We start from the raw sequence: 57671 nt of genomic DNA, 5'->3' as shown, positions 1-57671 counted from the left end.
CTTTATCGATGGTGGTAAAGGTCAGCTAAACCGCGCGCATGAGATCATTTCTCAATATTGGGGTGATTGGCCGTTTAGACCAAGAATGATGGGTATTGCGAAAGGCGTGACTCGTAAACCGGGTTTAGAGACTCTAGTGACTTTAGAAGGGGAAGAGTTCAATTTACCCAGTGATGCTCCAGCACTGCACCTTATCCAACACATCCGTGACGAAAGCCATAATCACGCGATTGCAGGGCATAGGGCGAAACGTGGTAAAACGCGAAGAACCAGTGCTTTGGAAGGAATTGAAGGTGTTGGACCTAAGCGTCGTCAAGCTTTGCTGAAATATATGGGTGGCTTACAAGAACTTAAGCGTGCAACTGTCGAAGAAATAGCCAAAGTGCCGGGCATTAGTCATTCTTTGGCAGAAAACATTTATCAAGCATTGAAACAATAGTAAAAATCCCGCACCATTAAAGCGCAATTAATAAGAGCCCAATAATATGCGTTTGAATATACCTAACATTTTGTCCTTACTGAGACTATTTTTGATCCCAGTATTCGTTGTCGTTTTTTATCTACCTTATCAATGGGCTCCTTTTGCTGCTGCGATGGTGTTTTGGGTGGCAGGCTTTACTGATTGGCTAGATGGTATGCTGGCTCGCAAGTTAGGGCAAACGTCTCGTTTTGGCGCATTCATTGACCCAGTGGCTGACAAAGTGTTGGTTGCTACGGCACTTATCCTGATTACTGAGCATTACCACTCAATCTGGGTGACGATTCCAGCGGTGACCATGATTGCTCGTGAGATCATCATTTCAGCACTTCGTGAATGGATGGCTGAAATCGGTAAACGTGCAAGTGTTGCGGTATCTTGGGTTGGTAAAGTCAAAACCGTTTCTCAGATGTTCGCCCTTTGGGTGCTTATCTGGCGCTATGACGACTGGATGGTTTGGGTAGGATACATTGCACTCTATGTCGCAACCGTTCTTACTTACTGGTCAATGGCGCAATACTTGATGGCCGCTAAAGACGATTTGTTAGACGAAAAACATCATTGATGAAGAAGCGAGCTGAGGCTCGCTTTTTTGATCTTTAACCTAAGGTTAAGCCATCAATAGCGGATATCTAATGTGATATAGATCTCCTTTGAATAACCCGCTCACAGTGTGTTTTGAACATAAAGTCAGCTATTTGGCCTGTTTCGTATGAAATCTATTCAAACGAATTAAAAATACAAAAATAATATTGACTCAATCGTCTGAATCCGTAGAATGCATCCCGTACCCAAGAGGATGGCAATAAGCGATTCGATTGGAGTTACTAAGGCGCCTTGGCAGAGTGGCTATGCAGCGGATTGCAAATCCGTGGACCTCGGTTCGACTCCGGGAGGCGCCTCCATTCTCTCTTTCTTCTAGAAAGAATATGAATGAAAATGCGATACTAGCTCAGTTGGTAGAGCGCAACCTTGCCAAGGTTGAGGTCATCGGTTCGAACCCGATGTATCGCTCCAAATTTTGTAATGTTGATTGGCGTCAGCATTAAGATGGTGTTTTACTTTTCAGTAATCGGCATCGCAATAAAGAATTGCGTGCCCTGGTGGTGGAATTGGTAGACACAAGGGATTTAAAATCCCTCGGCGTTCGCGCTGTGCCGGTTCAAGTCCGGCCCGGGGCACCATCTATTAAAGTCTTTATCTTGATAAAGCAAATGCGATACTAGCTCAGTTGGTAGAGCGCAACCTTGCCAAGGTTGAGGTCATCGGTTCGAACCCGATGTATCGCTCCAAATTGAAAAGCCCGAACAGAAATGTTCGGGCTTTTTGGTTTCTGGCGTTCAGCGTTTCTATATCTGTACTTTTGTTGTTTGAATCCACACTCAAAATTCACTTCTATTTTTATTTCAAAATTTCGCAATTAAGTTCGTTTAGAACAGTTAGTTTTTAAAAGCGAGATCCCCTATGAACTCGTTCCTCGTACCAGGGAATGATGTAAAGGCGGCACAGCCTCAAGCCATCACTAACACCGCCTATATACCTGTGTCGTCATCCTCGGGCATGAGGAACGAATGAACCGGAGATCTCTTTCTTAAACGATATTGCTGACGATATTTTCAGCAATTGCTTAGCCACCACTGCTATTTATCAGGCTATTATTAAAAACTATTGATCGTTCATTTCACTTTATGTTACTTTCCTGCGCAATCTCGGAATGAACAATGTTCAAGAAGAGCAACGATTGCTTCTGGGGGATACGCGTAGTGACCATTCTTGCTGATTGGGACATTACGTAGGGTAGGTATTGGCTAGTCCTTTAGCTGATAGACGGGATACTTATGGCGCAGTTCGCCATGTTAATGGGAAACCCAACATTGAACACACTAATTACAACATTGCTAATCAGCTCTGCATTTCCAAAGGGATCAGCTCCTCATAGCTGCCCGATCCTGCAAAAATGTCCAATTCTTCAAAACAGTAGCATTACTGAACCTTGAGCTCACGCTAACAATTTATCGCTGTCTTAAGACGGCTTAATTTCGTATTCGTCATTTGACTTATGCGAGCGTACAGCTATATCTCATTTCTAGACAATACGCGTGCTTCACTATGAACTCTCTCCAAATTTAACGAGAGTTGGTGGGTAATTGCGTCTGATGGAGGTGAGTATGAACACATTCAAGGGGACTTTTATGACTACCGCCTTTGAAGTCGATATCAATACTATCGCAAATTCATTTTCAACTATGGTTCCTATCTTAGAGGGAACGTACGACCTAACACCTGACGCTATTTTGCTAGAGCAAGAACAGCATGAGTCGGATGTTCGCTCTTACCCAAGACGCCTGCCGATTGCTATTAAACGAGCATGTGGCGCTTTAGTTGAAGATACTCGTGGCCAACTGTTTCTCGATTGCTTAGCTGGTGCAGGTACACTTTCTTTGGGTTACAACCACCCTGAGATTAACCAAGCACTTAAAGACCAGCTCGATTCTGGTTTGCCATACCAAACTCTTGATATTACGACTCAAGCAAAAGAGACGTTTATCAAGCGAGTTAAAGCTTTTCTTCCTCAAGACTTTTCAAATAACTCGGTTCTGCAATTCTGTGGCCCATCTGGTGCTGACGCTGTGGAAGCGGCTATCAAGCTAGCCAAGCAAACAACAGGTCGTAACACCATGTTTGCTTTCCGTGGTGCTTACCATGGCATGACGAACGGCACCATGGGCATGATGGGTAACCTTGGCACTAAAGAGCGTCGTAGCGGCTTGATGTCTGACGTACATTTCATGCCTTTCCCATACAACCTCCGCTGCCCGTTTGGCATTGGTGGTGAAGCGGGTGCCAACGCGAGCATTCGTTACATCGAGCGTATGTTGAATGACGATGAATCCGGCATCATGAAACCAGCTGCGATGATCGTTGAGCCCGTGCAAGGTGAGGGTGGTGTAATTCCAGCTCCGGCATCTTGGCTACAAGGTTTACGTCGCATTTGTGATGAGCACGGTATACTACTGATTTTTGATGAAATTCAGTGTGGTGTCGGCAAAACAGGACATCGATTCGCGTTTGAAGAGTCAGGCGTTAACCCTGATATCTTATGTTTGTCTAAAGCGATCGGTGGCGGACTGCCTATGTCGCTGCTTGTATTCGACAAGAGCATCGATACTTGGAAAGCGGGTGAACATACCGGTACATTCCGTGGTAACCAGTTAGCAATGGTGTCTGGTGCTAAAGCACTGGAAATCATCGAGCGAGATGGTTTGGTGGAGCACGCGAACATTGCAGGCCAATACCTACGTCATGGGTTAGAGAAGATTCAATCTCGCGTTAACTGTATTGCTGAAGTTCGTGGTAAAGGTTTAATGCTTGGCGCCGAGATCAAGCAACCAAACGGTGAACTCAATAAATTTGGTGAGCCGAAATCAGACGGTGACCTGACCCTAGCTATTCAACGCGCGGCATTAGAGCGTGGTTTGATGGTCGAGAAGGGCGGTCGTGATGGATCTGTGATTCGCTTCCTGCCACCAATGATTATCTCTTTCGAACAGATAGACTTTGCCCTGCGAGTGATGGAAGAAGCCATCATCGCAGCGGGCGGTGGTTTACAACAAGACCCAGCTTCAGATAAGCAAGCAAATCAAGAGTGGAGCAAGCACTTCATTCACACAGGCCTAGGCGGTAGCGACGAATTCGCTAACGTGATGAACCAAACCACTCAGGCAATGAAAGCGGTTTTTGAGCAGGTTGAAACTCCATACTCAGGTCTAGAACCAAAAGTGCTAGAGGCTTCTATCAAGGCTGTCGACCTAGACAACAACCAACACGCTTTGGTTGACGTTATAGATAGCACCGCTGACCTAGTTGCAGCAAACTCTATCTTTGTGCAGCACCCTGACTGTATCGCACACCTTCATACGCCTCCTCTAATGGCATCAGTAGCAGCGGAATCAATTATCGCGGCTCTGAATCAATCTATGGATTCATGGGACCAAGCATCTGCTGCGACTTATGTTGAGCAGCGCGTGGTTGATTGGATGTGTGACAAGTACCAACTAGGTGAACAAGCGGACGGTGTTTTCACTAGTGGTGGCACGCAAAGTAACCTAATGGGCTTATTGCTAGCGAGAGACTGGGTTGCGGATAAGCACGATGGTCACTCTATCCAAAAGCTGGGTTTACCGGATTACGCGAGTAAGCTTCGCATCTTGTGTTCAGATAAATCTCACTTCACGGTTCAAAAATCCGCTTCATTGCTCGGTTTAGGCGAGAGCGCGGTGTGCTGTGTTGAGACCAACGCAAACGGCACCATCAAACCGGATTACTTAGACGCAGAAGTAAAAGCGCTTAAAGCCCAAGGGTTGATTCCTTTTGCTGTAGTTGGTACGGCGGGTACAACCGATCATGGTGCTATCGACGACCTTGATGCGATTGCAGACATCGCAAACCAACAAGGCCTTTGGTTCCATGTCGACAGCGCTTACGGCGGCGCGCTTATCTTAAGTAGCCATAAAGCTCGTCTGAAAGGCATCGAGAAAGCGGACTCTGTCAGCGTTGACTTCCACAAGTTGTTCTTCCAAACAATCAGCTGTGGTGCTGTGCTGCTGAAAGACAAAGCGAACTTTAAGTACCTACTGCATCACGCAGACTACTTGAATCGCGAGCACGATGAGCTGCCAAATCTAGTCGATAAGTCTATTGCGACCACCAAGCGTTTCGATGCATTGAAAGTCTTCATGACGATGCAAAGCGTTGGGCCAAAGCAGCTGGGTGATATGTACGATCATCTCCTAGAGCAGACGCTTCAAGTTGCCGACCTGATTCAAAATCAAGCGGATTTAGAGCTATTAGCGGAGCCTTCACTATCGACGGTGCTGTTCCGTTCGGTGCTTAGCAATGAGCAATCAGCAAACAGTGCTATGGATTTAGACAAACTGAATCAAACGTTAAGATTGGAAGCGCTGACTCGTGGTGTTGCCGTACTTGGCGAAACGGTAGTGGATGGTAAAAGCGCGCTGAAATTCACTATCTTGAATCCGTGCTTAACGACATCAGATTTCAAATCTCTAATTAACAAAATTCAAACTTTAGCTATTGAGCTAGCAGAACAACAAGGGTAATTAAAACTATGGCTATTCTACAAATTGGTGCAGGCGGCGTTGGTTGGGTTGTTGCACACAAAGCAGCACAAAATAACGAAGTACTGGGTGATATCACAATCGCTTCTCGTACCATCGCGAAGTGTGAAAAAATCATCGAATCTATCAAGGGCAAAAACAACCTTAAAGATTCAACTAAGAAACTAGAAGCACGTTCAGTAGACGCTGATGATGTTGATGCGCTTGTTGCTTTGATTAAAGAAGTTCAGCCAGATCTTGTTATCAACGCTGGTCCTCCTTGGGTAAACATGGCAATCATGGAAGCGTGTTACCAAACTAAAGTCTCTTACCTAGATACATCGGTAGCGGTTGACCTATGTTCTGAAGGCCAGCAAGTACCACAAGCTTATGATTGGCAATGGGGTTATCGTGAGAAGTTCGCAGAAGCGGGCATCACAGGTATTCTTGGCGCTGGTTTCGATCCTGGTGTGGTATCAATCTTTGCTGCGTACGCGGTTAAGCACTTGTTCGATGAGATTGACTCAATTGATGTAATGGACGTGAATGCAGGTGACCACGGCAAGAAGTTTGCGACAAACTTTGACCCAGAAACCAACATGCTTGAGATCCAAGGTGACTCTTTCTACTGGGAAAATGAAGAGTGGAAACAAGTACCGTGTCACTCTCGTATGCTTGAATTTGAATTCCCGAACTGTGGTTCTCACAAAGTTTACTCAATGGCACACGATGAAGTTCGTTCGATGAAAGAGTTCATCCCAGCTAAGCGTATCGAATTCTGGATGGGCTTTGGTGATGCATACCTGAACTACTTCAACTGCATGCGTGATATCGGCCTTCTTAGCCCTGAACCGCTAACACTGCACGATGGCACAGTGGTTCAGCCTCTGCATGTTCTTAAAGCACTATTACCAGATCCAACATCTCTAGCTCCGGGTTACACTGGTTTAACGTGTATCGGTACTTGGGTTCAAGGTAAGAAAGATGGTAAAGAGCGTAGCGTATTCATCTACAATAACGCAGACCACGAAGTGGCTTACGAAGACGTAGAGCACCAAGCGATCTCTTACACAACTGGTGTTCCAGCGATTACCGCTGCACTTCAGTTCTTCCGTGGCGAATGGGCTGATAAAGGCGTGTTCAACATGGAACAGCTAAATCCAGATCCGTTCCTAGCAACTATGCCGGAAATTGGTCTAGATTGGCATGTTCAAGAGCTTGAAGCAGGCCAAGGTCTTCCAGTGATTCATGAGCTGAAAAAATAAGAACTGATTTCTTGTTTTGATTGCTAATTAAAGGGGACATGGATTGTTCCCTTTTCGATGATGATAGCCTTGAAGCTTTGGTATCATTTATTTTGATTTTGTAACTCACTGTGCTCGGACAGGACAAAATCAAAATAAATCACACCAAAATTGTTAATTTACCTTTCCATCTATAGATGCTGCTTGAGTGTTTACAAAAATGACGTTTAAGAAAGAAGAACTAAAAACCCCATATTTCATGATCAACGAAGACAAGTTGATTGCGAACTTAGAAAAAGCCAAGCAACTGAAAGAGATTTCAGGTGTGAAATTGGTACTTGCGCTTAAGTGCTTCTCGACTTGGGGCGTGTTTGACATCATCAAACCGTACCTAGACGGTACTACTAGTTCTGGCCCTTATGAAGTGAAATTAGGTCACGAAACTTTTGGCGGTGAAACTCATGCTTACAGTGTGGGCTACAGTGAAGATGACGTGAGAGAGGTTGCTGACATCTGCGACAAGATGATCTTCAACTCTCAAAGCCAACTTGCTGCTTACCGTCATATTGTTGAAGGTAAAGCTTCACTGGGTTTACGTTTAAATCCGGGCGTGAGCTACGCAGGGCAAGACTTGGCGAATCCAGCACGTCAATTCTCGCGTTTGGGCGTGCAAGCTGACCACATCAAACCAGAAATTTTCGATGAGATTAATGGTGTGATGTTCCACATGAACTGTGAGAACAAAGACGTCGATGCGTTTATCGGCCTGCTTGATTCAATCTCAGAACAGTTTGGTGAGCACTTAGATAAGTTGGACTGGGTGAGCATGGGCGGAGGTGTGTTCTTCACATGGCCTGGCTATGACATCGAAAAACTCGGTCTTGCGCTGAAAGCCTTCTCTGAAAAGCACGGTGTGCAGATGTATCTTGAGCCGGGTGAAGCGATCATCACTAAAACAACCGACCTAGTTGTGACAGTGGTCGATATTGTTGAGAACGTGAAGAAAACAGCGATTGTGGATTCAGCGACTGAGGCGCACCGCCTTGACACGCTTATCTACAATGAGCCCGCATCAGTATTGGAAGCATCAGAAACAGGCAGCCATGACTACGTGATTGGTTCGTGTTCATGTCTTGCGGGCGATCAGTTCTGCGAAGCGAGCTTTGATGAGCCACTTAAGATTGGTCAAAAGCTGCATCTGTTAGACAGCGCGGGTTACACAATGGTGAAATTGAACTGGTTCAATGGCCTTAAAATGCCTTCAATCTACTGTGAACGTAGCAGTGGTGAAGTTCAGAAGCTAAATGAATTCGGCTATGAAGACTTCAAACGCTCATTATCACAATGGTCAGTTAAGTAACTGAATCACAAGTTCAGAGCAATACAAAGAGCAGCTAATGAGCTGCTCTTTTTTGTTCTTTAATTTTGTTTATTTAGCTTTCAATCATCACACGAGTATCTTCACTGAGCGTTTCGAGTTCATTAACTACGTCGTCGATCTGTACTTCGATTGGCAGCTTAACGGCGATTTTTGATGTGAATAGACTTGAGCTAACACCGCCGCCACCAGCGATAAAGACGCGGTGACAATCCATATCGAGAATACTGATTCCTTGTCTATCCAATACATGAGTCACTTCGTTGACGATACCTGCTCGGTCGTTAGAGTCGAGTCTCAAGTGATGGACCGTGTCTTGAACATTGTATGTATGATCGGAATCGACAAACTGCACGATGAGATCTGGATTGGCGCTGAACGCTTCTTTTACAATCGATTCGTTGATGGCTGGAAGTTGAACCTTTAGTACGCCTGCGACTTGGTCTTCAATAAAGTTCACTTTACTGATGAGCCATTTGCCGTCGTTTTCGTGAGTAACCGCAGCAAGCTGTTTGATTGTTGCTGGTGATGCTTTTCCGATAAAGTTTACGATAAATGTACTGTTCATATCAGCCCCCAAGGTTTCAATTATTCTTTGCTAATTAAATGTTTGATATCACGCGATAAAGTTCTTTAATTTCAGTGTAGAAGGTTACATCGAACAATGTTTGACCTAGGTCAATTTTTGAAACTAAGCTTCGATGCAAAAAAAGAGAATGAAGAGTAGGGCACAAAAAAAGCGGCTAGAGAGCCGCTTTTTAGAAGAGTTGTCACTGTGATTGATGATTCAGCAACTTATATTCAATAACTTATATTGAGTAGTACTAGAGACGAATTAGAACGTTACTTTGAAGTTCATACCAACAAACTGAGAGTCGTATGGTGCGCCAGCATCGTAAGCAAAACGTGCAGCGTCTTGGTTATCCCACCAAGGGTTAGTATTCAGGTTAACTTCTGCATCACCGCCCCATGCGTCACTTACCCAGTAGTGAATGTGTCCAACAGGGTTAAGGAAGAATAGCGACACATCACCCATGGTTTGAGAGCCCATCACTTCGCCACCTGAAGCAATGATATCCTGCTCTGCTTCTAGCATCATTTCACCGACAACCGCACCGAAGAAAGGTGTGATGAAGAGATCTTGCCATGAAGGTACTTCTGCAAACGCTTCTACGCCGTATTCCCAGAAGAACGTCGACATAGTCCAAGAGTATAAGAATGACTCAAACTCGTCGTAACCTGCGTGTCGAGCTGCGGTGTAGTAAACACCACCGAAATATGGGTGCATTACGTAGTTTAGGAAGTGTTCGTCACGGTCCCATGTTGGACCAGCAGAAACGTTATCTTTCCACTTTTTACCTAATGAGCTGATATCACGTTGGTCATCATCCCACTTAGTAATACTTTCAGGGAGCAGAGTCATTAGACCCACTGTCGCGACACTCAAGCCAAGAATGGTGTAGGTTTGACCCATTAGGTAATCCCAATCTTTCTCCTGACTCACCAACATGTGTTTTGGTTGTTGGATTGAGAAGTCGTACTCATCACTCGACTCGCTCAGTGCGTAATTGGTACTAGGCTTGTAGGTGTACAAGTTGTCATTAAAACAGTAATCTTGAGCACATTCATCCGAGTAAGAAAGGTTGATTGGCTGGTCGAAGTCGTATTGGCTTGCAACCGAGTTAACTGACATTAGCATTGAAAATGCGGCAGTAACCTTTGCTAGTAACGGTGATTTGGCCACAAGGGTCTCCATGACAAAGTTTGGAATTGATCAGGGTCACAATTATCTATTAAATGCCTGATTTAGGGAACTAATAATTTATAGCTTTTCCTAAGAAAACCTTAGGTTTAACATTATTAATATTAGTAAAAAGGCGAATTGCTCCAAATTCAACCATAGACCAGTTTGTAAATAATGCAGTGTCTTTTTATGACAACAAGGGATAGAAATATGACGAAAATCGCAATGTTAAGCACAGGTGAAGAAGTTCTTCATGGAGACATTGTAGATACAAACGCAGCTTGGATGTCTGCTGAGTTTTATCAGCATGGTTTTGCGCTTGCTAAGCGCTCAACTGTGGGTGATCAAATGAATGCTCTTGTTGAAGAACTGCTGATGCTGAGCTTTAACTATGATGTGGTTATCGTTAATGGTGGTTTAGGCCCGACAACCGATGATATGAGTGCTGCCGCCGCTGCAGCTGCTTCCGAGCAGAAACTCGTCATGTTCCCTGAATGGCTTGCTCGTATGGAAGAGATGTTCTCTGGACGTGGCATGCCAATGCCAGACAGCAACCTTAAACAAGCTTTGTTACCTGCGAGTTCAGAGATTGTCGATAACCCTGTGGGGACGGCTTGTGGCTTCAAACTGAAAATTAACGATGCGACTTTCTATTTCACGCCGGGTGTACCAAGTGAATTCAAGCGCATGGTGACGTTTGAGATTCTTCCTGACTTGTCGTGTACCTACCCTCAAGTGGTTGCCTCTGAATGCAGTCGACTGTTTACGTTTGGTTTGTCTGAGTCCGGTATCTCTGATGTTTTGGATCAACTAAAGCTGCCAGAAGGTTATGAACTTGGTTATCGCTCTTATCTGCCGTTCATTGAGGTCAAACTGTTTGGTCCTAAGGCAGACTTAGAAACTCGCGTTAAGCTTCTGCAGATGGTTTACAAGCTGCTAGAGAGTAATGTCGTTAGTGTTGATGAGCCGATGATTGACCATATTGGACACATCATGGCGGAAAAAAAGAAGACGTTATCTGTGTCTGAAGTGTCGACCAAAGGTTCACTGTCAGCGTGGCTGCAATTGAATGAGCAGATAGAAGATTGCTTCGGACACTCATGGGTGATGGCTGAGCCAAAAGAGAGCGAACTTGAAAAGAGCGATCCATTAGCCGCGACCTTTGCGCTGGCTGGAGCAACAAGAGATAAGTGCGGAACTGAATTGGCTTTGGTGACTGGTAAGCTGGAAGGCAACACATTCAGCGTTGCATTGTCGACTGAAGCAGGCGAATGGGGGCAGGTACTTGAGTTTTATCGTCAGTACTCGCGTGAAGACCAACGCAACGTGATTAAGACCGTTGCCGCCGATATGCTGAGAAGGCATTTAGACAACAAACCGATGTTTGGTACTTATTCTTCGGTTAAGCGATTAAAAGACATGTTTATTCCAGCGGCTATCATTAAGTAGCTATGTAAGCTAACGATGTAAGCGAACTCGCTAAGTCTGTATTAAAAACGCTAGAAAAAACGAAATAAAAAGGCCCAACATCTAAATAGGTGTTGGGCCTTTTGTTTATCTAGCCTTCTAGATAACCAAACAAGCAGCGATGTTTACACGCAACTCATGTCTGTAAGAACTCGATTACAAACCGCTTGTCATATGTAGGCTGTAGAACAAACCACGGCCGATTAACTCTGAAGCCAAGAACAATACTAGTGCTAAGCCAAGGTTAACTGGGTTCACTTTTGCTTTGTTCAGCATAGGTAGAATCCAAATCAACAAGCTTGCCATTAGCAGTGCCACTTGAAGAATCACATAGCTACCTAAACCATCGACTAACTCAGACGCTTTTGCCGCTGAAGTTTGGATGTCTCCGATTAGGTTCAGTTTTCCTACTGTCACAAGCAAGCTGATAGCAACAGCGATAACAGCCAACATGGTGATGTTACGGTCAACCGTAAAGCGGCTGTCGTTTGCGAATACAATCACGAACTGAGATAACAGAAAGCCACCCACAACCATCGTCATGATGAAGCTCAGTGGTGTGTAGATGTTGTCCCACGTCGGTACTGTGTTGATCATGTATACGTTGATCATCGCGTACATGAAGATAACACCCAGTACCATCGCGCCAACCATCAGTGCTTTCTGGATAGCAACGCCACCTTTCTTGACTACCGACAGTAACCATTGCAGGCCACCGACAGCGAAGAATGCCGCACCGAAGAACACTTCGTTAGACAACCAAGCCGAACCTAGCTGATTAAAAGCGTTAAACGCGCGCAGTGGAGAGCCAAGGTGCGTTGTCGAGAACATAAAACCAAGCCCCATTAATGCCCATAGGATAAACATTGGAACCTTGTAGCTGTTCAGCTTCTCTTCGTCATGACCAAGTACCAGTGCACGTGCGCCAATCAGTAAGTAACCACCAACCGCAGTTTGCGCCAGCACCGTAAAGAAGATTAAAGACCACTCATGAAAAATCATCTTACACCTCCTTCGGGTTTGCTAGGTGACCGCTGGTATCGCCAGTCGGCTTCGCGTTTTTGTTCAGCTTAATCACGATGTTTGGTAGCGTTTCTGTTGAAGATGGCAGTGGAGCCACATCCGCACCAGAGCCGTACTTCTCACGAAGTGTATTGATTTCACCAAACTCCAATGCACGAAGTGGGCAAGACTCAACACAGATAGGCTGTTTGCCTTCAGAAACACGTTGGTAACAACCATCGCATTTCGTCATATGACCTTTCTTAGCATTGTATTGTGGTGCGCCGTAAGGACACGCATTGCTACAGTGCTGACAACCAATACATACGCTCTCATCAACCACAACCAAACCGTCTTCATCACGTTTGTGCATTGCGCCCGAAGGACACACTTTCACACACGCTGGGTTAGTACAGTGGTTACAAGCGATAGATAGGTAGTAAGAAAAGACATCTTTCTGAACCCAGGTATCACCATCTTGAGTGAAGCCACCACCGGCATATTCGTATACGCGACGGTAGTTCGTTTTGATGTCTAGATCGTTATAATCTTTACAAGCAAGCTGACAGGTTTTACAACCCGTGCATTTACTTGAATCAATGTAAAAGCCGTATTGTTTCATTCCAACCTACCTTATGCTTTCTTTAGCGCTTTGATTTGAACTAGGTTTGTATGCTGAGGGTTACCCTTAGCAAGTGGGCTCGGGCGCTGAGTCGTCAGCACGTTGATAGAGCCTGCATGGTCGATCTTCTGACCATCTGGTGCGTACCATGCACCTTCGCCTAGTGCGACAACTCGAGGAAGAATCCTAGGTGTCACTTTCGCTGGAATATGTACTTCGCCACGGTCGTTGAAAATACTCACCATGTCGCCGCTATCAATACCACGTTCTTTTGCATCGATTGGGTTGATCCACAACTCTTGCGGTGCTGCTGCTTTGATTTCTGCAACGTTGCCGTAAGTCGAGTGAGTACGAGCCTTGTAGTGGAAACCGGTTAGCTGAAGTGGGTACTTCTCTGCTAGTGGGTCGTTATGACCTTCGAAAGAGTCCGCGTAAATCGGAAGTGGGTGAATCACTTCGTCTTCTTTAAGCTTCCAAGTCTTCGCGATATCAGCCAGTTGCTCTGAGTAGATCTCGATCTTGCCACTTGGTGTGGTCAGTGGGTTCGCTTCAGGATCTTTACGGAAATCTTCATAAGCGATGTAGTGGTGGTCGTAGCTACGTTTGTAGATACCCAGCTCTTTCATCTCTTCGAAGGTTGGCAGTGTTGGATCGTTCTTACGAGTTTCTGCGTAAAGGTGCTCAATCCATTGCTCTTGAGTACGGCCTTCGGTGAACTCTTTTTCTACGCCCATTCGTTTCGCAAGCTGAGTACACATCTCGTAGATAGATTTTGCTTCAAACTGAGGCTCAATCGCTTTCTGCGCGTAGATGAAGTAAGGCATGTTCGCCGCTTTACCGTCCATACACCAGTCGTCTTGCTCAGACGTTGTTAAGTCTGGCAGGATGATATCGGCGTACTTCGCTGAAGACGTCATATGGTTATCAACCACGACAATCATTTCACACGCACTTTCATCTTGAAGAATCGCGTGAGTCTTGTTGATGTCTGAGTGTTGGTTAATGATGCAGTTACCTGCGTAGTTCCAGATCATCTTGATTGGGTTCTTAAGGCGCTCTGCACCGCGAACACCATCAGTGATGTCGGTCATTTCATGGTGACGGTAAATCGCGTCTGTCCACATGAACATTGAAATAGACGTTTCAACTGGGTTTGGCACGGTAGGGAAGCGCACAAATGGAATGTTGATGTCGCTTTCACGAGCGCCTGTTGAACCGCCTGATACGCCCACAGAACCAGTGAGCAGTGACAGCATCGCGATTGCACGACACGCTAGTTCACCGTTCGCAGTGCGTTGTAAGCCCCAACCTTGGTGAATCGCACATGGTTTCGCTGTGCCCATTTCACGGCCAAGCTTAACGATGGTGTCAACTGGAATACCCGTGATCTTAGAAGCCCATTCTGGTGTCTTCTCTACGCCATCTTCACCTAAACCTAGGATGTAAGATTTGTAGTCGCTGTTTTTAGGCGCTGATGCAGGAAGGGTCTTCTCATCGTAACCGACACAGTATTTGTCTAGGAACGGTTGGTCGACAAGGTCTTCAGTGATCATCACGTGTGCAAGACCCGCTACCAATGCCGCATCTGTAGAAGGACGAATTGGGATCCATTGATCTTCACGGCCACCGGCAGTATCGGTGTAGCGAGGGTCGATGATGATCGTTCTTGCGTTTGATTTGTTTTTGCTTTCAACGTAGTGGTGGATCTGGCCGCCACCAGACATACGCGTCTCAGCAGGGTTGTTACCAAACTGAATGTTAAGTTTAGTGTTCTCTAAATCAGAGAAAGAGTTGTTGTTTGCCCAACCGCCGTAGGTGTAGCTCAAGCCTTTCGTGATTTGCGCTGTTGAGTAGTCACCGTAATGGTTTAAGTAACCACCACTTAGGTTCATTAGACGAGCAATCAGCGTTTGAGCTGGTGGCCAAGATTTAGTAACCGTGCCGCCCAGCGTACCTGTACCGTAGTTTAGGTAGATAGTGTCGTTACCGTAGTCTTTGATAAGGCGTTGCATGGTGCCAGCGACTTCATCATAAGCCTCTTCCCAGCTAATACGCTTAAACTTACCTTCACCACGTTTACCCACACGTTTCATTGGGTACTTTAGGCGATCTGGGTTATAAACACGGCGGCGCATCGAGCGACCACGTAGACACGCACGAACTTGGTGATGACCGTATTCGTCAGTGCCTGTGTTGTCTGTTTCTACGTATTTGATTTCACCGTTTTGTACATGCATACGCAGTGGGCAGCGAGAGCCACAGTTTACTGTACATGCACTCCATACGATTTTCTCATCCACATTTTCAGCAACTGCAGCCGCTACTGGTTTGGATTTGAAAGGTAATGCAATACCGCCCGCAAGTGCAGCTGCACTACCTACTGCAGAGGAAGCTTTCATGAAGCCTCTTCGAGTAAGATTCATTACCCCAGATTCTTTCTTATTCGTCATTCTAAGATGCCTTTTGCTATTGATAGCTAGCACTTTATAGGTAGTTTGTTCTTTATGTATTTATTTCGAATTATTGATTGATTGGCATCAAATAAGTGTGGAATTTAAAGTTTATGAATTGAATGTATAAAATAGATCAAAGAATGAAATGAGTTAATTAATATAATTATCTTTAAACCTATAAGGATATAAATAATAATGATTATCGATACGCATAAATTGTTGGGTTCGCTATTTTATCAAGCGACAAGTAAAGAACAGTTAATCACCATTGTCGAAGCTTTGGTTGAGAGCGAAGTACTCTCTGAAGAATGCTTGCAGGCATTAAGAAGCGAAGACGAAGATGCGCTCGCAGCAGAGTTCAGCCGCCTGTTTGAAGGCGTTGGAGACATGCCAGCTCCGCCTTGGGGTTCTGTGTACCTAGATAAAGACCGCGTTGTGTTTGGTGCTTCTACGGTTGAGTATCGCCAGTTTTTAGAATTGAATCAGATTGAATTAGACACTGGGTTAAGAGAGCCGGAAGATCAATTTGGTTTAATGTTATTCGCTCATGCGTATTTGTTAGAAAATAATAATATTAATTCAGCCGGTGAATTACTTGAGGGTTACTTATTAACTTGGTCTTCTGTTTATTTAGAAAAACTAAATAAAGCATCAGAGTTATCTTTTTATAAAAAGCTATCGGTTGATGTAATAGATTGGTTTAAGTACTTAATATCTGAATATAATTTAAACGTTGCTACTAAAAAGTTATATATCGACTAATGTCTGAACAAATAAATTCAAATAGACGCGGTTTCTTAACTCGACTTTCTAAACCGGTTAAAGCAGCCGCGAATTATGAAGAGATATCACAGCGCTTGCATGCAAGACCGCCAAGAGCGGTCGATGAGGTGCTGTTTGAGCGTCTTTGCGACGGTTGTGGATTGTGTGAACAATCGTGTCCAAATAGCGTTATTGAGATGCTAGAGGGCAGTGCGCTGCTGAATTTGGATTACAACAGTTGTTCTATGTGTAACAAATGCACTGAAGTGTGTCCGACCGGCGCACTTCATCCAACGGTCACGCCTTATATCGACCTCAAGCCGAGCTTTGCGGATAGCTGCAATAATTACATGCAAATGGACTGTTCAGCATGCCAAACGGCGTGTTCAGCTGGTGCAATACACATCGAAGTAGGAGAGTTGCCTACAGTGGACAAAGATAAGTGTAACGGCTGTGGAGAGTGCCGAAGCGCTTGTTATATTGGCTCTGTGACTCTTAACCTGACTCAGCAATAAACGTTTGGCTTTGTATGACACAAGCCAACAGGAAGATTTGGTTGAGTGATAGACGAGTTGCTTTAGATACCTAAAGACATAAATAGAAAAGGGTCCGCATTCCTAAAGGAAGCGGACCCTTTTTTGATTCTTATTGACGATATTCGAACAAAGTGACCTAAAGCCAGCTGGCTTATGCGCGTTTTTGCTTGTTTCTATGAATAACGTTACTCAGCGATAGCTCAGTCTTTGCTTTACAGATACAAGGCAATATCTCATTACCTTGCGTGTAAGCCATAGCAAAACCAACGTACTCGACCTCACCAGAATCCAACGTGCAGCGGCAAGCGCCACAGTGACCATCTCGGCAGTTGTATTCTGGCTCTAACCCAGCTTGTTCCATTGTTTCCAACAGAGTGTTTGAAGGGTTAGATTCAATTGAAGTCAGTTTGTTGATTTTGATTGTTGGCATTACAGCTCAAATCCTTCAAAGTCGTCAGCTTTTACTTCGTTGTCGATTTGGCCAACTAGGTAAGAACTGATTTCTGCTTCTTGTGGAGCAACTTGAACGTTATCTGAAGACAACCAAGCGTTGATCCATGGAATTGGGTTCGACGTTGCTGCTGGGTAAGCCGTACCTAGGCCAACAGCCTGCATACGGATGTTGGTAATGTACTCAACGTATTGGCAAAGAATGTCTTTGTTCAGACCAATCATAGAGCCATCTTTGAATAGGTATTCTGCCCACTCTTTCTCTTGCTCAGCCGCTTCTTTGAATAGGTCGAAACACTCTTGCTTACACTCTTCAGCGATCTGCATGAATTCAAAATCATCTTGACCATTGCGTAGCAAGTTGATCATGTGCTGTGTACCAGTAAGGTGAAGGGCTTCATCACGAGCGATTAGCTTGATGATCTTCGCGTTACCTTCCATTAGCTCACGCTCAGCGAATGCAAATGAACATGCGAAACTTACGTAGAAACGAATCGCTTCTAGTGCGTTTACAGACATTAGACATAGGTAAAGTTTCTTCTTCAGGTCGTGAAGTGAAATCTTGACGTCTTCGCCGTTGATGCTGTGGTTGCCTTCACCGTAGCGGTGGTAGTCAGCCGTTAGCTTGATTAGGTCGTCGTAGTAGAAAGCGATGTCTTTAGCACGCTTCAGAATCTCTTCATTTTCAACGATGTCGTCGAATACTACGCCTGGATCATTCACGATGTTACGGATGATGTGCGTGTAAGAACGAGAGTGAATCGTTTCAGAGAAAGACCAAGTTTCAATCCAAGTTTCAACTTCTGGTAGAGATACCAATGGAAGTAGGGCAACGTTAGGGCTGCGGCCTTGGATTGAATCTAGAAGCGTTTGGTACTTCAAGTTAGAGATGAAGATGTGCTTTTCATGCTCAGGAAGCTTGTTGTAGTCGATACGGTCGCTAGACACATCTACTTCTTCTGGACGCCAGAAGAAAGAAAGCTGCTTCTCGATAAGCTTTTCGAAGATTTCGAATTTTTGTTGGTCGTAACGTGCAACGTTTACCGACTGACCCAAGAACATTGGTTCTTTTAGTTGGTCATTTTTTTGCTGAGAAAAAGTACTGTAAGCCATAAATGCCTCAAATCCTTTAAAGACCCGTAATAAAACGGACCCTGTTAATGCTTTAAACCCAGAGAAGATAACTCTTCTCTGGGGTCTTAATGTTTATTGCGGTTTAGATCTTACAACCGCCGCCTTCACAATCTTCTTCCGGCACTTGAACTGCATCGCCTTGGTCGTCTTTAGCACCATCACGAGTGTTATGGTAGTAAAGCGTCTTAACACCGTACTTGTACGCTGTTAGTAGGTCTTGAAGCAGCTTCTTCATTGGTACTTTACCGCTGTCGTAAACACTTGGATCATAGTTAGTGTTTGCAGAGATAGCTTGGTCAACGAATTTTTGCATGATACCCACTAGGTGTAGGTAACCGTCGTTAGAACCAATGTTCCAAAGTAGCTCGTAGTTCTCTTTAAGATTTAGGAAATCTGGAACCACTTGCTTAAGGATGCCGTCTTTCGATGCTTTCACTGATACGTAACCACGTGGTGGCTCGATACCGTTAGTCGCGTTCGAGATTTGAGACGATGTCTCAGAAGGCATAAGCGCTGTTAGCGTAGAGTTACGCAGACCGTGCTCCATGATCTCTTCACGTAGAGAATCCCAATCGTAGTGCAGTGGCTCTTCACATACTAAGTCGATATCTTTTTTGTAAGTATCGATTGGCAGTAGGCCTTTCGCGTAGTTGGTCTCGTGGAAAGATGGGCAACGGCCTTGCTCTTTCGCTAGTTCAACAGATGCTTTTAGCAAGTGGTATTGAATTGCTTCAAAAGTACGGTGAGTCAGGCCATTCGCGCTGCCATCAGAGTACTTAACACCATTCTTCGCTAGGTAGTATGCGTAGTTGATTACACCTACACCTAAAGTACGACGGTTCATTGTCGACTTGTATGCAGCTGGAAGCGGGTAGTCTTGGTAATCAAGCAGTGCATCTAGAGCACGAACAACCAGCTCAGAAAGCTCTGCTAGGTCGTCCAGTTCATTGATTGCGCCAAGGTTGAATGCTGAAAGCGTACATAGTGCAATTTCGCCTTCGTCATCTTCTACGTTAGAAAGTGGCTTAGTAGGAAGCGCGATTTCTAGACATAGGTTCGATTGACGAACAGGTGCTACTTCAGAATCAAACGGGCTGTGTGTATTACAGTGGTCAACGTTCTGAATGTAGATACGACCAGTAGAAGCACGCTCTTGCATTAGCAGAGAGAAAAGCTCAACGGCTTTAACCGTTTCACGCTTCACTGAAGGATCGTTTTCGTACTTAACGTATAGCTCTTCAAAACGGTCTTGGTTTTCGAAGAACGCATCGTAAAGGCCAGGTACGTCTGAAGGTGAGAACAGGCTGATGTTGCCACCCTGAACTAGGCGAGAGTACATAAGCTTGTTCAGCTGTACGCCGTAATCCATGTGACGAACTCGGTTCTCTTCAACGCCGCGGTTGTTTTTCAGTACTAATAGAGACTGAACTTCACCGTGCCATAGTGGGTAGAATACCGTTGCTGCACCGCCACGAACACCACCTTGAGAACAACATTTTACTGCTGTTTGGAAGTATTTGTAGAAAGGGATACAGCCTGTGTGGAACGCTTCACCATTACGGATTTCAGAACCAAGCGCACGGATACGACCTGCGTTGATACCAATACCAGCACGTTGAGATACGTAACGAACAATTGAGCTTGCTGTCGCGTTGATAGAATCAAGGCTGTCACCACACTCGATCAGTACACAAGAACTGAATTGACGAGTAGGCGTACGTACACCAGACATGATCGGTGTAGGTAGAGAAATCTTAAACGTAGACGATGCGTCGTAAAAACGTTTGATGTAGTCAAGACGAGTCGATTTCGGGTATTTAGCGAATAGACACGCAGCAACTAAAATGTAAAGGAACTGAGCACTCTCGTAGATTTCTTTCGTTACACGGTTTTGCACGAAGTATTTACCTTCGAGCTGCTTAACCGCTGCGTAAGAGAAGTCTAAGTCACGTTTGTGGTCGATGTACTCGTCAAGCTCTTCGAATTCAGCTTTCGTGTAATCTTCCATAAGGTGGCTATCGTATTTACCCATATCAACCAGTTTTGCAACGTGGTCATACAGTGCAGGCGGCTCGTATTCGCCGTACGCTTTTTTACGTAGGTGGAATACAGACAGACGTGCTGCTAGATATTGGTAATCAGGAGTCTCTTCAGAGATTAAATCCGCTGCTGACTTGATGATAGTTTCATGAATGTCAGTAGTGGTGATGCCATCGTAAAACTGAATGTGAGCTTTCAATTCTACTTGTGATACAGAAACATTGTGCAAGCCTTCAGCTGCCCATGTAATCACGCGATGGATCTTCTCTAGATCGATCGTTTCTTTGCGCCCGTTACGCTTGGTAACAGTAAGTTGTTGGTTCATTCTGCTTAATTTCCCTAACAAAACTGAACAAGGCCGTGTTTTTGTGTATTTCTGTGTAATTTTTGTAAATTACGTTTCGGCTTTGTGATCTTGGTCTACCCATACATTGTAGTTCAAACACAACATATAGGGGTCATTTGTTTGTTGGGTTACAAGATAGTGCTACAACTGATATTTTTCAAGGTAAAGAAATGGGGTTGCTTGTGGATAAGTGGTGGATTGAAAAAAAACTGTAAGTGACCACTAACTGATGAGGTTATATGTGACTTGATTGTATAAAAGTCGGCTTTTAATGATGCTTTATTTTTGCACGCCCATAAAAAAAAATTCCTTGATCTTTGGCCAAAATGGGCGATTGATTTTAGGCGATTAAATTTAAATCGAGGTGGTCAAAATGGAAGCTAGCGCACGAAATTTAGACTGAAAAAAGTCGCAAAGTTATGGTAATTGCAACTCTTTTCATTCGTCTTTTTTACAAAAGGTTTTACGGTAGGGCTACCGATATTTTTTAGCCAAAGTTTTGCGTGTGGACGATGTAGTTTACGTCTACATTTGTGCCTAAACGATAAGTGTCCGTAAGAGGATTGTAGTGCAGCCCTGTAATCCCTAGTTCTTGCAGCGGAGTGTTATCGACCATCTTGATAAGTTCAGCAGGGCGAATGAACTTCTCGTGTTCATGAGTGCCTTCTGGAACGATCCTCAATAGCTTCTCTGCACCAACAATCGCAAACAAGTAAGATTTGAAATTACGGTTTAATGTAGAAAAGAACACGTGGCCGCCCGGTTTCACCAATTTCGAACAGGCAGTGATAACAGATTGTGGGTCAGGAACGTGTTCAAGCATTTCCATGCACGTTACCACATCGTACGTCTGTGGGTTCTGTTCTGCGTGGTCTTCGATAGTGCTCTGGATGTAATCGAGCTTGGTGCCCGTTTCTAATGCGTGAAGGCGCGCGACTTCTAGCGGTTCTTTACCCATGTCTAGGCCTGTCACTATCGCACCTTCAACCGCCATGCTTTCTGCAAGAATACCGCCGCCGCAGCCAACATCGAGGACTTTCTTACCAAATAGGCCTTCAGTCTTCTCTAATACGTAATTTAGTCGCAGTGGGTTGATTTGATGTAGTGGCTTAAATTCGCCTTCTAGATCCCACCAGCGTGACGCCATGTCTTCGAATTTCTTGATTTCTGCTGGGTCTACGTTCTGTGATTTAGTCATAATCGGCATTTCCAAGTTAAATAATGCATCCATGAAATTGCAGGCATTATAACTTGCCTTTTCGCGCTGACCAGAAGATCTACAATTTTGCTAGTTTATTGGATGTAAAGTGACCATGTTTCAGCAAGATATGATGCGGAGGTGCAATTTCTCATCAATTGATTGGCTACAAGGGTCACAAGATGGTAAAAGGAGAGGGAAAGTGATGCCTCCGTAGGTAAATTTGTGTTATATTTTTCGGTCTTATACGTATTCAAAAATACGATCTGACTATAGAGGGAAAATGGCTCTATGAGCGATCTAGCGAAAGAGATCACGCCCGTAAATATTGAAGATGAGCTTAGAGGTTCATACCTAGACTACGCGATGTCCGTCATCGTTGGTCGTGCCCTTCCAGATGTGCGTGATGGCCTAAAACCTGTACACCGCCGCGTTTTGTTCGCGATGAATGTACTAGGTAATGATTGGAACAAACCATATAAAAAGTCTGCTCGTGTAGTAGGTGATGTAATCGGTAAATACCACCCACATGGTGATAGTGCTGTATACGATACTATTGTTCGTATGGCGCAACCGTTCTCACTGCGTTACATGCTAGTTGATGGCCAAGGTAACTTTGGTTCTATCGATGGCGACTCCGCGGCTGCAATGCGTTATACCGAAGTTCGTATGGCGAAAATTGCTCACGAGCTCCTGGCTGACCTTGATAAGGAAACTGTGGATTACGTACCGAACTACGATGGTACAGAACAAATTCCAGCAGTACTTCCTACAAAAATTCCTAACCTATTGGTAAACGGTGCTTCTGGTATCGCAGTAGGTATGGCTACCAACATCCCACCACATAACCTTGGTGAAGTTGTTGATGGCTGTTTAGCATTTATCAATAATGAAGATATCACTATTGATGAGCTAATGGACTATATCCCTGGTCCTGACTTCCCAACAGCAGCACTTATCAGTGGTCGTAAAGGCATCGTAGATGCTTACAAGACTGGCCGCGGTAAGGTTTACATGCGTTCAAAAGCGGATATCGAAGTAGAGAAGAATGGTAAAGAAACCATTATCGTTACTGAGATCCCTTACCAAGTAAACAAAGCTCGTTTGATCGAGAAGATTGCTGAACTGGTTAAAGATAAGAAAGTAGAAGGCATCAGTGCACTGCGTGACGAGTCTGATAAAGACGGTATGCGTATTGTTATTGAATGTAAGCGTGATGCAGTAGGCGAAGTGGTTCTTAACAACCTATACGCTCAAACTCAACTGCAAACGACTTTCGGTATCAACATGGTTGCGTTGAATAACGGTCAACCACAGTTGTTCAACATCAAAGACATGCTTAAGTGCTTCGTAGACCACCGTCGCGAAGTTGTGACTCGTCGTACTATCTTCGAATTGAAGAAAGCACGCGACCGTGCACACATCCTTGAAGCATTGTCTCTAGCACTTGCTAACATTGATGAAATCATTGAACTGATCAAGAGCGCGCCAACACCAGCAGAAGCTAAAGTTGGTTTAGTGTCTCGTGGTTGGGATCTTGGTAACGTTGCTTCAATGCTTGAGCGTGCAGGTACTGACGCAGCTCGTCCTGATTGGTTAGAAGACCAATACGGCATCCGCGATGGTCAATACTTCCTAACGGAAACACAAGCACAAGCAATTCTAGAACTTCGTCTTCACCGCCTAACAGGCCTTGAGCACGAGAAGATTCTAGACGAGTACAAAGCCCTTCTAGAAGAAATCGCTGAGCTAATGCACATTCTTGCAAGCACTGAGCGTTTGATGGAAGTTATCCGTGAAGAACTTGAAGCAGTACGTGAAATCTATGGCGACGAGCGTCGTACAGAAATCACAGCGGCAGTTCATGACATCGACATGGAAGAGCTGATTGCTCAAGAAGACGTTGTAGTAACGCTTTCTAACGCAGGTTACGTTAAGTACCAAATCCTAAGCGACTACGAAGCTCAGCGTCGTGGTGGTAAAGGTAAGAGTGCAACTAAGATGAAAGATGAGGATTACATTGAGCGTCTGCTTGTTGCTAATACTCACGATAACATCCTATGTTTCTCTACTCGTGGTAAGACATACCGTCTGAAAGTTTACCAACTGCCATTAGCAAGTCGTACTGCTCGTGGTAAGCCTATCGTTAACATTCTTCCTCTAGAAGAAGGTGAGCGTATCACGGCTATCCTGCCTGTTTCTGAGTTCTCTAACGAGAAATTCATCTTCATGGCAACGGGTGACGGTACTGTTAAGAAGACATCACTGGATCAGTTCGCAAACGTACGTGCTAACGGCCTAATTGCAGTTAACCTACGTGACGATGATTCACTGATTGGCGTTGACATCACTAACGGTGATAGCGACATCATGCTGTTCTCTAAATCGGGCAAAGTTGTTCGCTTTAACGAGGACAAAGTACGTGCAATGGGCCGTACTGCCTCTGGTGTTCGTGGTATGAAGCTTCCAGAAGACGATCAAGTAGTATCGTTGATTGTTCCTTCTAACGAAGGCGATATCCTAACTGTGACTCAAAACGGTTACGGTAAGCGTACTGAACTAGCTGAATACCCAACGAAAGGCCGTGCAACGCAAGGTGTGGTTTCTATCAAAGTCTCTGAACGTAATGGCCCAGTTGTTGGCGCTGTTCAAGTTGAAGAAGGCGACGAAATGATGATGATCACCGACGCAGGTACGCTAGTACGTACTCGCGTTGCGGAAGTGAGCCAAGTTGGTCGTAACACTCAAGGTGTAACACTGATTCGTACTTCTGACGACGAGAACGTTGTAGGTCTACAACGTATCGACGAAGTAGAAGAAGCTGAGGTTGTTGAAGGCGAAGCTGAAGTAGCAAACGCTGAAGCAGCAGTCGTTTCTGAATCAAGTGAAGAGCAAGCATCAGACGCTTCTGATAGCGAGCAAGACACTGAGTAATCTTTCACTTCTATAAATAGAAGTTGAGACAAAAAGCCGAGCCATTGTGCTCGGTTTTTTATTACCTAGAATTTGGCTGTGACTTGTTTAAAAGCCAATAGCTAAACCTCGATCAATATTGTTTTAGTGAGAAAAAGGTACAGTAAAGCGTCAATGAAAGGAGAATGGAATGGATATCTGGTTACTGATTGCTTTGCTGCTAATGAGCCTATTTCTAGTGGCAATCGTGATCGCATCAAACAGAAAAACCAGTCATCTTAAAGGCAACCTCCTTATTTCATGTGTGGCGATATTAGCCAGCATTCTGGTTTGGTCTCAGATGAAACAAGAAGCCCCTCAACTTACTTCAAGTGACGACAGCAGCTATACAGCAACAGATTTCCAAAATGAACTTCAGCAGAGCCTGGAGCAAGACCCTAATCAATCAGACCTTTGGTTTAAGCTTGGTGGTGTTTATATGCAGAAAGGGGAGTTTGATGCTGCATTTACCTGTTACGACTATGCGATTCGTTTAGACCCACAGGCGCCTTCAGGGCTTTATGCAGCTAAAGCGAGCGCCTTGTATTACCTAAGTTCACAGGCGATGAGTGATGATGTGAAAGTGCTCTTAAATCAATCCATGGAGCTTGATCCCAACGATCGTACGGCATTGATGTTGATAGCGACCGATCACTTCATCAGTATGCGCTACCAACAAGCGATCGATGCTTGGACTCAAATTCTCGATTCTAACCAGAAAGGCATTGATCGTGTCTCTATCATCCATTCGATCAACCAAGCTAAGCAAATGATCCGTTAAACGGGCACTATCTGTAATTTCGAGATTATTTGCTTTCTTGCATCTCAATTAAACCGCCAGCGTTGTGGATCTGTGTAAACCCTTGAGCTTTCAAATACTGGTAAGCTTGTCCTGAGCGGTTACCACTGCGGCAATACAAAACGATAGGTTGAGCTTTGTCTATGCTGGCAAAGTGCGTAGCGACTTCAGAAAGAGGGTAGTTAATCGCATTGTCCAGATGACCTTGCTTGAACTCTCCTGGTGTCCTGACATCAACGACCAGCGCACCTTCCTCAATCATTTCCCACCCTGTTTCTGCTCGTTCTGAGGCGTGAAGTCCTGAACTTGTTAATGCGATGCATAATGCCGAAAGCGAAAGTAAGTGCTTCATTCTTTGTTCCTTGAATTAGCTAAAAGGTAATGTGAAATTGGGACGGTTGAGTGCGCCTAAATCTAAAAAACCAGCCACACCTTTACAGTGTGACTGGTTTTATCTTATTGGTCTATTTGAAGGAACTAGTATTCGTAGTTAGCTTCACGCTTTTCAGCTTGCTCTTCCCACTTAGGAACCACGGTGTCTAAGAAGTGTTGCTTCTCAGCATTCATCTTATCCATGTCCATTCCTAGCGCTTTCTGAGCGGCTTCTTTGGTTGAGATATCTGGAATCTCGATTGGATCGGTAATGCCTTTCTTCGCAAGTAGACGAACAATCTTAGTTCGCGCGTCTGCTGCGCGGTCAACCGCCGTTCCAAGAACCTCTAGGGCTACTTCAGGCGCGTGCATGTGAACACCATGAGATGCGATAGCGTAGTCCCAACGCCATTGCGCATGACGAATATCTTGTAAGATAGGTGCCATCTCTTGTTCTGTTGCGCCTGCTTCCCATGCTGCGCCTGCTTCAAAGTGAGCGGCTACGATTTGTTTCTCAGCGGTCAGCTTCATGTTTAGTACTTGAGCTTTGCGGCTTGAAACGATGTTACGCATGGTCTCTTTAGATTGAGTATGGCAGTTAGCACAAGTGTCTTCGAAGCGGTCAAACGGGTTACCTACTTTATGGTCGGTGTAAACGGTACCGTCTTCTTTCGTCACTTTAGGCATGTGGCAGTCAACACAAGCGACGTTGTTCTTACCGTGAATACCTTCACGCCAAGTTTCGTAACCTGGGTGCTGAGCCTTTAGCATTGGTGCTTTAGAGACTTTATGTGTCCAATCTTTAAAACCAATCTGATCGTAGTACTCTTCCATCTGTTCAACACGCGTCCCTTTATCCCAAGGGAATTTCACACCTTTTGTTGGACCCGTGAAGTAGTATTCCACGTGACACTGAGCACACACAGAGGCTTGCTGATCAAAGCGACCTTGCTCTTCGAAGTTCTTCCCAATCGCATCGAACGCACGTTCAACATAAGGACGAGTGATCTTTAGTGCAGGTTCGCCATTTTTAAAGCCTTCACTTTGAGTATCGTGACAGTCGGCACAACCAATTGGATTGACTATCTCGCTGCCAAGACGAGCCCATTTACCTTCAAAGTAGCCGTCTTCACCACGCTCTTCAATAACGCGTGCTACGTCTGGGCTTTTACAGCTCCAGCACGCCATTGGCATTGGGCCTGAATTTTCGTCGGTTGGTCCGCCAGTACGCAGGGTTTGTCTTACATCATCAACCGCATAAAAGTGGCCGCGGGCTTTGTTGTAGTCTTTCGCGAAACCGTAGCCCGCCCATAGAATAACCATGTTTGGATCTTCTTTTAGTGCGTCTTCAATGGCTTCGCTCTCTGACGTTTGTCTCCATGAATGGTATTGATCTGGGTGGTTTTGCTCGAACTGATCGTTACGAGGATCACCAATTTCTTTTTGTTCAGACGCAGCAAAACTGGTCGCGCTTACTAGTGATGCGCTAACCATTAATAATGCTGTGACGGAATTACGTATCCAATGCTTTTTCACAGTGATATCTCCAATATACTGATTTTTATACCAAGCGTTGTGAGTTTGCTATTCAAATTAAGAACTGGAGAATTGCTGTTTATATTAATTCATAAATAAACACATTTTGTTACGTGTCGGATGTTTGCTTGTTTTAGATCAATTAATGACAGTGACTTCAATCACGTTGAAGTTTATATAACCCTAAAGGGGTATGTGGACATCAAGTTAGACTGGTCTTATTGAGAATTATTATCATATATAACAAACAATTACCCGACATGCCCTCACTATAAATAGGGTGATTGTGTTCACATATTACCCTTTGTATATTTCGCTTTACCTAATTAGGGGTATATTCTAAATATAGAAAGCGTTGTGGCTTATCCAAAATAAGAATTGATATCATTTAAGCGGTAATAATATCGTTTAAGGGTACTTTTGTTTAACCGGAATATTATTTAGTTGAGAGTTAAATAATGCCGGTATAAGGAAAGGATAAAATGGGCAATATTAAATTGGCCATAGTCATAATGCTTAAATCCCTTCTAGCATTCTGCCTCTATGGTTATTCCATTCATGCTGTTGCAGAGCCTGCTGTTACGCCAGTAGGAGAGTCAACAAGACATGAAGTCGAATTAATACGTGACAAAGATTACAAGTGTGTCCAATGCCATAAAGATTCTAAAGAAACGGTATTTGGTTCACATGGTGAGAGTGCGCACGCTTTGCTTGGCCGTGAAGTGAATTGCACAGATTGTCATAGTTCTATTGGCCCCGATCACCGTGATGGTGCACCTGAGGTGGTGAAGTATCGCGCGGCTCAATCACAACCCGGAACCGAAAAGGTTTTCCTCGATCCTAGCTTAATCCTAGATGCCAACAGCCAATGTATAGATTGTCATAAGCCTGATGATCTGCGCGAAGCGAGTTGGACTCATGACGTACACGCACAAAACTTAACGTGTTCAAACTGTCACGATGTGCATGCGAGTGAAGCGAAGGTGCTTGGCTTAGATAAAAAGCAAACCATCAAGCTGTGTGTGGATTGCCATTCAGACTTCAACCAGAAGAAAGAAGGGGAGTAATCTATGAGCTGCTCAAGAAGAAACTTTTTAGCTGGCGCGGGTGCCGTTATTTTTACCACAGGTGTAGCGGGAACTGCGGCAGTAACAAGCCGCAAAACGCTGGCTAATGTTCAGGAAGATGGCACCAAGCGTTACGGAATGGTTCATGACGAAACCGCTTGTATTGGCTGTACTGCTTGTACTGAGGCGTGTCGTGAAGTAAACAAAGTGCCTGAAGGCGTATCGCGCTTAGAAATCATAAAGAGCGAACCTCAAGGTGAATATCCAAATGTTGATTACCGTTTCACTCGTAACTCTTGTCAACATTGTGATAATGCACCTTGTGTGATGGTTTGCCCAACAGGCGCCGCCTATAAAGATGAGAAGACAGGAATTGTTGATGTACATAAAGAGAAGTGTGTCGGCTGTGGTTATTGCCTGCTAGCTTGTCCATATCAAGTGCGCTTCTTCCATCCTAAGAATAAGTCGGCCGACAAATGTAACTTCTGCCGCGATACCAATCTTGCGCAAGTTAAATTACCTGCTTGTGTTGAATCTTGCCCTACCAATGCGCTGATATTTGGCGACTTAAATGACCCTAAGAGCGAGATAAACCAGGTACTTAAATCTGAAGTGGTTTACAGAGATAAGGCTTATCTAGGTACTCAGCCAAAACTCTATAAAGTGCCACACCAAAAAGGGGAGATTTGATTATGAGTGCATGGGATACAGCGTTTCAATCAGGTACCGTGGTTTGGGACTGGATCATTGCTATCTATCTGTTTTTGGCGGGTATGTCAGCGGGTGCAGTGATGATCTCGATTTACCTTAAGAGAAAGGTGATTGAGGACGATCCAGCGAATAATGGTGTATTAAAGGCAACGGCTTTTCTAGCACCATTCGGGATCATCTCAGGTTTATTGATCTTGGTTTTCCACCTGACGAAACCACTATCATTTTGGAAGATCATGATCTTTTATAATCCGACGTCAGTGATGTCGATGGGTGTGATCTTATTCCAAGTGTATATGGTGATCCTATTTGTTTGGATCGGCATTATATTCCGAAATCAGATTGCCGTATTCTTGAGTGATCAAGCATGGTTAAAAGGGCGACTCGATTTTGTCAGTAACTGGATTGGCAAATTAGAATCTTTTGAGAATGTTTTTGAAATATTCTTAGCTGTGCTTGCGCTATTACTTGCGGCTTACACTGGCTTCTTACTCTCTGCGCTAAATACCTTCCCAATGCTGAATAACCCAGTGTTGCCGATATTGTTCTTATTCTCGAGTTTATCCTCGGGAGCGGCGGCATGTATTTTATTTGGTGTGTTGGTCTTTAAGGAGTCTCCGCATAGTGCGAGTATTTCTTGGATCCACGGCTTCGAACGTCCTGTTGTTATGTTTGAACTGTTTGTCCTTGTTACTTTCTTCACTGGGTTGATATTTGCTGGTGGTCAAAGTGAGCAGGCAGTATGGAACGCGATTGGCGGTGGTTTCTGGGCAAGTTGGTTCTGGTATGGCGTAATTGGTGTGGGTATGGTTTTACCCTTGTTGCTTAACGCCGTGACACCAGCATCGGTTCGCCATAGTACTGTGTATATTTTCTCTGTTACTTCATTGAGTCTGATGGGCGTATTAATGCTAAGAACGTTTGTCCTTTATGCAGGACAATTAACGTTAGCTTAATTTCGCTCAAGGTTATAAGTGAGTGGATGTTGGATACTAAACATCTGCTCACTAAATTTCTTTTCGCTGAGTAGCAATAGCTAGTTGAGTTACATCAGCTAGTTGAGCAATCAATGCCAATAATGGTTTAACTTGGTTCTGCTTAGGTAGAGCCTGATTGAGGTGATATGGTCGGTTCTTTGGGGCTGTTTAGTTTAATTTTGGTCGCTGTTCTCAGCAGCATTATCGCTGTGTATTCGATGTATCAAATGCTAACTAAACAAGCACAAAATGTGGCTTTAATTCGCAGTTTCTCCCTCTCTAGCGCTTTGTTTTCCATTGGCGCTATCGTTTTACTTGGCTATGCCTTTGTAGGTGACGACTTTTCCATCCTCTATGTTGCAGAACACTCCAATACTCAATTACCCACCTTCTTCAAAATGGCCGCTGTGTGGGCTGGACATGAAGGCTCATTGCTATTTTGGGTCTTAACCATTAGCTGTTGGTCGGGTGTGATTGCCCTACAAAAGCAATATTCTTCTGAGTATCAGAGCCGCGTATTGTGGGTGATGAATGTGTTACTCGCGATATTTGCATGGTTTACCTTATTTGCTTCGAATCCATTTGAACTGAATTCGACCTTGCCACTTGAAGGGCGTGACCTTAACCCAATGCTGCAAGACGTTGGTTTGATATTCCATCCGCCTCTGTTGTATTTGGGTTATGTTGGTTTCTCTGTGGTCTTGGCATTTGCTGTGGCCGCTTTGCTGGTGGATCCGATTGAGTTCGATTGGGTCGCTCATTGTCGCAGTTGTTGTTTGGTCGCTTGGATCTTTTTAACCGCAGGGATCATTCTTGGTTCTTGGTGGGCATACTACGAGTTAGGGTGGGGTGGTTGGTGGTTCTGGGACCCGGTAGAAAATGCAAGTTTGTTGCCGTGGCTTACTTCGACCGCTTTACTGCACAGCCTAGGTGTTGCTAAAGGCAAGCAACAGTTGCTGAAGTGGTCACTTAGCCTTGCTTTCATTACGTTTTGTTTAAGTATCCTCGGTACTTTTATTGTTCGATCTGGCGTCCTCACTTCCGTTCATGCTTTTGCTGTTGACCCAACCAAAGGTATCGCGCTGTTGCTGATACTGGTTTTGGTGTTAGTGAGTTCGTTTTCTCTTCTTATTGTTCGTGGTGAATCTTTCGAGTCGAATCCAATCACTAGCTTTGCGAGTAAAAGTTTTTTGAGTTTAGTGGCGGTACTTATATTTGTACTGGGTACGGCGGTGGTGGTGTTTGGTACCTTCTACCCAATGGTTTTTGAATTACTTGGCCTTGGAAATATCTCTGTGGGCGCACCTTACTTTAATCTTCTTATTGCGCCATTGGCTCTTCTTGCGATGGGAGTGATAGGGTTAGCGCCATTGCTCAGTATCAAACCTCAAGCGTCGAAAGGTGTGATTGGAATTATTGCCTTATTGTCTCTCTGTCTTGGCTTTGTAACTTATGTTTTGCAAGTTGAAGCGATCCAAGTGATGGTGCTAATGACATGGTCAATTGCGTTTTGGGTAGCCCTGACTCATGTTTACGGCTTAGCGGTAACGCGCAACTCTAAGTTTCAACGCAAAGTATGGGTGATGACGTTGGCGCATGTGGGTGTCGCAGTATTAGCGATAGGTGCCGCGATGAACAGTTACCATTCATTTGAGCGAAGTTACAAATTGAGCCCAGGTGAAGAGGTTGAGTTTATGGGCTGGACGCTCTCTCATCGTGATACCGAGCTCTATGTCGCCTCCAACTTTACTGCAGAAAAAGCGATACTCGAATTAGATGCTAGCGAGCAAAGCTTTTCCATCGCGCCAGAAAGAAGACACTACCAAGTTCGTGTTATGAACATGAGTGAGCCTGCAATGAAGTGGTTCTGGCATGGCGATGTTTATATCACCATGGGCGAGAAAGTCGATTCCACCGCTTACGCATTTCGTGTTCAGTATAAGGCGTATGCGCGCTGGATCTGGTTTGGTGGGCTGTTCTCCATTATCGGCGCTTTGCTCTCATTGACTCATCGTAAAAAGAAAACCGTTAAGGCGTCACAGTATGCATAACAGCGTTCGTAACAAGCTAATTACTCTAATTGCCTTAGCATTGATTGTGGTGCTGGGATTTGTCTTTGCGCTTGATAATAAGCAGCAATCGACCATGGTGTCTGAACAACAAAGGGCATTTCCAGAATTTACATCGAGTGCGTTAGTGAATAGTGAAGGCGTCAGTGGTCAGCAGAAAGTTACGCTTACTGATGTCACGCAGCACCCTTATCAACTGGTTAATGTATGGGCATCTTGGTGCGGGATATGTAAAACCGAACATTCATTTTTGCTTCAACTTCACGATAAAGGCATTCCCATCGTTGGGCTCAATTATCGAGATAACTCTGGGGCTGCGATTAACGTGTTATCGAACGATGGCAACCCGTACTTAACCGTGATCAGTGACCCTCAAGGCAAGTTAGCGTTAGAGTTGGGCGTAATCGGCACACCTGAAACGTATTTGGTTGATGCCAATGGCCAGATCATTAAAAAGCTATTGGGCGTGATTAATGAAATGGTATGGAAAGATGAGCTTGCGATGTATTTTGATGGTGTGAATGGATGATGAAGTCTCTAATACAAACCTTGTTTATGCTGTCAGCTCTTTTAGTGATTAGCCTTTCAACCATGGCTGAAGATCTGTTTACTGCCAGTAATACAGAGACGAGTATTCAAGTTGAACTGTTTGAGTTTGAAAACCCAGAACAACAGCAACGTGCTATTAGCTTGGCGAAAACGTTACGCTGCCCACAATGTCAAAACCAAAATCTGATTGAATCTAACTCACCAATAGCAAAAGACTTACGCCTTGTTGTGTTCAATATGGTGAAAGCAGGGAAGAGTAATAATGAGATTACTCGATATATGACGGAAAGATTTGGTGAATTTGTACTTTATAAGCCGGCGATGAAGGTTTCAAATCTATTACTTTGGTTGCTACCGAGCCTATTATTTCTCTTATTTATATATTTATCAGTAAAAAGTGTTAGGAAGAGCTCATAAAAATTGTGTATTACTGTTTACCAATTGACCTGTATTTTGTAACATTGACCGATTATAAAGGCTAAGCACTGCTATATAAGGATGTATCTGTGGATAACGTAATCTCAAATTTAAAGAAAGAGTTCCATACTCATGTCCGATCTGATAAATGGGCAGAAAAATACAGTGCAAAGTCGAGCATTTCTACGCTTACTCAAGAAGAGTTAACCGAATTAGAGAACGCTTGGGTTCAGCTTGTCATCTGGAAGCAAACTCAAGTAAGTTGATCGTTCTGTAAAAAATCGTAGTCTTAGCCGCAACTGATTAATTTATAACCCCATGTTGGTCATCCCAATGTGGGGTTTTTTCTTATGTGAAAAATAATTGTTATATTATAACAATTTGTACGAGGTCGACCTTGAAAAAAATTGTTAACAGCCTCATAGTGTCTATCATTAGATAGTTAGCTACAAAATATTGCCTAGACATATAATGTAGTGTTGTTAAATACATCGAATTTTCAAGTGAGTATAGCTATGGCGGAAGTGCGTGCCAGAATAGATTTCAAAGTAGGGGTAACAAGCAGTATAGATGCTGAACTTCTGTCTTTTCATGGATTGAAAACAGATAAAGAGCATGTTGCTGTGATATTTAAATCAGCAGACAAGACACAAGACATACCTCTTGTTCGTATGCACTCTGAGTGCCTGACTGGTGATGTTTTCCACTCTTCTCGTTGTGATTGCGGTGAGCAGCTAGATGAAACCATCAGAATTATGGGTGAAACTGGCGGCGTGATTCTTTATTTACGTCAAGAGGGTCGTGGTATTGGCTTATATAACAAGATCGATGCGTACCGCCTTCAAAGCGAGGGGATGAACACCTACGAAGCGAATAATCACCTAGGTTTTGGTGATGACTTGCGTGACTTCACTGAAGCCGCTGAGATGCTGCGTGCTTTGGGCATCCCTAAGATTCGCTTGGTAACAAACAACCCTAAGAAGATTAATGAGCTGAAGTCTTATGGTATCGAGATTGAAGAAGTGGTGAATACATCTGCTCATATCAAATCTGGTAATGAAAGCTACCTAAAAGCGAAAGTTTCACACGGCAAGCATAACTTGGATATCTAATCCGCAGCTTGTTGCGCTTAACACAAAAACGTTTAAAGACCTCACGTATGTGAGGTTTTTTTGTATTTATCTTGCAATAAAATTGTAAGTTTGTATTATTCCAATCCGTAGTGCAAATGATAATGGTTTGTACTATTACTACGAATAATAATTTAAAGCTCAACAAGGATGCTTCATGACTATCAAATCTTTAGTGACAAAAGCCGTAACTTCGTCACTCATTTTTGCCTCTGCTTCTTCTTTCGCTGCAGTAACTCAAGATCAAGTAGTAGAACATTACGCAGATATTGCACACGCGGTATTTGCTGATTCAGTAATCACAGCAAAAGCGTTGAACTCTTCTATCGATACCTTCTTAGCTTCTCCTTCTGCTGGCAACTTCGAAAAAGTAAAACTAGCTTGGCTTGAATCTCGCGTACCATACCAGCAGTCTGAAGTATTCCGCTTCGGTAACGTGGTTGTCGATGATTGGGAAGGTCAACTAAACGCATGGCCACTAGATGAAGGTCTGATCGATTACGTTTCTTCTGATTACCAATACGAACTAGGTAACGAAGGCGCAAGCGCTAACATCGTTGCAAACAAAACGTTCCAAATTGGTCAGACGACAGTAGATGCGACGAACATTACACCTGAGCTAATCGCAGAGCTAAACGAGATCGGTGGTTCTGAAGCAAACGTAGCATCGGGTTACCACGCGATTGAATTCCTACTTTGGGGTCAAGATCTGAATGGCACAAACTCAGGTGCAGGTGAGCGTGCTTACACTGACTTCGTTGTTGGTGCTGAGTGTACAAATGGCAACTGTGACCGTCGTGGCGCATACCTAAAAGCATCAGCTGAGCTACTAATTCAAGACCTAGAGTGGATGGAAAAGCAATGGGCTGAAGGCGAGAAAGGTAACTACCGTCAAGAGCTTCTTTCTGAATCAAGTGAAAACGGCCTACGTAAAATGCTATTCGGCATGGGTTCACTGTCTCTTGGTGAGCTTGCTGGTGAGCGTATGAAGGTGGCATTAGAAGCGAACTCTACCGAAGATGAGCACGATTGCTTCTCTGATAACACGCATAACTCTCATTACTACAACGAGCAAGGTATCTACAACGTTTACACGGGTCTATACAAGCGTGAAGACGGTACTTTACTTTCAGGTCCAAGCCTGTTTGACCTAGTTGAGCAAAAAGATGAGCAAGCTGCGAAAGAGATTCAAAAGCAGTTTGACCTAGCACGTGCACAAGTAGGCGAATTAGTAACGTCTGCAGAGAAAAACAACCAGCACTTCGATCAGCTAATCGCTGCTGACAACGCTGCGGGTAATGCACTAGTAAACAAAACAATTGTTGCGCTAGTGTCTCAAACAGCGGCTATTGAGCGTGCTGCGGGTGTGATTGGCATTGATAGCCTAAACCCAGACACAGCGGATCACGAGTTCTAAGAACCCGAGCCGACACAAATGTAAGGGCTCTGATTGAGCCCTTAATTGTTTGATCCTCAAGAAAGCCACACCCACATAAAAACTAAAATCAAAAACACAGCAAGGCAATGTATGAAGTCGTATCTCTCAGCCTCACTATTAACCGCACTGTTTTTCGTATCTCCATTACACGCTCATGAAACCTACTCTGGCGGCAAAACGACCGTGAAGAAAGAAGGAGCGAACGCTTTTTCCCTTCCCGCAGCCAATCTACCAATGAGTAAGCGCTTGGATTTCAGCGTAGGTAATAGCTTCTTTAGAAACCCTTGGGTTCCTGCACCGTCATCAACCGATGCTCGTGATGGGTTAGGACCACTATTTAATACTAACGGCTGTCAAAACTGCCACATCAAAGATGGTCGTGGTCACGCGCCAGAAGAAGGAGATGAGAACGCAGTATCCATGTTGGTTCGTTTAAGCATTCCGGCTGAAACGCCTGAGCAGCGACAAGCCTTCATTCGAGATGGTGGAATTCCAGAGCCGACGTACGGCGGTCAGCTACAAGATTTTGCGCTTCAAGGTGTAAAACCAGAGGGCAAAGTGAACATTAGCTACACGGATGTTCCTGTTGAATTCAAAGACGGCACCGTCGTTACTCTGCGTAAACCCACTTTAAATATTACTGAACTTGCTTTCGGCGAGATGCATCCTAAGACCGAGTTTTCAGCTCGAGTGGCGCCGCCAATGATTGGTCTTGGTTTGCTTGAAAGTATCCCACAAGAAACGATTCTTGGATTTGCAGAGCAGCAATTGGCAGACAAACAGGGCGTGTCGGGTAAAGCCAACTATGTTCTTGATGTTCAAACCAATGAAATGGCGCTAGGTCGTTTCGGTTGGAAAGCCGGGCAGCCAAACTTAATGCAGCAAAACGCGGCGGCATTTAACGGTGACTTAGGCCTGACAAGCAGCTTATTTCCGAATGAAAACTGCACATCAGCGCAATCAACCTGTGATGATTTTCCAAATGGTGGCGAGCCAGAAGTCAGTGACAACATCTTAGATTTTGTTGAGTTCTATTCGCAGCATCTCGCGGTACCTGTTCGTCGTAATGTCGATAACCCAGCGGTTGTTCAAGGTAAAAATCTGTTCAAAGAGATTGGTTGTCAAAGCTGTCACCAAGCTGAAATTCGCACGGCAGAGCGAGAAGGTCTGTCTGCATTATCTAATCAGTTAATTAGCCCATATACCGACATGTTGCTACACGACATGGGTGAAGGCTTAGCGGACAATCGCCCTGAGTATCTTGCCAATGGTCAAGAGTGGCGTACCACACCACTTTGGGGATTAGGTTATACCAAAGAAGTGAACGGTCATACGTTCTTACTTCATGACGGTCGCGCAAGAAACGTTATGGAAGCGGTACTTTGGCATGGTGGTGAAGCAGAAATGGCAAAACAAAAAGTATTAGCTTTGAGTAGCAGTGAACGCGAAGCACTACTAGCGTTTTTGGACTCATTATAGGCTGTCTTGAATTCAGTTAAGCCAACGGCTTAGTTACTTAAGAAAACCGCTAACAAAAGACTGACTACCGCTGAACTTGTAGGAATACGAGGCCAGCGGTCGTTTCATATTTATTGAACTCATATAATTGAAAGAAAAACTAGGAAGTAAGGTAACAGCATGGCACATAAATTTTTGTTAATGCCCTTGTCGGTATTAATCATGGCAGGCTGCCAGTCATCGGGTGAGCAAACGGCTTCATCTGAGGTTAACGGTGTCTCTTATCAAGCAGACACGACTGCTCATATCAGCCGTAGCGTGTATCAACAAGAGTTTGATTCAGCCGTGCTATTCGCTAAGCAAGCCGGTGAGCTGGAAGTCTTGATGCAGGGTTACTGTGAAACCAACAATATTGAGCTGGATGCGTTGGAAAATCAGTGGCAGCTCACCATGAACAGCTGGATGGCACTGCAAGGACAAGAAAGAGGCCCAACAGCGGCATTGGAACAGAGCTGGAATGTTCAGTTTTGGCCAGACAAAAAGAACACCACAGGTCTAAAAATGCGTCAACTGACTCAGCAAGATAAAGCTTGGTCACAAGATGAAATCGCACAGCAGAGTGTGACTGTTCAAGGGCTTGGCGCCTTGGAGTGGTCTCTGTACGACGAGCAATCTCCATTGCTTCAAGACAAAGCTTCAGGTTGTCTATCTTCACAAGCTATCGCACAAAACCTGGCGATGAAATCGGCCTCTATTGCTGAAGCTTGGCAGGTTAACCCGTGGTTAGCACTGGACGAGATGCGTTGGGAATCGGAGTACATCGCTTTGTTGACCAACCAACTTGATTACAGCATGAAAAAGCTGAGTCGCCCGATGGCGAAAATTGGTCATCCGCGCCCTTACTTCTCGGAATCATGGCGCGCTCAAACCTCAATGACTCAGCTGAAATCGAACGTAGCGGCGCTAGAGAAATTGTACTTAGCAGATGGTAATGGTCTTGATGGTTTATTGAGAGAAAAGGGCTTAAATGACCTTGCCGATCGTGTAGCTGCCCAGTTCACGCTAACCTTAGATACTTGGCCTACAGACTCTAGCTTGTTTACTCTATTACAGAGCAAAGAGGGCTACCGAGAGGTGCTGACTCAATACAACAAACTAGAACGTTTGAAGTACCTGATTCATGAAGAAGTAGCGATAGAGCTTGGCGTGGTAATAGGATTTAATGCTACCGATGGTGACTGATAATACGCGAAGATCGTTACTCAAGGCTGCACTGGGTTGTGCAGCTGTTCCATTGCTTCCGTTTGGGTGTGCGACTCGAAAGGATGGGGTGAGTGCGTCGAACGATCCCCAACTGATTGGCTGTGCGCTTAATGGTCGTGGTCAATATTCTGCAGTTGTGGCTGACGAATTTGGCATGCCACTGAGCCAACTTCCCATCCCCAATCGTGGCCATGGCGTCGCGATTTGCCCAACCTCATCGCATGCGGTGGTTTTTGCTCGTCGTCCTGGTGACTATTTTATGGTGTTTGACTATAAAAACGGTCAGCAGATCAAAATGGTGGTGAAAGGTAACAACCGCCACTTCTATGGTCATGGGGTTTACTCATTAGATGGCAAGTTACTGTATGCCACAGAAGGGAAAACGGACACCAGCCAAGGCGTGATTGGCGTTTACGATGTCGCGCAAGGCTATCGTAAGGTCGAAGAGTTCACTGGTTTCGGTATCGGCCCACATGAAGTGATCATCGTGCCGGATGGTAATCTCGCGATCGGCGTTGGTGGCGTTCATACTGATGGTAGAACACCGAAAAACCTCGATTCGATGCAGCCGAGCTTGAGTTATGTTTCTCCTGAAGGTGTGTTACTTGATCAGGTTGAATTGTTGGATAAGAAGCTGAGCATTCGACACTTAGCCCATGATGGTGCTGAATCCGTGCTTTGTGGCCAGCAATATCGTGGTGAACCAGATGAGTATCCTTCGCTATTGGCGATGCATACTAAAGGCGGAAAGTTTGAATCACTGAACGCAGAGCCAGAGCAATGGGCAAGGTTCAATCACTATATCGCCAGTATTGCGGCGTCAGATGATTGGATTATTGCGACTTCGCCAAGAGGCAACTGCTACGGTATTTGGTCTAAAGAAACCAAAGAGTTAGTAGAACTCTCTGCATTATCTGATGCTTCTGGCGCTGTGCTGCTTGATGGTGAGTTTCGATTAAGCTCTGGGGCGGGAAGTGTGGTAAGCCAGAGCAAGCCTTATGAGAAATCAACTCAACAATCATCGGTCCAGTGGGATAACCATTGGAGTTCAATCTGATTTATAAAGCCTCTTAAAAATAACATGCTTACTCCGATTTCTTTGCCATACTTATGAGATGGTTGGTGATGGAGTTAAGCATGTTCGCAAAATACTTCTGTGGATTATTAGTTCTAGTTTCTGTGCACGCATGGAGCTATACGAGTTCTGACGAGAGCCGATTTATTCCGGCTGATTCGGAGCTCTCTTTTATGCTGATTTATCCAGAGCTTACCCAGAGTATTTATCAAGACTCGTCTCTGCCTATTCTTTGGGATTCTCCTGAGCTGGTTAAAGCGTTTGAGTTCCAATTGTCGCTTCTTGAACAAGCGCAAATGGCACCACTCTTCGAGCGACAACTCAAGCAAATCCGTCACTATCAATCCCATGCTCAATGGCAAGAGTTGGACATATTACTTACCGATACTTTTATCTACTACCTGAGCTACGTTGAAAATGCGCCGCTTGCCGGTAAAGATTGGTACTTCTCGGGCAAGTTGCATTCCAAATTACCTGCGCCTTCTCCGCATATTCTGATGAGCTTAAAAAGCAGCGTTGCCAATGATTACTTATTGGAGATGGTGTTGTCTTACGCGCCGCCTGTTGGGGATTTTGACCAATTCAAAGCAACCTATTCGGTGTTAGAAACCGCCTCTGAACTCAATATTGAACGATATAGACAGAAAGGTTTGAAGCGCTTGGGTGACGAGCTTTCAGACAAGACGGTTCTTGTTGAGCGCATTGCTTTGGTTGGTGTTGATACCTCGATGATCGCGGTCGATTTTCCCAAGTTCGATCGAGATCTGCAAAAGGCGATTAAATCTTTCCAACGCATGCACGGTCTTACGGATGATGGGATCATCGGGCCAGACACGATCAAATGGATCAATATGGGCTTTGATGATCGACTTACTTCCCTAGCATTGAACGCCGAGCGTGCCCGCTTATGGCCAAGAAATAGAGACTCACTGATTGTGGTGAATGTACCTAGTTTTGATATGAAGTATTGGGAAGATGGGGAAGAGGTTTTTGAATCTAAAGTTGTGGTTGGGAGAAAATCGAGAAAAACACCACTCTTAGAGATAAAGCTTGATTCGGTTATCTTAAATCCGACTTGGAACGTGCCATGGAAAATCATGGTTAAAGATATCTTGCCTAAAGTAAAAGCCGACGAGAGTTATCTTGAAACACACAATTTTCAAGTGATCGATGGTTGGCGTTCGATGGAAACTGTCGATACTACCGAGATAGATTGGCAAACGATTAACTTTAACTCTTTTCCTTATCGAATGCGCCAGCAAGCAGGCTCTAGTAACGCATTGGGTTTGTATAAGTTCAATACGCCCAACAAGCGAGCCATCTATCTCCATGACACCCCAAGTAAAAGCTTGTTTAACGATGACTTCCGCGCCTATAGCTCTGGTTGTATTCGTGTTGAGCATGCCGAGGAACTCGCGGAGTTGTTATTTGCGACTAAGGTAAAGAAAGTGCCGAATCAGGATGATGAACTTGCGCCCAATACTAAGGTTCGTCTCAAGAAGCGAATTCCAGTGCATATCATTTATCAAACCGTGTTGTTTGAAGAAGGAGGCATACAATACCGCGGTGATATCTACCAATATGATAAAGAGGGCGGTTGATTGAAATATGGTCAAGAAAGGTGATCTTGACTGAAAAATGACAACCAAGCTTCTATTGATAAAATTATAATGAGTATCAATAACTAACCGTGCAAAGGTTACAAATACTAACGTCTTGCACGGTTTTTGTACGTTGACGCAGCAAATTCCATTATGTATCGTGCATTTTTCGTTCGATCTAATTGGTTTTTTTGCTGTATGTCTCAAAGTTTATTTTCACGCCGTCAGTTTCTGACTTACGCTGGTGGTACTGCTGTAGTCGCCTCTCTTACTCCTTCTATCGCTTTCGCTTCATACCCGGATCAACCAAGAACGATTAGAATGAACAATCTTCACACTGGTGAACGATTAGAGACTTGTTATTTCGATGGCACTAACTATGTTGGTGACGAGATGGCACGCCTTAGCAAACTGTGCCGTGACTTCCGCCGCAATGAGATTCATCCAATGGATAAGAACCTGTTTGATCAGATCACTCAGATTCAAAATGTACTGGGTATTCAAAAAGAAGTTCAAATCATCTCTGGCTACCGCTCTCCAGCAACCAACGAAGCGTTGCGCTCTAAGTCGAGTGGTGTCGCTAAAAAGAGCTATCACATGCTTGGTAAAGCGATCGATTTTCGTATCGATGGTGTTGATTTAAAGGAACTGAGAGACGTAGCTAAAAGTCTGCAAGCAGGTGGTGTTGGTTATTACGCTCGTAGTAACTTCATCCACATTGATACTGGTCCAGTTCGCAGCTGGTAGAACTAAGCTGAGTTAATGAGTGATACGGTAGGCACTTGTCAAAGTAGACATCCAATGTCATAGTTTGCCCAAATTTCAGTTTGTTCTAATAATTCGGTTTATTGCTGCTCAGTTTGTTGCTGTTTAGTTTGTTATTGTTGGGTTTGTTGCCAATAACATAGCGATATTCGAGTTGTTCACCAGATTCGCTCTTTAAGGTTTGTATATGTCTCTTAAGTATCAAGTTGTACCTGTTACCTCTTTTTCTCAGAACTGCTCGATTGTGTGGTGTGATGAAACCATGGAAGGCATCGTTGTCGATCCGGGCGGTGATGTTCAACAACTCGCGGCTATCATTGAAGAACTCGGTGTTAAGGTTGTGAACTTGGTACTGACGCACGGTCACTTAGATCATGTTGGCGGTACGGTACCACTTGCTGAGATCTTGAAGGTTGAAATTGTGGGCCCGCATAAGGCAGACAACTTCTGGCTACAAGGTCTAGAGAATCAAAGTCAGATGTTTGGTTTCCCACTGTGTAAAGCTTTTGAACCAAACACTTGGTTAGAAGAGGGCGACAAAGTCACTTTTGGTAATCAAGTGATTGATGTGATTCACACGCCGGGCCACACGCCAGGTCACGTTGTACTGTTCAGTGAGCAAGCTCGTTTAGCGTTTGTGGGTGATGTGTTGTTTAACGGCGCAATTGGCCGTACTGACTTCCCACAAGGTGACTTCAATACGCTTATCGCTTCAATCAAGACTAAGCTTTGGCCACTAGGCAGTGACGTAACATTCGTTCCGGGCCATGGTCCTGAATCGACATTCGGTCGCGAGCGTGCATCAAACCCGTTCGTCGCAGATGAAATGCCTCTGTACTAATTAAATCTTTGATTTTCCAACCGATTATTTGTGTCGATTGATTGAAAATGAAGCTTAGCTTTTGTCCTGAAAGCTAAGCTTTTTTATTGTGTGTGAACTTACTGGTAAACCTTAATCAGAAAGACGTTCAGCGGCAGCCAAGTAGCGTCGAGCCAGCCCCACAAACTCTTCTCCACTCATATTCAAATCATGGGTTGATATGAAAATGTCATAACCGTGGAAGCCCCTTTGATATTTCATTCTGTTGGCAAGCATCGCCTGCAATCCAGAATAGTTTTTAATCACCGCGTTTGGACTGTTTGTCTCATTCGGTGAATCAAGGTTGTCCTGTGATTGGTTATCGTTGAAATTCACGTTGTCGGTATTCTGCGACTCTTTGTATTGGCTTAGTTCGACACAGCCACTTTCAGTACAACGCGCATGGTAATGCGATGAGTCGAGAACCATATCCTCAAAGTTGGACTCTTTGCCTGCTTGTTTGGCTCCTAAGTACAAAAGTGCTCGTTGGCTGAGCAATAATTCACAAGTTATTTTAGGGCAAATCGAATCGAGGTAGGGCGAGTAATCTTTTACTTTAATTCCGACCCAGGGCAGAGGTTGATGCCAACCATCTTGTTCATAAGTGCAAAGACCAATTTTTTGGATGTTACTCCATTTTAAAACCCAACCCCCTTTGTAAAAGTGCTGCTGAAAATGAGTCGGGGTAAGTGTGAACATCACTCGGCTGCGCAGCATCAAATAGTAGCCAGTTCCCAGAAGCGCAATACTGCAAAAAGCACCCACGATCAGTAACTTTGGATTGTCACTGTAGAGCGAAACGATCAAGCAAATGAAGCCTAAAATAATGGCGAGGATACGGTACGAGCGAGTGAATGAAGGCAAAGAGAAATTACTAAGGTGACGAGTGTCCATAGGTAACACCAAGTTTTCATATTTTTGTCTGGATGGATAACCAGTGTATATGACCCTGAATTGATAAGTCGATGTTTAAATAATAGACGCTAGTAGACAATATCGGTATTTTTCGTCGACTTTCGACGCTTCACTCTACAAATAGCTCCTGTTTTTTGGTATAAATCGCGCTTCAAATTTTCACCACTGCGAAAAGAGCAGTGAACTGGAGAAATATTCAATGAGACTTGCTCATAAGCGTAAGGTGCAGGCTAAACTGCAGAAACGCACTAAAGCGGCTGTAGTTAAAGCAGTGGCAACGCCGAAAAAAGCGAAGCCTGTCGCAGAGAAAGTTGTAGCAGAAAAAACTGTAGCAGCAAAACCAGCGGTAGAGAAAGCAGTAGCAGCAACTAAAGAAGTTGCAGTAGCACTGACTCCTAAGCAACAACAAGTTCTAGACATCGTTGTTAGCAATGCTGAAGGCATTAACCCTAAAGGTATCGGCCTAGAAGCTGGTCAAGAAGACGCGAAAGCAGCTTCATGGGCAACAGGCGCATTGAAAAAACTTCTTGAAGAAAACCTAGTAGCGAAAGAGCAGCTAGCAGGTAACAAGGTTATCTACAAAGCTATCTAATCCTGTGGGATTACATTCGCTTCGTTAAGTTTTTAAGCCTCGATTTTCGAGGCTTTTTTGTATCTGGCACATTATGCCAAGTCCGAGCCCAAATCCAAGCCTAAACCTAGGCTCTATAATCTCAATTCCAATTCGATATACGGCTTAACTGATTAGTGTTGTCTCGTGTCAGAGCTTCGAATCAGCAAGCACTAAATTAGGGCGTTAGCTAGGTAGATCAAGAGAGCAAAGCCTTGATTTTTTTCCCTAAAATACAGCAATGAATAGAGCTTCATCACGAAATGGCAATCAATTGTTAAGAGTATTTAATTATTAATACTTAGGTATTTATCAATACGCATTGCCTTGGTGAATATCCAAACTCCTTTGAAATCGACACTATTCAATCATCTCCTACGTAGTTCTACTTAATCCTTTGGTCTAATACGTAACTTTGTTAACGCCATGCGTGCGTGCTCTCCCTGATATCTTGTTGCCTCATCACGGTGCACTCTTATGTTGAATCATAAAAAATGCTCATAGAAAGAGTGTTAACCCAACAAAGGACGTGAACATGAGTCTCATTTCTAACTCCCTCACACGAGTTTTTAAAAACGTTGCAGTAACTGCTGCGGCTTGTTTAGCTTTGGTCGCTACTGGTGCTACAGCCGCTGATAAGGTTTACCGTTTAAAACTTGCGGAAACTTGGGGACCAAACTTCCCAGTTTTCGGTGATGCAACCAAAAACATGGCGGCGATGGCTGAGAAGATGTCGAATGGTCGACTGCAAATCAGAATCGATTCAGCAAACAAACACAAAGCACCTCTTGGCGTTTTTGACATGGTTAAGTCTGGTCAATACGACATGGGTCACTCAGGCTCTTACTACTGGAAAGGTAAAGTTCCAAACACTCTTTACTTCACTTCTATGCCTTTCGGTATGACGCCAGCAGAACAATACGCGTGGTTCTATCACGGTGGTGGTATGGAGTTAATGGAGCAGGTTTACTCTCCACATAACTTGATGTCTTTCCCTGGTGGTAACACGGATATCCAGATGGGGGGTTGGTTTCAAAAAGAGATCAACAGCGTTGAAGATCTACAAGGTCTGAAAATGCGAATCCCGGGCTTTGCAGGCGAGATTCTTGCTGAGCTAGGTGCTAAACCGACGAACATTGCCCCAGGTGAACTTTACACGTCTCTAGAGCGTCGCACGATTGATGCACTAGAGTGGGTAGGTCCATCGCTGGATTTACGAATGGGCTTCCACAAAATCGCGCCTTACTACTACACAGGTTGGCACGAGCCGGGTTCAGAGCTTCAATTCCTAGTGAACAAGCGTACATGGAACAAGCTGCCTGAAGACCTACAAGAAATCTTACGTGTTGCAATGCGTACTGCGGCTTACGACATGTACACACAAGCAACGCACGAAAGTGGTAAGAACTGGGTTTCAATGAAGACAGAATACCCAGATGTACAAGTGAAAGATTTCCCACCAGAGGTTATGTCTGCTCTGAAAGAAGCGAACGATCGCCTACTGGCTGCACATGCTGAGAAAGATGAGCTAGCAAAAGAGATTCAAGCTTCACAAGCAAGCTACCTAGAGCAAGTACGTTCATGGACGGATATTTCACATAGAGCTTATCTAAATAGCCAAGCGAAATAATCGACAGTTGTTGAATTGAATCTAAATGAACCCGAAGCTTTTCTTATTGAGTATTTAAGAGTGAATAAGCCGAGGGTTCATTTAAAACATAATAACTAAGCAGGATAAATCCTGTATTACGCTCAAGAACCTTTTCTACGTCCTACAGCTCGTTACCTCAGCTGCGCGATGTCTTTTCAAATTCCATGGAGTCGGGAATGCGAAGTCTAATTTATATTGAACGCCTGTTTAATCGTATCGGTGACGCACTGGGATGGCTTTCCAGTATGTTGTTTATTTTACTTATCGCCAACGTCGTGTATGACGTTGTCATGAGATATGCCTTCAACGATGTCTCTATCGCCTTCCAAGAGATGGAATGGCACCTTTTCTCCGCCGTTTTCCTACTCGGTGTTCCTTATGCCATCAAGGCTGGTGGCCATGTTCGAGTTGACGTGTTCTATGAGCAACTGAGCTTTAAAGCACAAGCGATTATTGACCTGCTTGGCACGCTTATCTTTCTACTTCCGTTTTGCCTGCTGGTGGCTTGGTTTGGTATCGATGTTGCCAAAGAGAGTTATGAACTGGGTGAAACCTCAGGCGATCCCGGTGGCCTGCCGTATCGCTGGATCATCAAAGCTATGATCCCGCTGTCATTCTTTTTGATGGCACTCAGTGGCGTAGGTTTGATCCTGCATTCACTGAATAAGATTTTTAATCCGCATCTTATCCATGCAAACAATATTCATACAAAAAACAAGTAGAGGCTGAACATGATTGGAATAGTAATGTTTTTCGTAGCCTTGTTTGCGCTTTTACTTGGCTTCCCAGTGGCGTTTACCTTTGGTGGTATCGCGTTAATCTTTGGTGTTTGGGCTGAGGGCATTGAAATGTTTGCCTTCATGCCATATCGAATTCAATCCATTATGGAAAACACGGTTCTGATGGCCGTTCCATTGTTTGTTTTTATGGGGCTCGTTCTACAAAAGACCAAGCTTGCTGAGCAGTTGCTTGAGTCTATGGGGCGACTGTTTGGCGGCGTTCGTGGTGGTATCGCGATTTCAACCGTATTAGTAGGTTCACTACTTGCGGCTTCTACTGGCGTGGTTGGTGCTTCTGTTGTTGCTATGGGACTTATCTCCCTACCTGTAATGCTCAAGTACAATTACGACAAAGGCTTAGCCTGCGGCACTATTTGTGCGTCTGGTACGCTAGGGCAGATCATTCCACCCTCCATCGTATTGATTCTATTGGGTGATGTTCTAGGTGTTCCTGTAGGCGACTTGTTCCAAGCTGCGATTTGGCCGGGCGTGATGCTGGTCGGCGCGTACATCGTTTATATCTTGATATACGCAAAGCTACACCCTGAAGCGGCTCAACCTATTGAACGTGATGACTCCATCAGCCGTAAGCAGGAAGTGTTTAATGCACTGAAAGCGATTCTTCCGCCTCTAGCGTTAATCATTGTTGTACTGGGCTCTATCTTCGCAGGTGTCGCTACGCCAACAGAGTCAGCCGCATTAGGTGGCGCGGGTGCGATGATACTTGCACTGCTTTACGGTCAATTTAGTTGGTCGATGGTGTACGAGGCGTCGAAAGAGACGGTGAAAGTAACGGCGATGGTATTTGCTATCTTGTTGGGTGCAACGGCATTCTCAATGGCGTTTACCTACACTGGTGGCGACTATCTGGTTGAAGAGTGGATGCTACAACTGCCAGGTGAAAAATGGGGCTTCCTGATCATTACCATGCTGGTGATTCTGATTCTGGGTTTCTTCATCGACTTCGTAGAGATCTGTTTCATCATCGTGCCGATCATTGCGCCAGTTGCTGAACTGATGGGCATCAACATGACATGGTTCGCTATCCTTATTGCGATGAACCTACAAACTTCCTTCTTAACGCCGCCATTTGGTTTTAGTTTGTTCTATTTAAAAGGCGTAGCACCGAAAGGCGTGACGACTAAGGACATCTACCGAGGTGTGATGCCGTTCATTCTGATTCAAATCCTCGTACTTGGATCACTTCTCGCTTTCCCATCTTTCTATGGAATGTGAGTGAAGCCAAGAATGTGAATGATATGTTTCGACGGCTATCTATAAATTGCTAAAGTAAAACGGCTTATTGATGTTCAGTAAGCCGTTTTTTGTGAGGGAAAGGAATGCCTCTAAAAGCCAAGCTGATTTTGCTGACGTTGCTCCCGTTGCTGCTGGTAACGGCGAGTATTAGTTGGATCTCGCTGCACCAGACTAAGACGTTAGGCGCTAAAGAAGTCGAGATCTTTAGAGACAGCCTAATCAAGTCGCGTGAAAACGCCCTCAAAGACACGGTTGATCTCGCGTTCGACGCCATAGAACACGTCTATAACGATCCAAATATCCAAGAAGCCCAAGCCAAAAAAAAAGTTCGAACCATATTGTCTAAACTTAGATATGGCTCTGATGGGTACTTCTTCGCATACGATCGCCTCGGGACCAACTTGGTTCATCCAATTCAGCCAGAATTGATAGGCCAAAACCTACTCCAACTGCAAGATGAAGATGGCGATTTTCTGATAGAGGCTCTGTTAAGAGAAGCGCAAACCGGAGGCGGGTTTCACCAGTATTTGTGGCAAAAACCGTCGACGGGTGAGGTGGTGTCTAAGCTGAGCTACGCCGCTTGGTTAGAGCGTTGGGACTGGATGATTGGCACCGGCTTGTATATTGAAGACGTACACCAAGAAGTGGCTTCGATGCAGGCTGCGATAAATAAGAATATTGAAACCACGTTCTTTTCGATTGTGGTGATTTTGAGCGTAACGGTCGCGGTCATCATCGTGCTGACCTTGGCTATTAACATGCATGAACATCGGATTGCTGATAACAACTTAAAGGAGCTGGCGCATAAGACGGTGATGTTCCAAGAAGACGAGAAGAAGCATCTAGCGCGTGAGTTGCATGATGGTATTAACCAATTATTAGTGTCGAGTCGTTGCCATTTGGAACTGCTCGGTAATAAGCTACAAAATGAAGACCTTAAAGCACATTTGAATAAGTCGCAGCATTCACTGATGCGAGCGATCGAAGAAGTGAGGCACATCTCGCATCAACTTCGTCCAAGTTCATTGGATGACATAGGCTTAGAAGCGGCATTGTCTTCATTACTGTTAGATTTTCAGGCGCACTCGGGCATAGAAGTCGAGACCATGTTTGCTACTCAACCTGGTAAGTTAAAATCAGAGGCGGCGACGACCCTATATCGAGTCGTGCAAGAGTCGCTGAATAATATAGAAAAACATGCACAAGCGACCAAAGTAACGGTTATCGCTCAGCAAATTGGTAATGTGTTGCAACTACTGATTCAAGATAACGGTGTCGGTTTCAACACCTATAAAGCGATGGAAAAACGAGGGATCGGGCTGCGTAACATGAGAGAGCGAGTGGAGTTCATCGGTGGTGACTTTGAATTGATGAGTGAGATTGGCCTCGGAACGGAAATTACAGTGTTACTGACACTAGAGGGATTAATGAATGAGTGAAGTTATTCGAGTTGTGATTGCTGACGATCACCAAGTGGTACTGGATGGCTTTATGGCGAGATTGGAACTCGAGCCAGATATTAGCGTGATAGGTACGGCCAGCAATGGACTAGAAGCGGTAGAGGTCGTTAAGTCTCTGCGCCCTGATGTGGTGTTGATGGATATCAGCATGCCTATCATGAATGGCATTGATGCCACCCATCTGATTAAAGAAGAAGACCCAGAAGCCAAGGTCCTGATGCTGACCATGCATAACAACCGTGAATACATCATGAAGGTGATGCAGTCGGGTGCTGTCGGTTACATGTTGAAAGAGATTTCGGCTGAAAAAATGGTACAGGCAATCAAAACGGTCAATCAAGGATCGACCTATTTCTGTGAAAAAGTCACGCAGAATTTGTTTACTCAGCCGATTACTCCCACGCCATCTGTCAAGAATCCATTGAGCAGACGTGAAGAGGCTGTGCTGAAATTAGTCGCAAAAGGGGAGAGCAGTAAAGAGGTCGCAAAGGCGCTGAATATCAGCTATCGAACGGTAGAAACCCATAGGCAAAATATTAAGCATAAGCTCGATATTCACTCTACGGCAGAGCTTGCTAAATATGCGGTCAGCTCCGGGCTTGTGGACTGATCTTACGCTAAATAACGTTAAATGTGTAATTTAATTACTAAATGTGTAATTTACGCCTCCTTTATGGAGGTTTTTTTAGTATTTTTGCGACAGGTTGATATTCTTCTTTTCGAAATTTAAGCGCCGAATGCAATGTTGCAAACTGTACGCTGCAAATTAGAGAGGAAGCATGGAGCCTGTAAAAGATAGGTATAGTATTGAAAATACCGATTATACAGTAGGACAAGATAACGTTCAGAAATGGGGTTTTGATGTTCATAACCCAGTATTTGGAATCAGTGCAGGGGCGATCATTATCTTCCTGTTGGCACTTCTAGTCGCAGACCCTGAAACCGCAAAAGCGGCGCTTGATGGAATCAAATGGAAAGTCATTGGTAACTTCGATGGTTTCTTCATGTGGGCAGCAAACATCTTCGTAATTTTCTGTTTTGCCCTCATTGTCTCCCCGTATGGCAAGATACGTATTGGTGGCAATGATGCCAAAGCAGAGCACTCAAACCTATCTTGGATGTCGATGTTATTCGCCGCAGGAATGGGTATTGGCTTAATGTTCTGGGGTGTTGCTGAGCCAGTAGCTTATTTCACTGGCTGGTATGAAACACCACTAGGTGTTGAAGCTTACTCTCCTGAAGCGGCGAAGTTGGCTCTTGGTGCAACCATCTACAACTGGGGTCTGCACGGTTGGGCGATTTACGCGGTTGTTGCTCTAGCGCTTGCCTTCTTCACCTTCAATAAAGGTTTACCTCTATCAATCCGCTCTATTTTCTACCCTATCTTGGGTGATAGAACTTGGGGTTGGTTTGGTCATATTGTTGATATCGTCGCTGTGCTTGCAACGCTATTTGGCCTTGCAACTTCATTGGGCTTAGGTGCTCAACAAGCGACCAGTGGTATTAACCATGTATTTGGTACCGATGGCGGTATTGGCATGCAGCTGATTGTTATCGCAGTGGTTACTTTCTTAGCGACAATGTCCGTGGTTCGTGGCATCAACGGTGGTGTAAAGCTTCTGAGTAATGTGAACATGCTGGTTGCTTTGGGCTTACTTATCTTCGTTACCATCGCTGGTGGCATGGCGGGTATTAAAGCAATCCCAACCGCGCTAATGGGCTACATTGAAAACTTCATTCCCTTAAGCAATCCTCACGGTCGTGATGACGAAACGTGGATGCAAGGTTGGACGGTATTCTACTGGGCGTGGTGGATGTCTTGGTCACCATTCGTAGGCATGTTCATCGCTCGTATCTCTAAAGGTCGAACGATTCGTGAATTCATCGTTGCTGTATTGTTCATCCCAACGACAGTAATCATCATCTGGATGGCTATTTTCGGTGGCATCGCGATTGATCAAGTGGCGAACAAGGTGGGCGAGATTGGTGTGAATGGTCTGCAAGATATTACACTTTCTCTTTTCCATACTTACGATGCTCTGCCAATGAGCTCTGTGCTTTCAGTGGTATCGATTGGTTTGATTATGGTGTTCTTTATCACCTCTTCTGATTCAGGCTCATTGGTTATCGATAGCATTACCTCTGGCGGTAAAGTGGATGCACCGGTTCCACAACGTGTATTTTGGGCGTTGATGGGCGGCGCGATTGCAGCGGTTCTACTATGGGTTGGTGGTACGGAATCTATTCAAGCACTGCAAGCTGGAACGGTATCGATGGCGCTACCATTTGCCTTCATATTATTGCTTATGTGCCTAAGCTTATTGCTAGGTTTACGAACTGAAAATCAATTGGTTAAGCACCAAAATGCTTTGAGTTAAAAGTATTTTTGATAAAAAGGTCGACAGGGTCGACCTTTTTTTCGTCATAAGCTTGAGTAATTACGTGAATATTGTTTGAAATTCCATCGAACCGATTCTAGTTTACTGAAAACAACAAGTTAACCTGCTAAACTTCAGACATCCAAGTATTTGAATTATTGTGACAACAGCTTGTACTACTTGGATCGTAGGTTCGAGTTTGTAATTAAGTCGCAGGTAAGTAAGGAATACGAGGTCAATAGACCCTAATAGAATTCCGTAGAGAGGGATGATGACTAAAGGTATAGATAAATACAGTATCGACAGTACGGATTACACTGTCGGTCAAGATAACGTCCAAAAATGGGGTTTTGATGTTCATAACCCAGTATTTGGTATTAGTGCGGGACTTATCGCTTTGTTCCTGATCGGTGTTCTTATTACAGATACCGCTTCAGCAAAGGCTGCGCTAGATGGCGTTAAAGGCCAGATTATCAATTCGTTTGATTGGCTTTTCATCTGGTCGGGTAATATTTTCGTAATTTTCTGCTTAGGTTTGATTGTTTCTCCGTACGGCAAAATCCGCCTTGGTGGTGTTGATGCGACGGCAGATTACTCATTCTTCTCTTGGCTATCGATGCTGTTTGCCGCAGGTATGGGTATCGGCTTGATGTTCTGGAGTGTGGCAGAGCCAGCGGCTTACTTCACGGGTTGGTTTGAAACTCCGTTAGGTGTTGAACCAAACACACCAGAAGCTGCAAAACTGGCATTGGGCGCAACCATGTATCACTGGGGTCTACACCCTTGGGCGATTTATGGCGTAGTAGCACTGTCACTTGCGTTTTTCTCTTACAACAAGGGATTGCCTCTTTCTATCCGTTCTATCTTTTACCCAATTTTAGGTGATAGAGCTTGGGGCTGGGCAGGTCACATTGTTGATATTCTTGCTGTACTTGCAACGCTATTTGGTCTGGCGACATCGTTAGGTCTTGGTGCACAACAAGCGGCAAGTGGTATTCAGCATGTATTCGGCATTGAAGCGGGCTTAGGTCTACAAGTTATTGTGATTACAGCGGTGACTTTATTGGCGGTAGTATCAGTACTTCGTGGTATTGATGGTGGCGTTAAAGTTATCAGTAACATCAACATGTTGGTGGCTTTCCTACTGCTTATCTTAGTGGCTCTAATCGGCTACGCGGTGACTTTAGGTTCTATCCCAACGACATTGATGGCATACATTGAAAACATCATTCCGTTGAGTAACCCTCACGGTCGTGAAGATGAAACGTGGATGCACGGTTGGACTGTATTCTACTGGGCTTGGTGGATCTCATGGTCTCCATTCGTAGGTATGTTTATCGCACGTGTTTCTAAAGGTCGTACCGTTCGTGAGTTCATCACAGCAGTACTGATTGTACCGACTACAGTGACTATCATTTGGATGTCAGTATTCGGTGGCATGGCGATTGACCAAATCGTGAATAACGTTGGTATTCTTGGTCAAGACGGCCTAACGGATGTATCACTAGCAATGTTCCAAATGTTTGATGCACTGCCGTTCGGGACTCTGCTTTCAATCATTGCGGTTGTATTGGTTCTAGTCTTCTTCATTACATCGTCTGACTCAGGCTCTCTAGTAATCGACAGCATCACCGCGGGTGGTAAAGTTGATACGCCTGTGCCTCAACGTGTGTTCTGGGCGTTCCTAGAAGGTGCGATTGCTGTGGCTCTATTGTGGGTTGGTGGTACTGAAGCAGTACAAGCTCTACAAGCGGGTGCAATCTCTACAGCATTGCCATTCACCATCATTCTATTACTGATGTGTGTGAGCTTGCTAATGGGTATGCGTACAGAAAAGCGCTAGGCTTTTTAAGCTGAAATCTACTGCCTTTTTTGTTTCCTCTTTACCGTGTTTTCTTGTCTCTTTTTAACATGTGAAGTGCGATAAAAATACTAATAACCGTAGAGATAATGCCGCCTTAAATTTGGCGACAAGCCAAGGAATTGACATTAGGTAAGCTTATGGTTTGCTTAAAATTATATTCCGATATTAAATTATAAAATTGCTCGAATTTAATACTGATATTGGGTAGTATGCGCGGGATTTCCCACCACTCGTGAAACTTTGACATGAAACTAACACTAAAGCAGAAGTTGATAGGTGCTAGCCTATCTGCTGTTGTCGTTATGGCTACAGCGTTGACTTGGTTATCAGCAAACCAATTATTTGAACAGACTCGTAATGGCGTATACCTACGAGCTGAAAGCGTATCTGAAGCAGCATCTGAAGGTATTAAAAACTGGATTGATATCCGTACTGATATCGCATCAGCATTTAATGACTTTTCACGAGAGGATGATGTTGTTCCTTTCCTTAGACAAGCTCGTGTAGCGGGTGGCTTTGACGATATCTTTTTAGGTACTCCAGAAGGTGGAATGTACCGTTCACATCCTGAACGTAATCGTGCAGATTACGACCCTCGTCAACGTCCTTGGTACCAAGAAGCAAACGCTGCAGGTAAGCAAATCATTACTACGGCTTACCAAGATGCAATCACCAAAGCACTTCTAGTAACGATCGCAGAACCTGTTCGCCACAACGGCCAACTTGTTGGTGTTGTTGGTGCAGACGTACTGATCGACCAGTTGGTTAACGATGTAATCAGCCTTGATGTTGGTGACAACGCTTACGCAATGCTAATTGATGCCTCTGACGGCACATTCCTAGCACACCCAGATTCAGCACTAAGCTTGAAGCCGGTAAGCCAGCTTTCAAACGATATCTCTATGCCTATCATCGAAAACGCAGTGCGTACGGGTAGCATCGAGATCATCAAAGAGCGCGGCGCAGACAAGCTGCTTTACTTCACGAAGGTGCCTAACACTAACTGGATCTTCGCGGTTCAGATGGACAAAGCAACAGAAGAAGCGAACCACTCAACGCTACTTACTCAGCTGATCATCACTGCTGTCATTATTACGCTCATCGTAATCGTACTTGTGTCTTGGTTAGTAAGCTTCCTATTCCGCGACCTAAACCGCGTTTCAGCAGCACTTGAAGAAATTGCTTCAGGTGAGGGCGATCTTACTCAACGCCTTGAGCCTAAGAGCGACGACGAAATTGGTCAGCTTGCAGCAAACTTCAACCGTTTTGTGGGCAACATGCACACCATGGTGATCAAGCTAAGCGAAGTATCTGCTGCGCTGGGCAACCAAGCGCGTCAAACGGCTTCTCAAGCTGAAGAACGTAGTGCTCGTATCCAAATGCAACAAGACGAGATCAACATGGTAGCAACAGCCGTTAACGAAATGGCTGCAGCAACACAAGAGATCGCAGGTAACGCAGACCATACTGCACAGAACTCATCTGAAGCGGTTGGCGCGTGTGAGCACGGTACTGGTCAAGTGACACAGACTCAAAGCTCTATCCAAAACCTTGCTCAAGAAGTTCAAATCGCAACCAACGTGATTCTCGAGCTTGAAGAGCACGGCAACAGCATCAACGCTATCTTGTCTAACATTCAAGGTATTGCAGAACAAACGAACCTACTTGCACTTAACGCCGCTATTGAAGCAGCACGTGCCGGTGAGCAAGGTCGTGGTTTCGCAGTAGTAGCGGATGAAGTTCGAGTTCTGAGCCAACGTACACACGGTTCAACGCAAGAAATTCAACAAACGATTGAGTTGCTGCAAGGTACAACAGGCAAAGCGGTTAACATCATGAACGATAGCCGTACACTTGCTGAAACCAGTGTTGATGACGCGAACTCAGCGGCTGCAAGCCTAACGCAAATCCATGCTGCTGTTGAACGCATCAGTGACATGGCAACACAGATTGCTTCTGCTGCAGAAGAGCAAGCGTCAGTAACGTCTGAGATTACTCGTAACACTGAAGGAATCCGTGACGTATCTAACGAGCTAGCAGACGAAGCACACCAAGCTGCAGAGCAAGCTGCGCAGCTTTCTGAACTGTCTCACGAGCTAGAAAGCGAAATCAGCCGCTTCAAGCTGTAATCGAAGCCAATATAACAAAGCCCCGACTTAGGTTGGGGCTTTGATGTATCTGTACCATCTAGACTAACGAGTTATTTAAACTCAAACTTGCCCTTCATAATTGCCCAGTGGCCCGGGAATGAACATAGGAAAGAGTAGTCGCCACCGGCTGTCATTTTCTCTGTGCTGAAAGTGATTGAGGTTGACTCGCCACCACCGATAACACGAGTGAAGGCGTAAACGCGGCTGTCGTCAGGTTTTACGTAGTTATTGTCGATACCTGCCGACATACCATCGATGCCTACTGCTTGTAGCGACGCAGTGTCTGTTATAACGACGTTGTGACCCATTGATTGGGCTGGCATAGAACCAGTATGGTTTAGCGTCAGCTTCACTTCTTTACAGCTCGCTGGAACGCTTAATGTGTCAGTTGAAAATTTCATTTGATCACTAGCATCAATCGATACTTCACATTCCGAGCTCGCTTGAGCGGTAAAGCTAGCACCTACAAGCGCTATCGTTGTTGCGATTAATCGTAAAGACATACACTGTTCTCCATTATTTTAGGGGGAGGTTATTCCATGAGGTTGATTGATACGTATTATCCTAGAAAGATGATCATAGTAATGTGCTACGACTTGAATTGTGTGCAACTCGTTGCTTTGTAAATGGTAAGTTTTTGTAGGAAAGGGCAAAACTAATCAGCGCATGAACAACCGTTTAGGGGGGAATGGTTGCTCGAGACTAGAATCGCAGACAACAAAAAGCCCGAGTATAAACTCGGGCTTAGAATGGTTTTCTTTACAACTTATGAGGAGCTAGATTGCCTGACGAAGTTGGAAATAACGTCCTGCTTCGTTTAACAGCGTTTCATGAGAACCGTGCTCAACAATCTCGCCTTGTTCAATCAGAACGATCGAATCCATCGATTCCAGACCAATCAAACGGTGCGTAATGAAGATAACCGTCTTGCCTTCAAAGTGCTTCTCGAACAGCGTCATGATGCTGTGTTCTGTTTGCTTATCTAAGCCTTCTGTTGGCTCATCGAGAAGCAGGATAGGGGCATCATGAAGAATCGCGCGTGCGATACCAATACGGCGCTTCTCACCCCCAGACAGTTGACGACCACCGTCACCTAACCAGCTATCAAGTGCATTATTCTCAAGCAGCTTTTCTAGGCCAACATCTCTTAGGATATTTGCTAAGTGATCATCGGTCGCTTCTGGTCTTGCAATCAACAAGTTGTCACGCAAAGTACCATTTAGAATGTCGACACGTTGGCTTACTACACTGATTGATTCACGAAGCTGCGATTCATTCCACTGCGTCAGTTCAATACCTGCGATTGAGATGTAGCCCTTTTTAGGATCCCAGTAGCGAGTTAGAAGCTGAATCAGAGTCGATTTGCCCGAACCCGTTTGGCCAACAATCGCAACCTTGTGAGTCGCAGGAATCGTTAGGTCAACTGCGTTCAGAACACTGCGCTCAGAATCAGGGTAGTTGAACGTCACATTTGAGAACGTAATATCCAGCGGCTTGCTGATGTCGAGTTTCTCTTCAGCAAACTTAACTTCAGGCTCTGACAGAATAACCTCATTCAAGCGACGTGCTGAAGACAGGGTTTGACCTAAGTGCTGGAA

48 protein-coding genes and 4 tRNA genes (2 of these 52 running past the window's edge) are annotated in these 57671 nt (G+C 44.6%); 38 read left to right on the top strand and 14 right to left on the bottom strand.

The annotated features are described in order from the left end of the window. The 9 genes from uvrC to nspC all read left to right on the top strand — a co-directional run. Positions 1 to 439: the 3' end of an excinuclease ABC subunit UvrC gene (gene uvrC / locus AB4585_RS04785; RefSeq protein WP_102432892.1), read on the top strand. Its footprint begins 1394 nt before the window's first position; the window shows 439 of its 1833 coding nt (coding positions 1395-1833); its start codon lies beyond the left edge, outside the window; its stop codon occupies positions 437 to 439. A 46-nt stretch (positions 440 to 485) separates the two neighbouring features. Further along, on the top strand, positions 486 to 1043 hold the full coding sequence (pgsA, locus tag AB4585_RS04780) for a CDP-diacylglycerol--glycerol-3-phosphate 3-phosphatidyltransferase (RefSeq protein WP_048659595.1): 558 nt from the start codon (positions 486 to 488) through the stop codon (positions 1041 to 1043). A 266-nt stretch (positions 1044 to 1309) separates the two neighbouring features. Next, positions 1310 to 1383, top strand: a tRNA-Cys gene (locus tag AB4585_RS04775). A 36-nt stretch (positions 1384 to 1419) separates the two neighbouring features. Then, positions 1420 to 1495: transfer RNA gene (locus AB4585_RS04770), tRNA-Gly, on the top strand. Positions 1496 to 1575: 80 nt separating this feature from the next. Next, a tRNA-Leu gene (locus tag AB4585_RS04765) sits at positions 1576 to 1662 on the top strand. Positions 1663 to 1694: 32 nt separating this feature from the next. Further along, positions 1695 to 1770, top strand: a tRNA-Gly gene (locus AB4585_RS04760). A gap of 876 nt (positions 1771 to 2646) precedes the next feature. Then, the gene (locus AB4585_RS04755) at positions 2647 to 5598 is read left to right on the top strand and encodes a pyridoxal phosphate-dependent class III aminotransferase (protein ID WP_372169384.1); all 2952 of its coding nucleotides are present in this window, start codon (positions 2647 to 2649) and stop codon (positions 5596 to 5598) included. Between the two features lie 8 nt (positions 5599 to 5606). Continuing rightward, positions 5607 to 6860 carry a carboxynorspermidine synthase gene (locus AB4585_RS04750; RefSeq protein WP_372169383.1) on the top strand — a complete coding sequence of 418 codons (1254 nt, stop codon included), beginning with the start codon at positions 5607 to 5609 and terminating at the stop codon, positions 6858 to 6860. A 199-nt stretch (positions 6861 to 7059) separates the two neighbouring features. After that, positions 7060 to 8199: a carboxynorspermidine decarboxylase gene (nspC, locus tag AB4585_RS04745; protein ID WP_017063550.1), complete on the top strand. Its 1140-nt coding sequence runs from the start codon at positions 7060 to 7062 to the stop codon at positions 8197 to 8199. 73 nt (positions 8200 to 8272) lie between these two features. On the opposite strand, the gene AB4585_RS04740 is transcribed toward nspC, so the two are convergent. Both AB4585_RS04740 and AB4585_RS04735 read right to left on the bottom strand, forming a co-directional pair. Further along, positions 8273 to 8785, bottom strand: a complete 513-nt coding sequence (locus tag AB4585_RS04740) for a glycine cleavage system protein R (protein WP_017069174.1) — start codon at positions 8783 to 8785, stop codon at positions 8273 to 8275. Between the two features lie 267 nt (positions 8786 to 9052). After that, on the bottom strand, positions 9053 to 9961 hold the full coding sequence (locus tag AB4585_RS04735; RefSeq protein ID WP_017069173.1) for a DUF3943 domain-containing protein: 909 nt from the start codon (positions 9959 to 9961) through the stop codon (positions 9053 to 9055). Between the two features lie 210 nt (positions 9962 to 10171). Here AB4585_RS04735 and AB4585_RS04730 point away from each other — a divergent pair, with 210 nt between their 5' ends. Beyond that, positions 10172 to 11410: a CinA family nicotinamide mononucleotide deamidase-related protein gene (locus AB4585_RS04730; RefSeq protein WP_017069172.1), complete on the top strand. Its 1239-nt coding sequence runs from the start codon at positions 10172 to 10174 to the stop codon at positions 11408 to 11410. Positions 11411 to 11584: 174 nt separating this feature from the next. On the opposite strand, the gene AB4585_RS04725 is transcribed toward AB4585_RS04730, so the two are convergent. From AB4585_RS04725 to AB4585_RS04715, 3 genes are read right to left on the bottom strand one after another with little or no spacing between them, the layout of a single operon-like run. Next, positions 11585 to 12430 carry a dimethyl sulfoxide reductase anchor subunit family protein gene (locus AB4585_RS04725; RefSeq protein ID WP_372155496.1) on the bottom strand — a complete coding sequence of 282 codons (846 nt, stop codon included), beginning with the start codon at positions 12428 to 12430 and terminating at the stop codon, positions 11585 to 11587. A 1-nt stretch (position 12431) separates the two neighbouring features. Continuing rightward, positions 12432 to 13052, bottom strand: a complete 621-nt coding sequence (locus AB4585_RS04720) for a DMSO/selenate family reductase complex B subunit (RefSeq protein ID WP_004733360.1) — start codon at positions 13050 to 13052, stop codon at positions 12432 to 12434. Between the two features lie 11 nt (positions 13053 to 13063). Beyond that, positions 13064 to 15502 (bottom strand): DmsA/YnfE/YnfF family dimethyl sulfoxide reductase, encoded by a 2439-nt coding sequence (locus AB4585_RS04715; RefSeq protein ID WP_017069171.1) that lies wholly within the window; start codon positions 15500 to 15502, stop codon positions 13064 to 13066. 198 nt (positions 15503 to 15700) lie between these two features. On the opposite strand from AB4585_RS04715, the gene AB4585_RS04710 reads away from it, so the two are divergent. Further along, on the top strand, positions 15701 to 16267 hold the full coding sequence (locus AB4585_RS04710) for a molecular chaperone TorD family protein (protein ID WP_372155497.1): 567 nt from the start codon (positions 15701 to 15703) through the stop codon (positions 16265 to 16267). After that, positions 16267 to 16782: a ferredoxin-type protein NapF gene (napF, locus tag AB4585_RS04705; RefSeq protein ID WP_017060994.1), complete on the top strand. Its 516-nt coding sequence runs from the start codon at positions 16267 to 16269 to the stop codon at positions 16780 to 16782. The genes AB4585_RS04710 and napF overlap by 1 nt, the downstream gene beginning before the upstream one ends. A 172-nt stretch (positions 16783 to 16954) precedes the next feature. Here napF and yfaE read toward each other — a convergent pair whose 3' ends face one another. From yfaE to ubiG, 4 genes are all read right to left on the bottom strand, one after another. Beyond that, a complete protein-coding gene (yfaE, locus tag AB4585_RS04700; RefSeq protein WP_010438115.1) occupies positions 16955 to 17233 on the bottom strand; it encodes a class I ribonucleotide reductase maintenance protein YfaE in 279 nt (92 codons plus the stop codon). Further along, the gene (nrdB, locus tag AB4585_RS04695) at positions 17233 to 18366 is read right to left on the bottom strand and encodes a class Ia ribonucleoside-diphosphate reductase subunit beta (RefSeq protein ID WP_017063554.1); all 1134 of its coding nucleotides are present in this window, start codon (positions 18364 to 18366) and stop codon (positions 17233 to 17235) included. The genes yfaE and nrdB overlap by 1 nt, the downstream gene beginning before the upstream one ends. A 103-nt stretch (positions 18367 to 18469) precedes the next feature. Beyond that, positions 18470 to 20752, bottom strand: coding sequence for a class 1a ribonucleoside-diphosphate reductase subunit alpha (gene nrdA, locus AB4585_RS04690; RefSeq protein ID WP_017060992.1), 2283 nt, complete (start codon positions 20750 to 20752; stop codon positions 18470 to 18472). 508 nt (positions 20753 to 21260) lie between these two features. Continuing rightward, positions 21261 to 22004 carry a bifunctional 2-polyprenyl-6-hydroxyphenol methylase/3-demethylubiquinol 3-O-methyltransferase UbiG gene (gene ubiG, locus AB4585_RS04685; RefSeq protein WP_017060991.1) on the bottom strand — a complete coding sequence of 248 codons (744 nt, stop codon included), beginning with the start codon at positions 22002 to 22004 and terminating at the stop codon, positions 21261 to 21263. 258 nt (positions 22005 to 22262) lie between these two features. On the opposite strand from ubiG, the gene gyrA reads away from it, so the two are divergent. After that, complete coding sequence (gene gyrA / locus AB4585_RS04680) at positions 22263 to 24905, top strand: DNA topoisomerase (ATP-hydrolyzing) subunit A (RefSeq protein ID WP_017072500.1); 2643 nt, start codon at positions 22263 to 22265, stop codon at positions 24903 to 24905. 169 nt (positions 24906 to 25074) lie between these two features. Next, positions 25075 to 25704, top strand: coding sequence for a tetratricopeptide repeat protein (locus AB4585_RS04675; protein ID WP_017066842.1), 630 nt, complete (start codon positions 25075 to 25077; stop codon positions 25702 to 25704). Positions 25705 to 25729: 25 nt separating this feature from the next. Here AB4585_RS04675 and AB4585_RS04670 read toward each other — a convergent pair whose 3' ends face one another. Beyond that, the gene (locus AB4585_RS04670) at positions 25730 to 26074 is read right to left on the bottom strand and encodes a rhodanese-like domain-containing protein (protein ID WP_017063559.1); all 345 of its coding nucleotides are present in this window, start codon (positions 26072 to 26074) and stop codon (positions 25730 to 25732) included. A gap of 125 nt (positions 26075 to 26199) precedes the next feature. Beyond that, positions 26200 to 27630, bottom strand: a complete 1431-nt coding sequence (gene nrfA / locus AB4585_RS04665) for an ammonia-forming nitrite reductase cytochrome c552 subunit (RefSeq protein WP_029235145.1) — start codon at positions 27628 to 27630, stop codon at positions 26200 to 26202. Between the two features lie 482 nt (positions 27631 to 28112). On the opposite strand from nrfA, the gene nrfB reads away from it, so the two are divergent. From nrfB to AB4585_RS04590, 15 genes are all read left to right on the top strand, one after another. Continuing rightward, positions 28113 to 28697 carry a cytochrome c nitrite reductase pentaheme subunit gene (gene nrfB / locus AB4585_RS04660; RefSeq protein ID WP_008222036.1) on the top strand — a complete coding sequence of 195 codons (585 nt, stop codon included), beginning with the start codon at positions 28113 to 28115 and terminating at the stop codon, positions 28695 to 28697. A 3-nt stretch (positions 28698 to 28700) separates the two neighbouring features. Then, the gene (gene nrfC, locus AB4585_RS04655) at positions 28701 to 29387 is read left to right on the top strand and encodes a cytochrome c nitrite reductase Fe-S protein (RefSeq protein WP_372155498.1); all 687 of its coding nucleotides are present in this window, start codon (positions 28701 to 28703) and stop codon (positions 29385 to 29387) included. A gap of 2 nt (positions 29388 to 29389) precedes the next feature. After that, the gene (nrfD, locus tag AB4585_RS04650) at positions 29390 to 30364 is read left to right on the top strand and encodes a cytochrome c nitrite reductase subunit NrfD (protein ID WP_017063561.1); all 975 of its coding nucleotides are present in this window, start codon (positions 29390 to 29392) and stop codon (positions 30362 to 30364) included. Between the two features lie 167 nt (positions 30365 to 30531). Beyond that, positions 30532 to 32436, top strand: coding sequence for a heme lyase CcmF/NrfE family subunit (locus tag AB4585_RS04645; protein ID WP_372155499.1), 1905 nt, complete (start codon positions 30532 to 30534; stop codon positions 32434 to 32436). Beyond that, positions 32429 to 32983, top strand: coding sequence for a DsbE family thiol:disulfide interchange protein (locus tag AB4585_RS04640; protein ID WP_102332079.1), 555 nt, complete (start codon positions 32429 to 32431; stop codon positions 32981 to 32983). The genes AB4585_RS04645 and AB4585_RS04640 overlap by 8 nt, the downstream gene beginning before the upstream one ends. Further along, a complete protein-coding gene (gene nrfF / locus AB4585_RS04635) occupies positions 32980 to 33420 on the top strand; it encodes a heme lyase NrfEFG subunit NrfF (protein ID WP_017063564.1) in 441 nt (146 codons plus the stop codon). The genes AB4585_RS04640 and nrfF overlap by 4 nt, the downstream gene beginning before the upstream one ends. Before the next feature lie 89 nt (positions 33421 to 33509). Beyond that, the gene (locus AB4585_RS04630) at positions 33510 to 33686 is read left to right on the top strand and encodes a hypothetical protein (RefSeq protein ID WP_017063565.1); all 177 of its coding nucleotides are present in this window, start codon (positions 33510 to 33512) and stop codon (positions 33684 to 33686) included. A gap of 249 nt (positions 33687 to 33935) precedes the next feature. Next, positions 33936 to 34532 carry a GTP cyclohydrolase II gene (gene ribA / locus AB4585_RS04625; protein ID WP_372155500.1) on the top strand — a complete coding sequence of 199 codons (597 nt, stop codon included), beginning with the start codon at positions 33936 to 33938 and terminating at the stop codon, positions 34530 to 34532. 175 nt (positions 34533 to 34707) lie between these two features. Beyond that, the gene (locus AB4585_RS04620; RefSeq protein ID WP_372155501.1) at positions 34708 to 35967 is read left to right on the top strand and encodes an imelysin family protein; all 1260 of its coding nucleotides are present in this window, start codon (positions 34708 to 34710) and stop codon (positions 35965 to 35967) included. 111 nt (positions 35968 to 36078) lie between these two features. Then, entirely contained in the window at positions 36079 to 37467 is a 1389-nt protein-coding gene (locus AB4585_RS04615) for a di-heme oxidoredictase family protein (RefSeq protein WP_372155502.1), read from the top strand. Between the two features lie 159 nt (positions 37468 to 37626). Further along, positions 37627 to 38688 carry an imelysin family protein gene (locus AB4585_RS04610; protein WP_102332081.1) on the top strand — a complete coding sequence of 354 codons (1062 nt, stop codon included), beginning with the start codon at positions 37627 to 37629 and terminating at the stop codon, positions 38686 to 38688. Then, complete coding sequence (locus tag AB4585_RS04605) at positions 38678 to 39766, top strand: DUF1513 domain-containing protein (protein WP_372155503.1); 1089 nt, start codon at positions 38678 to 38680, stop codon at positions 39764 to 39766. Before AB4585_RS04610 ends, AB4585_RS04605 begins: the two co-directional genes overlap by 11 nt. Before the next feature lie 80 nt (positions 39767 to 39846). Then, positions 39847 to 41385: a murein L,D-transpeptidase gene (locus tag AB4585_RS04600; protein WP_372169382.1), complete on the top strand. Its 1539-nt coding sequence runs from the start codon at positions 39847 to 39849 to the stop codon at positions 41383 to 41385. A 198-nt stretch (positions 41386 to 41583) separates the two neighbouring features. Then, the gene (locus tag AB4585_RS04595; RefSeq protein WP_017066830.1) at positions 41584 to 42132 is read left to right on the top strand and encodes a YcbK family protein; all 549 of its coding nucleotides are present in this window, start codon (positions 41584 to 41586) and stop codon (positions 42130 to 42132) included. A 205-nt stretch (positions 42133 to 42337) separates the two neighbouring features. Further along, positions 42338 to 42991: an MBL fold metallo-hydrolase gene (locus AB4585_RS04590; RefSeq protein WP_017060954.1), complete on the top strand. Its 654-nt coding sequence runs from the start codon at positions 42338 to 42340 to the stop codon at positions 42989 to 42991. A 111-nt stretch (positions 42992 to 43102) separates the two neighbouring features. Here the strand turns inward: AB4585_RS04590 and AB4585_RS04585 are convergent, their stop codons facing one another. Beyond that, positions 43103 to 43903, bottom strand: a complete 801-nt coding sequence (locus AB4585_RS04585) for a DUF2982 domain-containing protein (protein WP_017060955.1) — start codon at positions 43901 to 43903, stop codon at positions 43103 to 43105. Between the two features lie 220 nt (positions 43904 to 44123). Here AB4585_RS04585 and AB4585_RS04580 point away from each other — a divergent pair, with 220 nt between their 5' ends. From AB4585_RS04580 to AB4585_RS04540, 9 genes are all read left to right on the top strand, one after another. After that, entirely contained in the window at positions 44124 to 44516 is a 393-nt protein-coding gene (locus AB4585_RS04580; RefSeq protein ID WP_017060956.1) for a hypothetical protein, read from the top strand. Between the two features lie 553 nt (positions 44517 to 45069). Beyond that, positions 45070 to 46164 (top strand): TRAP transporter substrate-binding protein, encoded by a 1095-nt coding sequence (locus AB4585_RS04575; RefSeq protein WP_017060957.1) that lies wholly within the window; start codon positions 45070 to 45072, stop codon positions 46162 to 46164. Positions 46165 to 46361: 197 nt separating this feature from the next. Next, positions 46362 to 46907, top strand: coding sequence for a TRAP transporter small permease subunit (locus tag AB4585_RS04570; RefSeq protein ID WP_017060958.1), 546 nt, complete (start codon positions 46362 to 46364; stop codon positions 46905 to 46907). A 9-nt stretch (positions 46908 to 46916) separates the two neighbouring features. Beyond that, a complete protein-coding gene (locus tag AB4585_RS04565; protein ID WP_029235146.1) occupies positions 46917 to 48200 on the top strand; it encodes a TRAP transporter large permease subunit in 1284 nt (427 codons plus the stop codon). 104 nt (positions 48201 to 48304) lie between these two features. After that, on the top strand, positions 48305 to 49660 hold the full coding sequence (locus tag AB4585_RS04560) for a cache domain-containing protein (protein ID WP_017063573.1): 1356 nt from the start codon (positions 48305 to 48307) through the stop codon (positions 49658 to 49660). Continuing rightward, positions 49653 to 50291 (top strand): response regulator transcription factor, encoded by a 639-nt coding sequence (locus tag AB4585_RS04555; protein ID WP_017060961.1) that lies wholly within the window; start codon positions 49653 to 49655, stop codon positions 50289 to 50291. The genes AB4585_RS04560 and AB4585_RS04555 overlap by 8 nt, the downstream gene beginning before the upstream one ends. Positions 50292 to 50460: 169 nt before the next feature. Continuing rightward, the gene (locus tag AB4585_RS04550; RefSeq protein ID WP_017066829.1) at positions 50461 to 52059 is read left to right on the top strand and encodes a BCCT family transporter; all 1599 of its coding nucleotides are present in this window, start codon (positions 50461 to 50463) and stop codon (positions 52057 to 52059) included. Positions 52060 to 52330: 271 nt separating this feature from the next. After that, the gene (locus tag AB4585_RS04545) at positions 52331 to 53902 is read left to right on the top strand and encodes a BCCT family transporter (protein ID WP_017060963.1); all 1572 of its coding nucleotides are present in this window, start codon (positions 52331 to 52333) and stop codon (positions 53900 to 53902) included. A 266-nt stretch (positions 53903 to 54168) separates the two neighbouring features. Beyond that, positions 54169 to 56052, top strand: a complete 1884-nt coding sequence (locus AB4585_RS04540) for a methyl-accepting chemotaxis protein (protein ID WP_017066828.1) — start codon at positions 54169 to 54171, stop codon at positions 56050 to 56052. Between the two features lie 71 nt (positions 56053 to 56123). Here the strand turns inward: AB4585_RS04540 and azu are convergent, their stop codons facing one another. After that, positions 56124 to 56576 (bottom strand): azurin, encoded by a 453-nt coding sequence (gene azu, locus AB4585_RS04535; protein ID WP_017063577.1) that lies wholly within the window; start codon positions 56574 to 56576, stop codon positions 56124 to 56126. Between the two features lie 273 nt (positions 56577 to 56849). Continuing rightward, positions 56850 to 57671, bottom strand: the final stretch of a protein-coding gene (gene cydC / locus AB4585_RS04530) for a heme ABC transporter ATP-binding protein/permease CydC (protein WP_372169381.1). Its footprint extends 900 nt past the window's final position; 822 of the gene's 1722 nt are visible here — the last part of the coding sequence; the start codon falls outside the window, past its right edge; it ends in the stop codon at positions 56850 to 56852.

Origin of the sequence: Vibrio sp. 10N.222.49.C9 (genome assembly GCF_041474985.1) — a bacterium.
Lineage (GTDB): Bacteria > Pseudomonadota > Gammaproteobacteria > Enterobacterales > Vibrionaceae > Vibrio > Vibrio crassostreae_C.
This window is presented reverse-complemented; position numbering and strand designations above follow the sequence as displayed.

Bases quoted from the DNA above. Each gene is read 5' to 3' on its own strand.
- pgsA (WP_048659595.1), top strand. From the start codon at position 486: ATGCGTTTGAATATACCTAACATTTTGTCCTTACTGAGACTATTTTTG.
- AB4585_RS04755 (WP_372169384.1), top strand. From the start codon at position 2,647: ATGAACACATTCAAGGGGACTTTTATGACTACCGCCTTTGAAGTCGAT.
- AB4585_RS04750 (WP_372169383.1), top strand. From the start codon at position 5,607: ATGGCTATTCTACAAATTGGTGCAGGCGGCGTTGGTTGGGTTGTTGCA.
- nspC (WP_017063550.1), top strand. From the start codon at position 7,060: ATGACGTTTAAGAAAGAAGAACTAAAAACCCCATATTTCATGATCAAC.
- AB4585_RS04740 (WP_017069174.1), bottom strand. From the start codon at position 8,785: ATGAACAGTACATTTATCGTAAACTTTATCGGAAAAGCATCACCAGCA.
- AB4585_RS04730 (WP_017069172.1), top strand. From the start codon at position 10,172: ATGACGAAAATCGCAATGTTAAGCACAGGTGAAGAAGTTCTTCATGGA.
- AB4585_RS04725 (WP_372155496.1), bottom strand. From the start codon at position 12,430: ATGATTTTTCATGAGTGGTCTTTAATCTTCTTTACGGTGCTGGCGCAA.
- AB4585_RS04720 (WP_004733360.1), bottom strand. From the start codon at position 13,052: ATGAAACAATACGGCTTTTACATTGATTCAAGTAAATGCACGGGTTGT.
- AB4585_RS04715 (WP_017069171.1), bottom strand. From the start codon at position 15,502: ATGACGAATAAGAAAGAATCTGGGGTAATGAATCTTACTCGAAGAGGC.
- AB4585_RS04710 (WP_372155497.1), top strand. From the start codon at position 15,701: ATGATTATCGATACGCATAAATTGTTGGGTTCGCTATTTTATCAAGCG.
- napF (WP_017060994.1), top strand. From the start codon at position 16,267: ATGTCTGAACAAATAAATTCAAATAGACGCGGTTTCTTAACTCGACTT.
- yfaE (WP_010438115.1), bottom strand. From the start codon at position 17,233: ATGCCAACAATCAAAATCAACAAACTGACTTCAATTGAATCTAACCCT.
- nrdB (WP_017063554.1), bottom strand. From the start codon at position 18,366: ATGGCTTACAGTACTTTTTCTCAGCAAAAAAATGACCAACTAAAAGAA.
- nrdA (WP_017060992.1), bottom strand. From the start codon at position 20,752: ATGAACCAACAACTTACTGTTACCAAGCGTAACGGGCGCAAAGAAACG.
- ubiG (WP_017060991.1), bottom strand. From the start codon at position 22,004: ATGGATGCATTATTTAACTTGGAAATGCCGATTATGACTAAATCACAG.
- gyrA (WP_017072500.1), top strand. From the start codon at position 22,263: ATGAGCGATCTAGCGAAAGAGATCACGCCCGTAAATATTGAAGATGAG.
- AB4585_RS04675 (WP_017066842.1), top strand. From the start codon at position 25,075: ATGGATATCTGGTTACTGATTGCTTTGCTGCTAATGAGCCTATTTCTA.
- AB4585_RS04670 (WP_017063559.1), bottom strand. From the start codon at position 26,074: ATGAAGCACTTACTTTCGCTTTCGGCATTATGCATCGCATTAACAAGT.
- nrfB (WP_008222036.1), top strand. From the start codon at position 28,113: ATGGGCAATATTAAATTGGCCATAGTCATAATGCTTAAATCCCTTCTA.
- nrfC (WP_372155498.1), top strand. From the start codon at position 28,701: ATGAGCTGCTCAAGAAGAAACTTTTTAGCTGGCGCGGGTGCCGTTATT.
- nrfD (WP_017063561.1), top strand. From the start codon at position 29,390: ATGAGTGCATGGGATACAGCGTTTCAATCAGGTACCGTGGTTTGGGAC.
- AB4585_RS04645 (WP_372155499.1), top strand. From the start codon at position 30,532: ATGGTCGGTTCTTTGGGGCTGTTTAGTTTAATTTTGGTCGCTGTTCTC.
- AB4585_RS04640 (WP_102332079.1), top strand. From the start codon at position 32,429: ATGCATAACAGCGTTCGTAACAAGCTAATTACTCTAATTGCCTTAGCA.
- nrfF (WP_017063564.1), top strand. From the start codon at position 32,980: ATGATGAAGTCTCTAATACAAACCTTGTTTATGCTGTCAGCTCTTTTA.
- ribA (WP_372155500.1), top strand. From the start codon at position 33,936: ATGGCGGAAGTGCGTGCCAGAATAGATTTCAAAGTAGGGGTAACAAGC.
- AB4585_RS04620 (WP_372155501.1), top strand. From the start codon at position 34,708: ATGACTATCAAATCTTTAGTGACAAAAGCCGTAACTTCGTCACTCATT.
- AB4585_RS04615 (WP_372155502.1), top strand. From the start codon at position 36,079: ATGAAGTCGTATCTCTCAGCCTCACTATTAACCGCACTGTTTTTCGTA.
- AB4585_RS04610 (WP_102332081.1), top strand. From the start codon at position 37,627: ATGGCACATAAATTTTTGTTAATGCCCTTGTCGGTATTAATCATGGCA.
- AB4585_RS04605 (WP_372155503.1), top strand. From the start codon at position 38,678: ATGGTGACTGATAATACGCGAAGATCGTTACTCAAGGCTGCACTGGGT.
- AB4585_RS04600 (WP_372169382.1), top strand. From the start codon at position 39,847: ATGTTCGCAAAATACTTCTGTGGATTATTAGTTCTAGTTTCTGTGCAC.
- AB4585_RS04595 (WP_017066830.1), top strand. From the start codon at position 41,584: ATGTCTCAAAGTTTATTTTCACGCCGTCAGTTTCTGACTTACGCTGGT.
- AB4585_RS04590 (WP_017060954.1), top strand. From the start codon at position 42,338: ATGTCTCTTAAGTATCAAGTTGTACCTGTTACCTCTTTTTCTCAGAAC.
- AB4585_RS04585 (WP_017060955.1), bottom strand. From the start codon at position 43,903: ATGGACACTCGTCACCTTAGTAATTTCTCTTTGCCTTCATTCACTCGC.
- AB4585_RS04580 (WP_017060956.1), top strand. From the start codon at position 44,124: ATGAGACTTGCTCATAAGCGTAAGGTGCAGGCTAAACTGCAGAAACGC.
- AB4585_RS04575 (WP_017060957.1), top strand. From the start codon at position 45,070: ATGAGTCTCATTTCTAACTCCCTCACACGAGTTTTTAAAAACGTTGCA.
- AB4585_RS04570 (WP_017060958.1), top strand. From the start codon at position 46,362: ATGCGAAGTCTAATTTATATTGAACGCCTGTTTAATCGTATCGGTGAC.
- AB4585_RS04565 (WP_029235146.1), top strand. From the start codon at position 46,917: ATGATTGGAATAGTAATGTTTTTCGTAGCCTTGTTTGCGCTTTTACTT.
- AB4585_RS04560 (WP_017063573.1), top strand. From the start codon at position 48,305: ATGCCTCTAAAAGCCAAGCTGATTTTGCTGACGTTGCTCCCGTTGCTG.
- AB4585_RS04555 (WP_017060961.1), top strand. From the start codon at position 49,653: ATGAGTGAAGTTATTCGAGTTGTGATTGCTGACGATCACCAAGTGGTA.
- AB4585_RS04550 (WP_017066829.1), top strand. From the start codon at position 50,461: ATGGAGCCTGTAAAAGATAGGTATAGTATTGAAAATACCGATTATACA.
- AB4585_RS04545 (WP_017060963.1), top strand. From the start codon at position 52,331: ATGACTAAAGGTATAGATAAATACAGTATCGACAGTACGGATTACACT.
- AB4585_RS04540 (WP_017066828.1), top strand. From the start codon at position 54,169: ATGAAACTAACACTAAAGCAGAAGTTGATAGGTGCTAGCCTATCTGCT.
- azu (WP_017063577.1), bottom strand. From the start codon at position 56,576: ATGTCTTTACGATTAATCGCAACAACGATAGCGCTTGTAGGTGCTAGC.